Annotated in this window: 50 protein-coding genes, 2 tRNA genes and 1 other RNA gene; 25 read left to right on the top strand and 28 right to left on the bottom strand. The window is 33.6% G+C overall.

Annotated elements, in window-relative coordinates; all coding sequences use genetic code 11:
• Nucleotides 1-260: 260 nt before the first annotated feature.
• From AC1EUU_RS00265 to AC1EUU_RS00250, 4 genes are all read left to right on the top strand, one after another.
• The gene (locus tag AC1EUU_RS00265; RefSeq protein ID WP_480199366.1) at nucleotides 261-1,307 is read left to right on the top strand and encodes an SMP-30/gluconolactonase/LRE family protein; all 1,047 of its coding nucleotides are present in this window, start codon (nucleotides 261-263) and stop codon (nucleotides 1,305-1,307) included.
• Between the two features lie 3 nt (nucleotides 1,308-1,310).
• Nucleotides 1,311-1,790, top strand: coding sequence for a hypothetical protein (locus AC1EUU_RS00260; RefSeq protein ID WP_480199365.1), 480 nt, complete (start codon nucleotides 1,311-1,313; stop codon nucleotides 1,788-1,790).
• 71 nt (nucleotides 1,791-1,861) lie between these two features.
• Nucleotides 1,862-3,433: a M28 family peptidase gene (locus AC1EUU_RS00255; protein WP_480199364.1), complete on the top strand. Its 1,572-nt coding sequence runs from the start codon at nucleotides 1,862-1,864 to the stop codon at nucleotides 3,431-3,433.
• 184 nt (nucleotides 3,434-3,617) lie between these two features.
• Nucleotides 3,618-4,526 carry a hypothetical protein gene (locus AC1EUU_RS00250; RefSeq protein WP_480199363.1) on the top strand — a complete coding sequence of 303 codons (909 nt, stop codon included), beginning with the start codon at nucleotides 3,618-3,620 and terminating at the stop codon, nucleotides 4,524-4,526.
• Between the two features lie 49 nt (nucleotides 4,527-4,575).
• Here AC1EUU_RS00250 and fsa read toward each other — a convergent pair whose 3' ends face one another.
• The 3 genes from fsa to ffs all read right to left on the bottom strand — a co-directional run bounded on the left by fsa (nucleotide 4,576) and on the right by ffs (nucleotide 6,353).
• Complete coding sequence (gene fsa, locus AC1EUU_RS00245; RefSeq protein WP_480199362.1) at nucleotides 4,576-5,229, bottom strand: fructose-6-phosphate aldolase; 654 nt, start codon at nucleotides 5,227-5,229, stop codon at nucleotides 4,576-4,578.
• Between the two features lie 140 nt (nucleotides 5,230-5,369).
• Nucleotides 5,370-6,173: an SDR family oxidoreductase gene (locus AC1EUU_RS00240; RefSeq protein ID WP_480199361.1), complete on the bottom strand. Its 804-nt coding sequence runs from the start codon at nucleotides 6,171-6,173 to the stop codon at nucleotides 5,370-5,372.
• An 81-nt stretch (nucleotides 6,174-6,254) separates the two neighbouring features.
• Nucleotides 6,255-6,353: signal recognition particle sRNA small type (ffs, locus tag AC1EUU_RS00235), an RNA gene on the bottom strand.
• Nucleotides 6,354-6,482: 129 nt separating this feature from the next.
• Between ffs and AC1EUU_RS00230 the strand changes: the two genes are divergently transcribed.
• From AC1EUU_RS00230 to AC1EUU_RS00185, 10 genes are all read left to right on the top strand, one after another.
• The gene (locus AC1EUU_RS00230; protein ID WP_480199360.1) at nucleotides 6,483-7,004 is read left to right on the top strand and encodes a DUF4199 domain-containing protein; all 522 of its coding nucleotides are present in this window, start codon (nucleotides 6,483-6,485) and stop codon (nucleotides 7,002-7,004) included.
• A 15-nt stretch (nucleotides 7,005-7,019) separates the two neighbouring features.
• The gene (locus tag AC1EUU_RS00225; RefSeq protein ID WP_480199359.1) at nucleotides 7,020-7,967 is read left to right on the top strand and encodes a glycosyltransferase family 2 protein; all 948 of its coding nucleotides are present in this window, start codon (nucleotides 7,020-7,022) and stop codon (nucleotides 7,965-7,967) included.
• A 24-nt stretch (nucleotides 7,968-7,991) separates the two neighbouring features.
• Nucleotides 7,992-8,345, top strand: a complete 354-nt coding sequence (locus AC1EUU_RS00220; RefSeq protein WP_480199358.1) for a DUF6970 domain-containing protein — start codon at nucleotides 7,992-7,994, stop codon at nucleotides 8,343-8,345.
• Nucleotides 8,346-8,392: 47 nt separating this feature from the next.
• Entirely contained in the window at nucleotides 8,393-10,111 is a 1,719-nt protein-coding gene (locus AC1EUU_RS00215) for a phospho-sugar mutase (RefSeq protein ID WP_480199357.1), read from the top strand.
• The gene (locus tag AC1EUU_RS00210; protein ID WP_480199356.1) at nucleotides 10,111-11,937 is read left to right on the top strand and encodes an ABC transporter ATP-binding protein; all 1,827 of its coding nucleotides are present in this window, start codon (nucleotides 10,111-10,113) and stop codon (nucleotides 11,935-11,937) included. Before AC1EUU_RS00215 ends, AC1EUU_RS00210 begins: the two co-directional genes overlap by 1 nt.
• A gap of 11 nt (nucleotides 11,938-11,948) precedes the next feature.
• Complete coding sequence (locus tag AC1EUU_RS00205; protein WP_480199355.1) at nucleotides 11,949-12,581, top strand: NAD(P)H-dependent oxidoreductase; 633 nt, start codon at nucleotides 11,949-11,951, stop codon at nucleotides 12,579-12,581.
• Between the two features lie 5 nt (nucleotides 12,582-12,586).
• Nucleotides 12,587-14,038: an aminoacyl-histidine dipeptidase gene (locus tag AC1EUU_RS00200; protein WP_480199354.1), complete on the top strand. Its 1,452-nt coding sequence runs from the start codon at nucleotides 12,587-12,589 to the stop codon at nucleotides 14,036-14,038.
• 133 nt (nucleotides 14,039-14,171) lie between these two features.
• Entirely contained in the window at nucleotides 14,172-14,702 is a 531-nt protein-coding gene (locus AC1EUU_RS00195; RefSeq protein WP_480199353.1) for a lipocalin family protein, read from the top strand.
• An 8-nt stretch (nucleotides 14,703-14,710) separates the two neighbouring features.
• Nucleotides 14,711-15,337: a hypothetical protein gene (locus tag AC1EUU_RS00190; protein WP_480199352.1), complete on the top strand. Its 627-nt coding sequence runs from the start codon at nucleotides 14,711-14,713 to the stop codon at nucleotides 15,335-15,337.
• 79 nt (nucleotides 15,338-15,416) lie between these two features.
• Nucleotides 15,417-17,027, top strand: coding sequence for a CTP synthase (locus AC1EUU_RS00185; RefSeq protein ID WP_480199351.1), 1,611 nt, complete (start codon nucleotides 15,417-15,419; stop codon nucleotides 17,025-17,027).
• 4 nt (nucleotides 17,028-17,031) lie between these two features.
• On the opposite strand, the gene AC1EUU_RS00180 is transcribed toward AC1EUU_RS00185, so the two are convergent.
• Nucleotides 17,032-17,613 carry a peroxiredoxin-like family protein gene (locus AC1EUU_RS00180; RefSeq protein ID WP_480199350.1) on the bottom strand — a complete coding sequence of 194 codons (582 nt, stop codon included), beginning with the start codon at nucleotides 17,611-17,613 and terminating at the stop codon, nucleotides 17,032-17,034.
• 108 nt (nucleotides 17,614-17,721) lie between these two features.
• Between AC1EUU_RS00180 and AC1EUU_RS00175 the strand changes: the two genes are divergently transcribed.
• Nucleotides 17,722-18,189, top strand: coding sequence for a YciI family protein (locus AC1EUU_RS00175; protein ID WP_480199349.1), 468 nt, complete (start codon nucleotides 17,722-17,724; stop codon nucleotides 18,187-18,189).
• Between the two features lie 114 nt (nucleotides 18,190-18,303).
• Here AC1EUU_RS00175 and AC1EUU_RS00170 read toward each other — a convergent pair whose 3' ends face one another.
• The 4 genes from AC1EUU_RS00170 to AC1EUU_RS00155 all read right to left on the bottom strand — a co-directional run bounded on the left by AC1EUU_RS00170 (nucleotide 18,304) and on the right by AC1EUU_RS00155 (nucleotide 21,145).
• The gene (locus tag AC1EUU_RS00170; RefSeq protein WP_480199348.1) at nucleotides 18,304-18,561 is read right to left on the bottom strand and encodes a hypothetical protein; all 258 of its coding nucleotides are present in this window, start codon (nucleotides 18,559-18,561) and stop codon (nucleotides 18,304-18,306) included.
• Between the two features lie 13 nt (nucleotides 18,562-18,574).
• The gene (gene bioB, locus AC1EUU_RS00165) at nucleotides 18,575-19,672 is read right to left on the bottom strand and encodes a biotin synthase BioB (protein WP_480199347.1); all 1,098 of its coding nucleotides are present in this window, start codon (nucleotides 19,670-19,672) and stop codon (nucleotides 18,575-18,577) included.
• A gap of 63 nt (nucleotides 19,673-19,735) precedes the next feature.
• Nucleotides 19,736-19,879: a hypothetical protein gene (locus tag AC1EUU_RS00160; RefSeq protein ID WP_480199346.1), complete on the bottom strand. Its 144-nt coding sequence runs from the start codon at nucleotides 19,877-19,879 to the stop codon at nucleotides 19,736-19,738.
• Between the two features lie 108 nt (nucleotides 19,880-19,987).
• Complete coding sequence (locus AC1EUU_RS00155; RefSeq protein WP_480199345.1) at nucleotides 19,988-21,145, bottom strand: beta-ketoacyl synthase N-terminal-like domain-containing protein; 1,158 nt, start codon at nucleotides 21,143-21,145, stop codon at nucleotides 19,988-19,990.
• A gap of 75 nt (nucleotides 21,146-21,220) precedes the next feature.
• On the opposite strand from AC1EUU_RS00155, the gene AC1EUU_RS00150 reads away from it, so the two are divergent.
• Entirely contained in the window at nucleotides 21,221-21,655 is a 435-nt protein-coding gene (locus AC1EUU_RS00150) for a cytochrome c oxidase assembly factor Coa1 family protein (RefSeq protein ID WP_480199344.1), read from the top strand.
• A 47-nt stretch (nucleotides 21,656-21,702) separates the two neighbouring features.
• On the opposite strand, the gene bioA is transcribed toward AC1EUU_RS00150, so the two are convergent.
• From bioA to AC1EUU_RS00125, 5 genes are all read right to left on the bottom strand, one after another.
• Nucleotides 21,703-22,968 carry an adenosylmethionine--8-amino-7-oxononanoate transaminase gene (gene bioA / locus AC1EUU_RS00145; RefSeq protein WP_480199343.1) on the bottom strand — a complete coding sequence of 422 codons (1,266 nt, stop codon included), beginning with the start codon at nucleotides 22,966-22,968 and terminating at the stop codon, nucleotides 21,703-21,705.
• Entirely contained in the window at nucleotides 22,965-23,573 is a 609-nt protein-coding gene (bioD, locus tag AC1EUU_RS00140; RefSeq protein ID WP_480199342.1) for a dethiobiotin synthase, read from the bottom strand. The genes bioA and bioD overlap by 4 nt, the downstream gene beginning before the upstream one ends.
• A complete protein-coding gene (locus AC1EUU_RS00135; RefSeq protein ID WP_480199341.1) occupies nucleotides 23,570-23,983 on the bottom strand; it encodes a putative signal transducing protein in 414 nt (137 codons plus the stop codon). The genes bioD and AC1EUU_RS00135 overlap by 4 nt, the downstream gene beginning before the upstream one ends.
• A complete protein-coding gene (locus AC1EUU_RS00130) occupies nucleotides 23,980-25,113 on the bottom strand; it encodes an aminotransferase class I/II-fold pyridoxal phosphate-dependent enzyme (protein WP_480199340.1) in 1,134 nt (377 codons plus the stop codon). The genes AC1EUU_RS00135 and AC1EUU_RS00130 overlap by 4 nt, the downstream gene beginning before the upstream one ends.
• Nucleotides 25,114-25,215: 102 nt before the next feature.
• A complete protein-coding gene (locus AC1EUU_RS00125) occupies nucleotides 25,216-25,992 on the bottom strand; it encodes an XRE family transcriptional regulator (protein ID WP_480199339.1) in 777 nt (258 codons plus the stop codon).
• A gap of 72 nt (nucleotides 25,993-26,064) precedes the next feature.
• Between AC1EUU_RS00125 and AC1EUU_RS00120 the strand changes: the two genes are divergently transcribed.
• Both AC1EUU_RS00120 and dinB read left to right on the top strand, forming a co-directional pair.
• Nucleotides 26,065-29,037, top strand: coding sequence for a DNA polymerase III subunit alpha (locus AC1EUU_RS00120; protein ID WP_480199338.1), 2,973 nt, complete (start codon nucleotides 26,065-26,067; stop codon nucleotides 29,035-29,037).
• Nucleotides 29,037-30,254 carry a DNA polymerase IV gene (gene dinB, locus AC1EUU_RS00115; RefSeq protein ID WP_480199337.1) on the top strand — a complete coding sequence of 406 codons (1,218 nt, stop codon included), beginning with the start codon at nucleotides 29,037-29,039 and terminating at the stop codon, nucleotides 30,252-30,254. Before AC1EUU_RS00120 ends, dinB begins: the two co-directional genes overlap by 1 nt.
• 658 nt (nucleotides 30,255-30,912) lie before the next feature.
• Here the strand turns inward: dinB and AC1EUU_RS00110 are convergent.
• The 14 genes from AC1EUU_RS00110 to AC1EUU_RS00045 form a co-directional block, all read right to left on the bottom strand.
• A tRNA-Val gene (locus AC1EUU_RS00110) sits at nucleotides 30,913-30,993 on the bottom strand.
• A 134-nt stretch (nucleotides 30,994-31,127) separates the two neighbouring features.
• Nucleotides 31,128-31,379: a hypothetical protein gene (locus AC1EUU_RS00105; protein ID WP_480199336.1), complete on the bottom strand. Its 252-nt coding sequence runs from the start codon at nucleotides 31,377-31,379 to the stop codon at nucleotides 31,128-31,130.
• Nucleotides 31,380-31,527: 148 nt separating this feature from the next.
• Complete coding sequence (locus tag AC1EUU_RS00100) at nucleotides 31,528-32,256, bottom strand: hypothetical protein (RefSeq protein WP_480199335.1); 729 nt, start codon at nucleotides 32,254-32,256, stop codon at nucleotides 31,528-31,530.
• Nucleotides 32,257-32,260: 4 nt separating this feature from the next.
• The gene (locus AC1EUU_RS00095) at nucleotides 32,261-33,898 is read right to left on the bottom strand and encodes a hypothetical protein (RefSeq protein ID WP_480199334.1); all 1,638 of its coding nucleotides are present in this window, start codon (nucleotides 33,896-33,898) and stop codon (nucleotides 32,261-32,263) included.
• A 322-nt stretch (nucleotides 33,899-34,220) separates the two neighbouring features.
• Nucleotides 34,221-34,661: a hypothetical protein gene (locus AC1EUU_RS00090; RefSeq protein WP_480199333.1), complete on the bottom strand. Its 441-nt coding sequence runs from the start codon at nucleotides 34,659-34,661 to the stop codon at nucleotides 34,221-34,223.
• Nucleotides 34,649-36,253 (bottom strand): hypothetical protein, encoded by a 1,605-nt coding sequence (locus tag AC1EUU_RS00085; protein WP_480199332.1) that lies wholly within the window; start codon nucleotides 36,251-36,253, stop codon nucleotides 34,649-34,651. The genes AC1EUU_RS00090 and AC1EUU_RS00085 overlap by 13 nt, the downstream gene beginning before the upstream one ends.
• 228 nt (nucleotides 36,254-36,481) lie before the next feature.
• A tRNA-Val gene (locus tag AC1EUU_RS00080) sits at nucleotides 36,482-36,559 on the bottom strand.
• A gap of 59 nt (nucleotides 36,560-36,618) precedes the next feature.
• Nucleotides 36,619-37,830 (bottom strand): bifunctional folylpolyglutamate synthase/dihydrofolate synthase, encoded by a 1,212-nt coding sequence (locus AC1EUU_RS00075; protein WP_480199331.1) that lies wholly within the window; start codon nucleotides 37,828-37,830, stop codon nucleotides 36,619-36,621.
• A 15-nt stretch (nucleotides 37,831-37,845) separates the two neighbouring features.
• The gene (locus AC1EUU_RS00070; RefSeq protein ID WP_480199330.1) at nucleotides 37,846-38,754 is read right to left on the bottom strand and encodes an energy transducer TonB; all 909 of its coding nucleotides are present in this window, start codon (nucleotides 38,752-38,754) and stop codon (nucleotides 37,846-37,848) included.
• A gap of 2 nt (nucleotides 38,755-38,756) precedes the next feature.
• A complete protein-coding gene (locus AC1EUU_RS00065) occupies nucleotides 38,757-39,143 on the bottom strand; it encodes an ExbD/TolR family protein (protein WP_480199329.1) in 387 nt (128 codons plus the stop codon).
• 4 nt (nucleotides 39,144-39,147) lie between these two features.
• The gene (locus AC1EUU_RS00060; RefSeq protein WP_480199328.1) at nucleotides 39,148-39,849 is read right to left on the bottom strand and encodes a MotA/TolQ/ExbB proton channel family protein; all 702 of its coding nucleotides are present in this window, start codon (nucleotides 39,847-39,849) and stop codon (nucleotides 39,148-39,150) included.
• 103 nt (nucleotides 39,850-39,952) lie between these two features.
• Nucleotides 39,953-41,347 carry a sodium:proton antiporter NhaD gene (gene nhaD, locus AC1EUU_RS00055; RefSeq protein WP_480199327.1) on the bottom strand — a complete coding sequence of 465 codons (1,395 nt, stop codon included), beginning with the start codon at nucleotides 41,345-41,347 and terminating at the stop codon, nucleotides 39,953-39,955.
• Nucleotides 41,348-41,389: 42 nt separating this feature from the next.
• Entirely contained in the window at nucleotides 41,390-42,616 is a 1,227-nt protein-coding gene (locus AC1EUU_RS00050; RefSeq protein ID WP_480199326.1) for a Glu/Leu/Phe/Val dehydrogenase dimerization domain-containing protein, read from the bottom strand.
• Between the two features lie 159 nt (nucleotides 42,617-42,775).
• Nucleotides 42,776-43,900, bottom strand: a complete 1,125-nt coding sequence (locus tag AC1EUU_RS00045) for an anhydro-N-acetylmuramic acid kinase (RefSeq protein ID WP_480199325.1) — start codon at nucleotides 43,898-43,900, stop codon at nucleotides 42,776-42,778.
• Nucleotides 43,901-43,933: 33 nt separating this feature from the next.
• On the opposite strand from AC1EUU_RS00045, the gene AC1EUU_RS00040 reads away from it, so the two are divergent.
• On the top strand, nucleotides 43,934-45,076 hold the full coding sequence (locus AC1EUU_RS00040) for an acyl-CoA dehydrogenase (protein ID WP_480199324.1): 1,143 nt from the start codon (nucleotides 43,934-43,936) through the stop codon (nucleotides 45,074-45,076).
• A gap of 47 nt (nucleotides 45,077-45,123) precedes the next feature.
• On the opposite strand, the gene AC1EUU_RS00035 is transcribed toward AC1EUU_RS00040, so the two are convergent.
• On the bottom strand, nucleotides 45,124-45,909 hold the full coding sequence (locus AC1EUU_RS00035) for a tRNA pseudouridine synthase A (RefSeq protein WP_480199323.1): 786 nt from the start codon (nucleotides 45,907-45,909) through the stop codon (nucleotides 45,124-45,126).
• A 315-nt stretch (nucleotides 45,910-46,224) separates the two neighbouring features.
• Between AC1EUU_RS00035 and AC1EUU_RS00030 the strand changes: the two genes are divergently transcribed.
• From AC1EUU_RS00030 to AC1EUU_RS00005, 6 genes are all read left to right on the top strand, one after another.
• Nucleotides 46,225-47,268 (top strand): porin, encoded by a 1,044-nt coding sequence (locus AC1EUU_RS00030; RefSeq protein ID WP_480199322.1) that lies wholly within the window; start codon nucleotides 46,225-46,227, stop codon nucleotides 47,266-47,268.
• A gap of 24 nt (nucleotides 47,269-47,292) precedes the next feature.
• Nucleotides 47,293-47,631: a P-II family nitrogen regulator gene (locus AC1EUU_RS00025; RefSeq protein ID WP_480199321.1), complete on the top strand. Its 339-nt coding sequence runs from the start codon at nucleotides 47,293-47,295 to the stop codon at nucleotides 47,629-47,631.
• A 23-nt stretch (nucleotides 47,632-47,654) separates the two neighbouring features.
• Nucleotides 47,655-48,896, top strand: coding sequence for an ammonium transporter (locus AC1EUU_RS00020; protein WP_480199320.1), 1,242 nt, complete (start codon nucleotides 47,655-47,657; stop codon nucleotides 48,894-48,896).
• 176 nt (nucleotides 48,897-49,072) lie between these two features.
• The gene (gene gltB, locus AC1EUU_RS00015; RefSeq protein WP_480199319.1) at nucleotides 49,073-53,581 is read left to right on the top strand and encodes a glutamate synthase large subunit; all 4,509 of its coding nucleotides are present in this window, start codon (nucleotides 49,073-49,075) and stop codon (nucleotides 53,579-53,581) included.
• 3 nt (nucleotides 53,582-53,584) lie between these two features.
• Nucleotides 53,585-55,048, top strand: coding sequence for a glutamate synthase subunit beta (locus tag AC1EUU_RS00010; RefSeq protein ID WP_480199318.1), 1,464 nt, complete (start codon nucleotides 53,585-53,587; stop codon nucleotides 55,046-55,048).
• A 29-nt stretch (nucleotides 55,049-55,077) separates the two neighbouring features.
• Nucleotides 55,078-57,660, top strand: a complete 2,583-nt coding sequence (locus tag AC1EUU_RS00005; protein ID WP_480199317.1) for a phosphoenolpyruvate carboxylase — start codon at nucleotides 55,078-55,080, stop codon at nucleotides 57,658-57,660.
• The last annotated feature ends 11 nt before the right edge of the window (nucleotides 57,661-57,671 follow it).

Raw genomic sequence — 57,671 nt, 5'->3', positions numbered from 1 at the left:
TTCATAGGTCATCATCTGGTGTCAAATGGACTCAAAATAAAGGATTCAATACTTGCTATTTTACACACCAAGGAAGTTAAAATTAACTGTCAAAAATTTACTTCTGCCAGTGTTAAGTTTGTTAAAAATTAATGCTCGAAGCAACTAAGGCTTTAGAATTTATAGCTATTACTTAGCTACCAATGAGTGAAACTTCAAAGCTTTTAAACAAATTTCAACTTCTTTAAAAAATGGGTACCTTCGGGTTTTACTTTTTTAACATGAAGCTCCTTAAAAAAATTATAGCTCTTTTTCTAATAATAGTTATCGCCTTTGTTGCCCATATTTTAATTACCACAGGCTTCTTTAGAACTATTGAAAATAAATTTGATGGTGAGATAATTCAAAGAATTCCAATTCCGGGTGCAGAGGATATTACAATAAGCACTATTGATAGTTTTGCAATTATTTCAGCTACAGCAAGACAGTCATTACCCAAAAAACAAGAAGAACACGGTGGCCTGTATTATCTAGATCTAAGGAACAATAAATATCAACCTATTCATTTAACTTCTAGCTTTAAAAAACCTTTTGCACCACACGGTATTTCTATGATCAAAATAGATAGTACTTATAAAATATTGGCTATAAATCATACCTCAACAGGTCATTCTATAGAAGTTTTTAAACTTCACAATAAAAACTTAAAACACATAAAAACTTTAGAACATGCTACGATGATTAGCCCCAATGACCTTGTTATGATAGATGCAAATCGGTTTTATTTTACAAATGATCATAAATACACCAAGGGTTTTGGTAGATTGCTAGAGGATTATGCTGGTTTATCAATCTCAAATGTAATGTATTTCGATGGTGAAAACTACGCTAAGGTTGCGGGCGGCATTTCTTATGCAAATGGTATTAATTATAACGCTAAGCGCAATCTGCTTTTTGTTGCTTCACCACGAAAGTTTTTGGTGAAAGTGTATCAAAGAAATACTGATGGAACCTTAGAATTTATTGAAAATATTGATTGCAAAACTGGTGTTGATAATATAGAGTTTGATACTAAAGGCAATTTATGGATCGGGGCACATCCTAATTTATTGCGATTCGCTTCCTACGCCAAAGGAAAAAAAGAAACTTCTCCATCAGAGATTATTAAAATTGACTACCGAAATATAGGAGATTATACCGTTGAACAAATCTACGTTGAAGATGGTAGCGAAATGTCTGGATCTACCGTTGCCGCTCCTTTTGGTAATCTTATCTTAACCGGTAATGTGATGGATGATGCGTTTCTAATCTTAAAAAGAAAAGATTAATTTATGAAAGCTGCCACCATAAAAGAATTAAAAACAGAACTTCAATATCGATCTAAAGAAGAACTACTTGAGCAATGCCTTAGATTAGCCAAATTCAAAAAAGAAAATAAAGAATTACTTACATATTTGTTATTTGAATCAGATAATGAAGCTAGATATATTGAAAGCATAAAACATGAGATGGATGAGCAGTTTGAAATGATAAATACTAAAAGCTATTTCTATATCAAAAAAAGTGTTCGTAAAATACTAAGATTAGTTAAAAAATACATTCGCTACTCAAAAAATAAAGAGACCGAAGTAGAACTACTATTATATTTTTGCGAAGCTTTAAAAGAAATGAATCCTTCTATTGCTAGAAATCAAACGTTAATCAATATTTTTAATCGGCAAATACTTGCGATCAGAAAATTAATTACTACCCTTCACGAAGATCTAAGGCATGATTATACCGTTGAATTAGAAGAACTATTATCAAAATAAAAAAGCCTGTTAAGAGTCATTATCCATATTTGCGGTTATTTTCGTATTATCGTACTCCTAAAATTAGATCCATGAGAAAAATACTTTTGGCTGTAAGTGCAACAACGTTACTTATAGCATGCGGTACTTCTAAAACTACAACAACAACGAAAGCACCGGAAGCTAAACCCAAACAAAATGTCAATTATTTTGCAAATACAATCACAGCAGAAGAATTAAAAGAAGCCTTGTATACTTATGCCTCTGATGAATTTCAGGGACGCGAAACTGGTGAACCCGGTCAGAAAAAAGCAGTGGAATATCTAAAGAATTACTATATCTCTTTAGGGGTTCCTTCTCCGAAAAGTGATGGTAATTATTTTCAAAAAGTTCCACTTGAAAAATTAAGTCCACCAGACATGACGTTAAAAATTAATAATTCTGACTTTAAACCTATTGACGATTTTGTTTCTGTAACCGAAGGTGAAAACGGTGAAATAAGTATCGACGATATTGCCTATGTTGGATATGGAATCGATGCCGAAAATTATTCTAACTATAATGATCTAGATGTTTCAGGAAAATTTGTACTTATCAAAGCCGGAGAACCTAAAAAAGAGGATGGTACTTTTGTTATTTCAGGATCTAATGAAGCATCACAATGGTCAACAAATCAACAATATCGCGCTAAAAGGCAAATTGCCTTGAGTAAAGGCGCCAAGGGAATCTTATTCTATGCCCCTAAAATCTATTCTTTTGTGGCAAATCAATATGGTAAAGGTGGTCAAATAAGCTTGAAGGCAGATGCTGCCACTGAAAAAATGTACTATTTCTTTGTGAATTCATCGATCGCAAAAGCAATTGAAAAAAATGTTGACACCGATATTAGTTCTAAAATAATTAAGGCTCCTTTAGCATTAAGTTATAAAAGCAATACAAAGTCAATTGATTCTGAGAATGTGGTTGCCTTTATAAAAGGAACTGAAAAGCCTGAGGAGATCATTGTAATTTCTTCTCACCTAGATCACGAAGGTGTAAAAGGTGAAGACATCTACAATGGTGCTGATGATGATGGTTCTGGAAGTGTAGCCATGTTAGAAATTGCAGAAGCCTTTAAAGCTGCTATTGAAAATGGGCAAGCCCCTAAAAGATCAATTCTATTCTTACATGTTACCGGTGAAGAAAAAGGGCTACTAGGCTCACGTCATTATACAGACAATGATCCCATTTTCCCGCTTGCCAATACCGTAGCGAACTTAAATATTGATATGATAGGTCGTACTGATCCAAAAAGAACAACTGGAGATAGAAACTATATATACCTTATTGGAAGCGATAAATTAAGTACTGAATTACATAATTTGTCTGAAGAAGTAAATAAAGACTGCTGTAATGTAGAGCTTGACTACAAGTATAACGATGAAAATGATCCGAATCGATTTTACTATAGGTCTGACCATTACAATTTTGCTAAGAACAATATTCCTGTAATATTTTATTTTAACGGAACGCATGCCGATTATCATAAACCAACAGATACTCCTGATAAAATTGAATATGATCTTTTAGAAAATAGAACACGCTTAATATTTCATACGGCATGGGAATTAGCAAATCGAGAAAGCAGAATTGTAGCGGATAAAGCAGATAAAAAAACAGAATAATAAATTACTTGTATACGTAATAAAGAACCCTGCTAATTGCAGGGTTCTTTATTTTATAATATCATATGTCTTAAATTAAAATAACGAAATAACCTTAGTAAAATTAACCTTGCTTCAAAATTACTGTAACAAAGTTCAATTTGACCGCGTCTATCTAAATAACTACCTACTTTAATCTAATTTTATGAAGAAAACCGCGTTCATTCTTATCACACTAGTGATACCATTATCAATGGCTGCTCAAATAGAAACTATATTTAATAAGTCATTATTTTACAAATCTCCAGAAGCTGTTCAAGAGAAAATAAAGGTCAATGCTGAAACCATAGAAATAGTAAATGTAAAAAAACCAAGTTTTCCATTGGCTAACAAGACTGAAACCCATTTAATTTGCACTAATCTTAAAACCGAAAATGGCATTATAAAAAAAGTGGCATTTACTTTTTCAGATGGCAAGTTAAATTATATTGAAGCGCGAGGTAATGCCATTGAAGTGATAATCAATCAAAGAAAAGATACTGCCAAAAGTTACTTGGATTATAAGGTATACTTTTCTGAGTTGATCTTCGGAGATACCAAAAATGATATTGTTTGGATGTTAACAAAAGAAGCAACGCATCCCAATTTGTTCACTTGGCAGAATCCTTACCTAACATCAATTACAGCACAACCGAAATATGAACAATCAGCCAAAATTCCTGACTTTATTGAAATGGGAGGGAATATAGAAAAGTTGTCACCAATTTTCAAATCAAAAAGTGCATTCATGCATACGCAGCAATTAGATGGTTCTGACCCAAATGCACAAGTACAACTTAATTGTTTTGGCATTGAATATGCGGGATTTCCAAGAAAAATGGAAGCACGTTTTGGAAATGGAAAATTAAATGTGGTTTGGATTTTAACAGGAAAGGGAGAAGAAAATAGAATTAGGCAAAAATTAATAGCTATTTATGGAAACCCTATTTTTAAAAACGAGCACTGGGAAATCTTTAATAATTGGCAGGTTGGACTTCGTAAGGATAAGCCAGAAGTATTACTTCTTACTAAAGAGTTAGGCCAGCATTATAAAAAAGAATATTTTAAACAATAAAAAAATCCCGCTTTGCGCGGGATTTTTATTTCTATTTAGTTAGTTCTAATTAGTTACCTTTTCTGTAATCTGCTAAGAATTTTTCTAAACCAATATCCGTTAAAGGATGCTTTAATAAACCATCAATGGCGCTTAATGGTCCTGTCATAACATCGGCACCAATTTTCGCACAATCCATAATATGCATTGTATGGCGAATAGAAGCTGCTAATATTTGTGTATCGAATCCATAATTATCATAAATTAAACGAATCTCTTGAATCAAGCCTAAACCATCTGTAGAGATATCATCTAAGCGACCAATAAATGGTGATACATATGTGGCTCCTGCCTTTGCTGCTAAAAGTGCTTGGCCAGCTGAAAACACCAAAGTACAATTGGTTTTAATTCCTTTACTAGAGAAATATTTTAAAGCTTTTACACCATCTCTAATCATAGGAACTTTCACCACAATTTGGGGGTGTAATTTAGCTAGGGCTTCTCCTTCTTTAATTATACCTTCAAGATCCGTAGAGATCACTTCGGCGCTAACATCTCCATCTACAATTTCGCATATATTCTTGTAATGATTTAAGATATTCTCTTCTCCCGTAATCCCTTCTTTAGCCATTAAAGATGGATTTGTTGTTACACCATCTAAAACGCCTAACTCTTGCGCCTCTTTTATCTGGTCTAAATTAGCTGTATCAATAAAAAATTTCATTGTGTTGTTTAAAGTTTTATTTAAAGTTGAGCAAATATACTGCTTCTCTAAAAGTTGCTAAAAGGATAACGAACAAATTATTAACATGTTATACAGTAACACTATGCGAGCACAATATTGCCTTTAAAAGCTATCAATGATTATAGCTTATAATGATTCATTAATAGCTTTTCGTAAATTTTATCTGGAAGAATGCGTTTTAGAACTATCGAAAACTTTTCCATGAATGCCCCAACTTTATAATGCACCTTAGGATTTTCTGTTTTAATTATTTTATAAACGGTTTTGGCCATTTCATTTGGATTCATCCCTGAATCGACATGAGTGTCCATTAGCGCCAAATTTGCGGCATATTTTTCTTTATATGCAGAATCGTTAAAAACCGGAGTATGATAGCGTCCTGCTGCAATATTTGTTGCAAAATCACCTGGTGCCACGTTAACTGCTTTGATTCCAAATTCACTAATTTCCATTCGCATGGCTTCCGTAACTAATTCTAGCGCTCCTTTTGTAGCAGAATAAATTCCTCTAAAAGGTAAACCCATGTAGCCAGCAATTGAGGTTACATTAATAATGAGTCCAGACTTTTGCCTTCTCATAAAGGGCACTACAGCTTTCATTACTTCTATGGCTCCAAAAAAATTAGTTTCAAAAACGCGGCGCATTTCATCGGTGGGAGTATCTTCTATAGGCCCGGTAATTCCCATACCTGCATTATTTACCAAGATATCGAGTTTCCCTTCTTTCTCAATAACTGTATCAATTGCACCTTTAATACTAGATGTATTGGTTACATCTAAAGCAACAAGTTTAAAATTAGTTTCAGTTAACTTATTTGGGTTTCTACTGGTTCCATATACAGTCATCCCTTTATCTGAAAGGAATTCGGCAATACTTTTTCCAATTCCTGAAGAAGCGCCAGTAATCAAAACTACTTTAGACATAATAGATTCATTTGCCGCAAATGTAACAAATTGAATGATTGTGGTACTAATGAAGTGAAAATAGAAAGGTAGTAAAATAAAAAATGGCAAGCGACCTACATCACACCGCTACGACCTAATACCTTTGCTGCATTCCTGCCCTGGAGGATTCAAAGGGAGCTGGTTGTGTAGGACTTGCCGGTGCAAATTTACAACCTATTTCTAATTTTTCAATGATTTTTGCTCTTTTTTAATTGTTTAATAAATCGCAAAAATTAAGTGTCTAACTCTTAAATAATTATATTTGTTTAACTCAAAAAATTTAACTCAATGGAAAATCAACAAAACCCAACAAAAGGCATTGCTTTAACCTATGGTATCTACCTCGCGGTGGCATCCGTTATTCTTCATGTTGCATTATTTGCAATGGGAAAACACCTCGAACAAGATTGGAAAATAACTGTTTTGGGCATAGCAATTACAGCTGTATTAATTGTATTAGGTATAAAAAAATACAAAGAAGCAAATGGAGGTTTACTAACTTTAGGGCAAGGCCTTAAAACAGGAATAGCTATTGCACTGATTAGTGCAATTATTTATATAATCTACACACAACTATTTCTAAACGTTATTGCCCCTGATACTATGGAGCAAGGTTTAGAATTAGCCCGTCAAAAACTTGAAGATAACCCTAACATGAGTGAAGAACAAATTGAAGGTGCTCTCGAAATGCAAAAAAAATTTTCGTCACCGGCAATTTTATCGGCTGTTATGCTAATTTTTAGTTTATTCATTGGTTTTGTTATATCTTTGATCGCTTCTGCAGCTATGCAGAAAAAAGAAGAATATTAAAATCTTTCAAGATATATGGATATATCGGTAGTAATACCGTTACTTAACGAAGAAGAATCTTTACAAGAATTATATGATTGGATTGCACGTGTGATGCAATCCAATCAGTTTTTATATGAAGTTATTTTTATAGACGACGGTAGTACCGATCGCTCATGGCAAATCATAGAAGAACTATCAGATAAAAATACACATGTAAAAGGAATTAAATTCCAAAAGAACTACGGTAAATCTCAAGCTCTGAATATCGGTTTTAAGGAAGCTCAAGGTAATGTGGTAATTACTATGGATGCTGATCTTCAAGACAGCCCTGATGAAATTCCAGAACTCTATGAACTTATTGCTAAAGATGGATATGATCTAATCTCTGGATGGAAGAAAAAACGCTATGACTCTAAGATTAAGAAAAACCTTCCCTCTAAATTATTTAACGCCGCAGCGCGTAAAACGTCTGGGTTAAAACTGCACGATTTCAATTGCGGTTTAAAAGCATACAAAAAAGAAGTTGTAAAAAATGTAGATGTATACGGAGAAATGCATCGCTATATTCCAGTTTTAGCCAAAAACGAAGGGTTTCATAAAATTGGTGAAAAAGTAGTACAACATCAGGCTCGAAAATATGGAGTTACCAAATTTGGAATGGATCGTTTTATTAATGGATTTCTTGACCTCATTTCCATTTGGTTTCTATCTCGTTTTGGTAAGCGACCTATGCATTTATTTGGTTTATTAGGTAGTCTAATGTTTATTATAGGGTTTTTATTTGCGCTTTACCTCGGTATTGATAAATTAGTTCTAAACCCCACAGGGCGATTAATTACAGAACGACCGCAATTCTACATTTCGTTGGCAGCAATGATCTTAGGTACACAGCTATTCTTAGCTGGATTTCTAGGAGAGCTTATTTTAAGAAGTAAACGTGATTCCACGCGCTATAAGGTTAGCGAAACAACCAACTTATAAAAATCATCATCTGCATACTTAATTATGAAGACAGCATTTATTCTAATTGGCTCTTTTTTAATACTTATTACTTCATGTGCTTCCACCAATATTGAAAAGGAAATACCAAAGTGTATCCAAGAAAAAATTGATGAATTCAAGAAGCAAAAAGTTGCAAATCCGCCCATAAGTGTCTATAAATATACATATCGAGATAAAGATGTCTACTATGTATCTGCCCCATGTTGTGATAGATTTACAATACTTTATGACAAAAATTGTAATGTTGTATGTTATCCTAGCGGAGGAATAACCGGAAAAGGTGATGGAAAATGTAGTGATTTCTTTACAAAAAGAACCGAAGAAAAATTAATTTGGAAAGACGCTAGAGAGCCTTAGAGAAAGCTAAATTTACTACATTTGCCTTAAAATTCAGAAAATCATTTATGGAAGAGAATCAAATTTTAGAAAAAGCTAAAAGTTGGCTTCAACAGCCTTTTGATGCTATAACTCAACAAAAAGTTCAAACCTTAATCGATAACAATTCATCAGATCTTTTTGATAGCTTTTATAAAGACACTGAATTTGGCACCGGAGGTATGCGTGGCATTATGGGAGCTGGTTCTAATAGAATTAATAAATACACTTTAGGTAGGGCCACTCAAGGTCTATCTAATTATTTGCACAAGTGTTTTCCAAATAAAGAATTAAAAGCGGCTATTGCCTATGATTGCCGACATAATAGTAAAGAATTTGCACAGATTGTAGCCGGCATATTTTCGGCTAATAATATTAAAGTATACTTATTTGAAGATTTAAGACCGACGCCTGAATTATCTTTTACTGTACGCCATTTAAAATGTGATGTTGGTATTGTATTAACTGCCTCTCACAATCCTCCAGAATATAATGGTTATAAAGTTTATTGGAATGATGGCGGGCAAATAGTACCTCCAGAAGATAAAGAGATCATTAATGAAGTAAACAATGTAGACTTTTCTGAAATAAAATTTGTTGAAAACACTTCTTTAATTGAAAAAATAGGTAAAAAAATTGACAGCGAATTTATAAAAGCATCCGTTGAGAATGGAACTTTTGGCATACCAAATAAGGGCAAGCTAAAAATTGTATTTACCCCATTACACGGCACATCAGTAATTTCAATACCAACAGCATTAAAAAAAGGTGGATTTTCTGATGTAACCATTGTTAAAGAACAAAAAAAACCAGATGGTAATTTCCCTACGGTTGCTTCGCCAAACCCTGAGGAGCCTGAAGCTTTAAAAATGGCAACGGATTTAGCAGAAAAGATTGGAGCTGATATTGTAATAGGAACTGACCCAGACTCTGACCGATTAGGAATTGCAGTACGCGATCTTAATGACAAGTTATTACTGCTTAATGGTAATCAAACCATGAGTATCATGACCGACTTCTTGCTAAAACAGTGGTATGAGAGCAGTAAACTAAACGGTGGTCAGTTTGTGGCTTCAACAATAGTTTCTACCAATTTGGTTAACGAAATTGCCAAAAGCTATAATGTTGAAACCAAAGTTAGCTTAACTGGTTTTAAATGGATTGCTAAAATGATTCGCGATTTTGATCATTTAGAATTTATTGGCGGTGGTGAGGAAAGTTTTGGGTATATGGTTGGTGATTTTATACGTGATAAAGATGCGGTTACAGCTACTTTATTAGCCTGTGAAATTGCAGCGAATGCTAAGAATAATAATTCAACCATCTATAAAGAACTTATTAACTTATACTTAAAGCATGGGTTTTATAAAGAGCACTTAATTTCTATTGTAAAAAAGGGTGCAGATGGTGCACAAGAGATTCAGCAAATGATGGCTGACCTACGTAAAAATCCGCTAAGAGAAATAGACGAATCTAAAGTTGAATACCTATTCGATTATCAAGCATCAGTCTGCCAAAATTTACTTACTGGCGAAAAAACTGACATTGATCTGCCAAAATCGAATGTTTTAATCTATCAAACGCAAGATGGCACAAGAGTTGCCGCTAGACCAAGTGGAACCGAGCCTAAAATAAAATTCTATTTTAGTGTAAATCTTCCATTAGATGATTTAGAGAATTTAATGCCTACTGAACGTTTGCTTGAGCAAAAGATTGAGCGCATTATCAAAGAAATGAAGTTACATTAATGAACTATTTTAAAAAGATTTTTCGTTTTGCATTACCTTATAAAACCTATGGAATACTAAACATAATCTGTAACATTTTTTATGCATTGTTCAGTGCACTTTCTTTTATAGCATTGATTCCAATGCTTGATATTCTATTTGAAAAAGATAAGGCTAAACCTATAGTAGAGCCCATTTATTCTGGTATTTCCAACATTAAAGATTTTTTTAAAGAATACCTTGCCTACCATGTAAATCAGTATGCACAAGATGATGCTTCTAAAGCATTGTTCTTAGTAATTAGCTTGGTAATTATATTATTCTTATTAAAGAATATATTCAATTATTTGGCCATGTATTTTATTACTTTTTTAAGAAATGGTGTATTGAAAGATTTGCGAAATGTACTCTATGAAAAAACAGTGGAACTGCCCCTCTCCTATTTTTCTGAAAAACGTAAAGGTGATATAATGGCTAGAATTGGTACCGATGTTCTAGAAATTCAACATTCATTTTTATCAATTTTAGAATTGATAGTAAGAGAACCTCTTACCATTATCTTCACAATTGTAATGATGCTTTTAATAAGTACAAAACTCACTTTGTTTGTATTTATTTTTATACCAATTTCGGGATTCATAATCTCGGCAATAGGTAAAAGCTTAAAACGAAAATCAGACAGAGTTCAAAAAGAGCAAGGCACTTTTCTTTCAACTTTAGAAGAAACGCTAGGCGGGCTCCGTATTATTAAAGGATTTAATGCCGAAAGTAAATTCAATAAGAAGTTTCAAGAATCTACTGGCCGTTTCTATAAGTTTTCAAACAAGTTGTTAAACCGCCAAAATCTGGCTTCACCAACGAGTGAATTTTTAGGTATCACTGTAATTGCTATATTATTATGGTATGGAGGGCGCATGGTATTAGTAGAAGGAAGTCTTGATGGAAGCTCGTTTATTGCATACATGGGTTTAGCATATAATATTTTAACTCCTGCAAAAGCCATCTCAAAAGCATCCTATGGAGTAAAACGAGGTAACGCTGCTGCAGAACGCGTACTTGAAATTATTGAAACTGAAAATCCATTAAAAGACAAGCCCAATGCTATCTATAAAGAGCATTTTGATCAAGAAATAAAATTTGAAGACATTACCTTTAAGTATGAAGAAGAGAATGTACTTGAAAATTTCTCATTAGTTATCCCTAAAGGAAAAACGGTTGCATTAGTTGGTCAATCTGGTAGTGGTAAATCGACCTTAGCTAATTTAATTACACGTTTTTATGATGTTAATCAGGGTAAAATAACCATTGATGGTGTCGATATAAGAGATTTAAAAATAGCTTCGCTACGCGAGCAATTGGGTATTGTGACACAAGATGCCATATTATTTAATGACACCATTAAAAACAATCTTTTATTAGGTGTTAAGGAAGCCTCAGATGAAGATATTATCAAAGCTTTAAAAGTGGCAAATGCTTGGGAATTTGTAAAAGACCTGCCGAACGGATTTGATACAAATATTGGCGATAGTGGTAATAAACTCTCTGGTGGACAAAAGCAGCGGTTAAGTATCGCAAGAGCCGTATTAAAGAATCCACCAATTATGATTTTAGACGAAGCAACATCAGCACTTGACACTGAATCTGAACGCCTTGTGCAAGATGCACTAGAAAAGATGATGCAAAATCGAACGTCAATTGTTATAGCACATAGACTATCAACAATACAAAAAGCCGATACTATTGTGGTTATGCAAAAAGGAAAAATAGTGGAGCAAGGTAAACATAAAGAGCTATTAGAGAAAGGCGGAGTTTATCAAAAATTAGTTGAAATGCAATCTCTTGCATAAAAGTAAACGCAATGAACGTTATTGAAAATTTAAAATGGCGATATGCTTGTAAAAAATTTGATGAAACAAAGTTTTTATCAGATTCACAGGTAGAAACTCTCACAAAAGCTTTTAACTTAACGGCAACATCATTTGGGTTGCAACCAATTAAGCTATTGGTTATAAAAAATAAAGAATTACAAAGAGAATTAGTTACCCACTCATTTGATCAAGAACAAGTGTATAGTGCTTCACATCTATTGGTTATCTGTATTCAGGATTATTTTACTTTAGATGATATTGACTCTTATTTTGATCTAGAAAGGGAGATTAGAGGTACCTCTGAAGAAATTTTACAGCCGTATCGCAAACAGCTTAAAGATATTTTTGCGAATAAATCTACGAATGAAAAACAAAAATCGGCCATAAATCAAGCCTATATTGCTTTAGGAAATTTAATGACCATTTGTGCTCTGGAAAAAATAGATTCTTGTCCGATGGAAGGTTTTATAGCGCAGAAATATGACGAAATCTTAAACTTACGTGATCAAAATCTAAAATCGGTATTACTATTTCCGGTAGGATTTAGAGCTGAAGATGATTTTATGAGTACACTCAAAAAAGTAAGAAAACCAATCGAAGAAACAATTATAAAAATCTCTTAAAGTAAATGAATTCAGAAATAAGAAATTTAGAACCACTAGCACTATGGAATCATTTTGCAGATTTAAATGCTGTGCCTCGTGCTTCCAAAAAAGAAGAACGCGTTATTCAGTTTATGGTTGACTTTGGAAATCGATTAAATTTAGAAACTTTTATTGATAAGGTTGGAAATGTGATCATTAAAAAACCTGCAACTTCTGGCATGGAAAACCGAAAGACCATTGTGATGCAATCGCATTTAGATATGGTTCACCAAAAAAATAATGATACTGTTTTTGACTTCGATACTCAAGGTATTGAAATGTTTATTGATGGAGATTGGGTGAAGGCAAAAGGAACTACCCTAGGTGCGGATAATGGATTAGGAGTAGCCACTATCATGGCTATCTTAGAATCTAAAAATATCGAACACCCTTCGATCGAAGCACTTTTTACTATTGATGAAGAGACCGGAATGACAGGTGCAATGGGTCTTGAAGGGGGTTTATTAAAAGGCGAAATATTACTTAATCTTGATACAGAAGATGATGATGAGATCGGTGTGGGTTGTGCTGGAGGCATTGATATAACAGCAACTAAATTTTATGTTCCGCAAAAAATCGAAGGAGGTCAAACTGCCTATAGAATTTCGGTAAAAGGATTGCAAGGCGGGCATTCGGGCATGGATATTCATAAAGATTTTGGTAATGCTAATAAGCTAATGAATCGTATTTTATTCGCTCTCAATGAATGGATTTTAATTGCTGAAATTGATGGTGGCGGACTGCGAAATGCAATCCCTAGAGAAAGTAATGCCATCATTGTAACTAGCGTACCAGAAATTTTGGAAGATCAATTTTATCAAATTGCAAAAACCATTATTGATGAATACCAAGGAATAGAAAGTGATATAGAAATAGAGCTGGAAGAAAGTTTATTACCTCAAACTACAATTGCCAGTGAGGAGCAAGACATACTTTTAAAAACTATTTATGCCGCACATAATGGCGTTTTTAGAATGAGCCCAGATATCAAAGATTTAGTAGAAACTTCTAACAATGTAGCACGCGTACTAGTTAAAGATGGCACTATAAAAATACTTTGTTTAACACGAAGTTCAATAGAATCGGGCAAAGAGAATTTAACAAATACCATCAAATCTGTATTTGAGTTAGCTGGTTTTAGCGTTGACCTTTCTGGTTCATATCCTGGTTGGAAACCCAATCCGAATTCTGAAATCTTAAAAGTTCTAAAAGATCTTTATGTAAATATGTTCAATGAAGCGCCCAATGTTCTTGCTTGTCATGCAGGACTTGAATGTGGAATTTTGGGTACCAACTACCCAGAAATGGACATGATATCTTTTGGACCAAATATTAGAGGAGCGCATTCTCCAGATGAAAGAGCAAGTATCAGCTCAGCTCAAAAATATTGGAAGTACGTTATCGAGATTTTAAAAAATATTCCTGCTAAAGGTTAGCTAAATGTTTTCGATTCTGTTTGAGATGAAATTTAGCATTACCCAATACTTGTAAAATATTTGGTTTATAAACTTAGTTCTTATACAATAAGATATCTTTTCGTCGTTATCATAGTAATAATAAAACGCCAAAATGAAATCAATAAAAATTTTAGTAACAGTTTGTGTAGCATTTTTACTTTTTTCTTGTTCTGAAGATGATACTATTGGAGTAAATGCTACAGCCGATGAGGTAGCGGGTACCTGGAAATTAGTAGAAATAACTCAAGAAGGCACTACGACTACCGAAATACAAGGAGTTCCAGTTCAAACCAATTTCACAGCAGTTGGTAAAAATATTGATGCACAAGTTATTTTTACTCAAAACCCAAATAATTTTGTTGGATCTGGGAGCTATACGAGTGTAGTAACCATAACTATTCTTGGGCAAGGTAATACTCAGGAAATCCCTGTAGATATTGATGAATTTTTAAGTGAAGGAACCTGGGCAATAAACGGTACAGAATTAACAGTTACGCAAAATAATGAGTCAGCAACTGCAATAATTACTGAAATAACTGCTACCACTTTAAAATTTGAAATAGAAATCAATCAAGAAATTGTAATAGATGGATTTAGAAGCACCTCAGAAACAACGGCCAAAATGTCTTTAGTTAAACAATAAAGATGTAAATGAAAGCTAAAAATCTGATACTTCTCATTACTGTCATTGGCTTTTTAAATCTAAGTGCACAGTCTGTTAAATACGATAAAAAAGCATTATCATTCTTAAATTCTACTAAAGTAATTTTAGTAGAATTTGATTTTTCTCAATTAACATTTGAAGATGATAAAGCCGAAGCAGAATACTTAGAACATAGAATGAACAGGTTAAATAAACGTTCCGATTCTATAGGCTATAAATGGCTAGATCAATATAAAGCATACAAAAACAAATACTGGCAAGAACAATTTGTTAATGAGCTAAACAAGAGATTGGCAAAAGCAAAAAAGAAAGTAATCTTTGCACTAACTGCTGAGAACGCTGATCATAAATTAGTTGTAAGAACAAAATGGATCTACTTAGGGTATAATGTAGGCGTAGCCAATGAACCTGCAAAATTAAAAGTAGATTTTGATTTTTATACCACCAATAGTTCGGAAACCTTATTGACCTCATTACATATTAAGCGCGCTACCGGCACTAATGGAAATTCCATTAAAAAAGGAGATAAATTTCGCTATTTAAAGAGGGTTGGAAACGCTTACAAGAAGAGTGCCTTTATGATTTATTTAGTTTTAAATAAGTTTTTAAACTAATTACTCGATTTAAATTTTTTCCTTCTTTTTCATTTGTCAGAAATTCTAGACTTCGTACTTTTGGCAAAACCTAATAGCAATGGAAAACACCAAATACGTTTTCGTTACCGGAGGCGTAACTTCATCACTTGGAAAGGGCATTATTGCTGCTTCTTTGGCCAAATTACTACAAGAAAGAGGCTACTCAGTAACCATTCAAAAGCTAGATCCATATATCAATATTGATCCCGGAACTTTGAATCCTTACGAGCATGGAGAGTGTTTTGTTACGAATGATGGTGCCGAAACGGATCTTGATTTGGGTCATTACGAACGTTTTTTGAATATTCCTACCTCACAAGCAAATAACGTAACTACAGGAAGAATTTATCAAACGGTTATTGATAAAGAACGCAAAGGTGATTATCTGGGTAAAACAGTTCAAGTAATTCCTCATATTACAGATGAAATTAAACGTAGAATTCAGCTTATAGGTACTACAGGAGAGTTTGATATTGTAATTACAGAAATTGGTGGTACAGTTGGTGATATTGAATCATTACCATATGTTGAATCTGTACGTCAATTATTATGGGAATTAGGTGAAGAAAATGCTATTGTTGTTCATCTTACTTTGGTTCCTTATTTAGCCGCAGCGGGCGAATTGAAAACAAAACCAACACAGCATTCTGTAAAAATGCTTATGCAAAGTGGTGTAAGTCCAAATATTCTTGTGTGTAGAACGGAACATGAAATCTCCGATGATATTAAACGTAAACTTGCATTATTCTGTAATGTTAAAAAAGAAGATGTTATTCAATCACTTGACGCAGAAACCATTTATGATGTTCCTAACTTAATGTATCAGGAAGGTTTAGATACGGTAGTACTTAAAAAATTAAACCTTTCGGCTGAAGATAAACCGGTTCTTAACAAATGGAATGACTTTTTGAAACGTCATAAAAACCCAAAACACACTGTTGAAATAGGCTTGATAGGTAAATATGTTGAATTACATGATTCCTATAAATCTATATCTGAAGCCTTTATTCATGCCGGTGCAGCTAATGAAGTACAAGTCAATTTACATTGGATTCATTCTGAAACCTTAACTATTGATCAACTTAAAGACCTTGATGGAGTTTTAGTGGCTCCAGGTTTTGGTAATAGAGGTATTGAAGGTAAAATTGATGCTATAAAATACATTAGAGAACACCATATTCCGTTTTTAGGCATTTGTCTCGGTATGCAAATGGCAGTTATCGAGTTTGCACGAAATGTTTTAGGCCTACAGAATGCCAATTCTACAGAAATGGTTGAAGATACCCCTCATCCTGTTATTAATTTAATGGAAGAGCAAAAAAACATTACAGATATGGGGGGCACCATGCGTTTAGGCGCATGGCAATGTGAGCTAAAAAACAATTCTGTTGTTAAATCGGTTTATGACAAAAATGTGATAGACGAACGTCATCGCCATCGATATGAATTCAACAATGATTATTTAGAGCAATTTGAAGCCTCTGGTATGATTGCTACAGGTAAAAATCCTAAAACAGGTTTAGTAGAAATTGTTGAATTACCTAACCATCCATGGTTTGTAGGCGTACAATATCATCCTGAGTATAAAAGTACAGTGCTCAACCCGCATCCATTATTTGTTGCATTTGTTGCAGCTTCATTGAAATATAAAATTGAAGCTACAGTATAAAGATTTACATGTTTATAATCTCTTCTATGCTTGCTCTTTTACTATAATCTGGATCATAATGTGCATATGATATTTTACCGTTTTTAGCTATAATATACGTTGCAGGAACTGGTAAAACATTATTATTCGTTTCGTTGTATTTAGCTACTTTATTTTTAGTAAACCCGTAGTAGCTAGTTACATTTTTATCATTGACTTCAAAGGCTACTTTATACGCATTCATTATGCTATTATCAACATCATGCACAATTGAATATTTGGCATTTACCTTATCTGATGTTTCTTTGGTTTTTTCAACTTTTTCAGGTGTCACAACAACCACGTAGTATCCCTTGTTAATCAATTCTTCAAGATTTTCACTTAACTTCTTTAGGTGCTTTTTACAATATGGGCACCAATTTCCACGGTAAAACAACAATAATATCTTATGGTCTTTTAATATTTTCTTCGAATTGATTTCTTTACCAAATTGATCCTTTCCTTTAATTAAAGGTGCAGCTTCTCCCACTTGTAAATAATCGTTGTCAATTTGAGAAAACCCTGAAATAGAAATTAAAAGAATAGCTGTGAAAAATAATTTATACATTTTAAAATAGTTTTTTATGAATAGACGTATTTTAATTTTTCCCTTACTTTTTCTTTACTTGCTATGAAGCTTTTTAAAATTAATATCTTTGTTATAAACGCATTAACTATGAAAAAAATAATAATCCTCATTACATTTTTTACTGCATCGGCAGTAATCAGTCAGACAACAAGCGACACCATATCAGAAAAAACATTTAATGAAGAATTAGCTAAAGAAATGAAAGCCGATGACTATGGAATGCGCAAATATGTGATGGCATTTTTAAAAAGGGGACCAAACAGACCTACTGACAAAGCTGAAGCTGCTAAATTACAAGCTGCTCATATGGGAAATATTAGGCGCTTAGCGAAAGAAGGAAAGTTAGCCTTAGCAGGGCCTTTTTTAGATAATGGAGAATTACGTGGTATCTATATTTTCAATGTTGAATCTATTGAGGAAGCTAAAGCTTTAACGGAAACTGATCCTGCTATAAAATCTGGTAGTTTAATAATAGAATTACATCCTTGGTATGGCTCTGCGGCATTAGGTTTTGTAAATAAACACCATGGTAAATTAGCAAAAAAGAAGATTTAAAGTTGACAAATGTATCTTATCCGTCATGCCGAACTTATTTAGGCATTTCATTAACTTACTTCTATAACAACTTTAAGGTTAAACCTGGAAATAAGTCGAAAATGATATTATATGTTACTTAATAAATAAGTAATAGAGGAAATAAAAAACTAAAAGTGAAATCAAAATGGATAAGATAAAATTCTTTCTATTTTCATTTTTTAGTTTAGTTCGAATATCTTTTTTAACCTTGTTAAGTCTTTGATCTGAAACTTTTGGTAAATCATATAAGGCATCATTTACTTCTGAACTTAAATGCTCTTTTTTAAACCTACCAACTTTTGTTTGTTTTCTTCTTTTATTTCTATTATGAACATCTTGAAAACTGCGCATAAAAAATCAAAAGTTACTTCAAAAGCTCTTTAGCTTTCAGTTTTGCTTCTTCGTTGCGATCAATTTTATGTTCTGGTCGAGTCCATTTAGGTTTTTCACCTAAATCTTTATACTGAGAGTTTTCGGCCTCAACCGTTTCTGGTTGCATTTTTTTAATAAATGGTTTTTGAGGGTTCAAACCTAATAATTTAAACATCTCCATATCTTCATTTACATCTGGGTTTGGGGTTGTAAGAAGTTTATCACCTGCAAAAATTGAATTAGCACCTGCAAAGAAACACATTGCTTGTCCTTCTCTACTCATATCGGTTCTTCCTGCACTCAAACGTACCTGTGTTTCAGGCATTACAATGCGGGTAGTAGCCACCATTCGAATCATTTCCCAAATAGAAACAGGTTCTTGGTCTTCTAGTGGTGTTCCGTCTACAGCCACCAGCGCATTAATAGGTACTGATTCGGGTTGTGGATTTAATGTAGATAATGCCACAAGCATCCCTGCTCTATCCTTTACATTTTCGCCCATACCAATAATTCCTCCACTACAAACAGTAACATTTGTTTTACGAACATTATCAATAGTATCTAATCTATCTTGATATCCTCTGGTAGAAATTACTTCTTTATAATATTCTTCTGAAGAGTCTAAATTATGATTGTATGCATATAATCCAGCTTCTGCCAGGCGTTTTGCCTGATTTTCTGTAACCATACCTAATGTACAACATACTTCCATATCAAGCTTATTAATAGTACGAACCATTTCTAATACCTGATCGAACTCTGGTCCATCTTTTACATTACGCCAAGCAGCTCCCATACATACGCGAGAACTTCCTGAAGCTTTTGCCCGTAAAGCCTGGGCCTTAACCTGAGGAACTGACATTAAATCATTTCCTTCAATATCGGTATGGTAACGTGCTGCTTGCGGACAATACCCACAATCTTCAGGGCAACCACCTGTTTTTATTGATAACAACGTTGATACCTGTACTGTATTCGGATCGTGATACTTTCTATGAATAGTAGCCGCATCATAAAGCAGCTCCATCAAAGGTTTATTATAAATAGCTAAGATTTCTTCTTTTGTCCAGTCGTGTCTTGTCATGCTCATACATTCGAGTTATTAGGTATGGTCAAAAGTAAAAAATTCCGCCATAGTGGCGGAATTTTTAAATTACTTTTTATCATCAGATTTATCATCAGGTTTTGCCCCTTTAGGCTTTTCTGGTTTTTGAACATCTTTTCCTTTTAGATATTCGGGTAATTCCATACCTGCCATATTGAACATTTCCTGTAATGGAGGAACTGCTTTATACATACCAGAAATAAAGTTAGATGTAGATGTTTTGCCATCTTTTGCAGTACCATTCTCCCAAACGGTAACCTTATCAATTTTAATATACTTAATAGAACAGCGTCTTTAGAATTATTTCGACAACAAAACACTAACAGCGTTTCCACCGAAACCAACGGCATTTACCAGTACTTTTTGGATAGTTTTTGGTTGATTTTGTGTTTTGGCGTATGGTACTTCTATAGCTTGTTGGTGTTGTAACATTAAGACGGCTAGTTCTAAACTCAATAAGCCTGAAGCACCGAACGTATGGCCCAGCTTCCATTTATTAGTTGTCAAAAAAGGGGTTTTGTTACAAAACACCTTCTCGATAGCTTTGATTTCAGCTAAATCACCCTTAATTGTGCCAGGGGTATGTGTAATAATCACATCTACATTTTCGGTTGATAAATCTCCTAGTGCCATCTTCATTGATTGCTGAAAACAATCGGCCTCGGTAGATAGTGAAGTGTTATGCTTTAAAAGTTCGGTTGCATACCCAATTCCTTCAACAAAACATAAAGCATTTTCTTTTTGCCCGATTTCTAAACAAGCTACAGAAGCTCCTTCTCCAAGCACCATGGTATTTTTAGTCTTTTCTAAGTCTAAAGCACGACAGGGATAAGAATCAATAAAGTCTTTAGCATAAATATTTAAAGCTTGCATCTGGGCAATTGTAAATGGTGTTAAAGGAGCTTCACTACCTCCCACTAAAAATTTAGTTGCCATACCAGAATGAAGCCAGGCTATGCCATTTAATAGCGCATGTAACGCCGTTGAGCAGGTAATAGAATGTGAAATTTCGGGCCCCTTTGTTTGTAGATCGTGAGCCACCCATGATGATATATTACCTAAGGTAGTTGTAGGAGAGCTTAATGTTGAAGACCTTTTTTTAGTTAAAAATTCACTGTGATATTTTTCGAATAAACCTGTAGCGCCTCTTGAAGAACCAATATTTACGCCAAAATTATCTTGAGCTTTCCAATCTGCTTGCTTAACGGCTTCTCGAGACACATATAGCGCATAGAGAACAGAATCGTCTAAATCAATATATTTAGAATTTGAATTTCGAAATTCAGTTATTTTAGTTCTGGAATCGTCTGATAATGACGCAACTAAAACATCTTTATTTTGCATTTTTTTTGGCAAAATATGATGTTTTGTGTTCTGATATGCATCCCAACTTTCTTTTAAGGAATTACCTAAAGGAGAGATCGATGCTAAAGCTGTTATAGAGATTGGTTTCTTCATAAACTTTGGCAAAAATAAGTTTCTATGTAACAAAAACCAGTCATAAAACACTTATATTTATAAAAAGAGTAAGCAATGAACGAACATGTACAACAAAAAAGCTGGTTTTCAAGAAATTGGATGTGGTTAGTGCCAGTAAGTGGCTGTCTTTTGATAGTTCTTCTTATGGTTTTTGGAGTAGGAGCAGCCATCTTTGGAGTTACTAAATTAATTACGGGCTCTGAGCCGTATGAGTATGCACTAGATCAGGCGGAAACTAATGAAAAAGTTATTCAGATATTAGGCGAGCCTATAGAAACGAATGGTATTATGCAAGGTAATATCTCGCTTAGTAATAATGATGGAAATGCAGATATTAAAATCCCTATTAAAGGACCTAATGGTAAAGCCAGTATTATAGTTAAAGCTGAAAAACATGATGGTGATTGGAATTATAGTGAACTTTATGTTCTGATCAAAGAAACTAATGAACGCATTAACTTAATTGACCAGTCTTTAGAGGGTATTTAACGCCATACTGAACTAGTTTCGGTATCAAACTAATAATATAAAGCCTGTTAAAAAGTGTTTAATACTGATTCAATTACATCATAAACTTTATGTAATTGCTCATTAGAAATTGTAAAAGGTGCCAAAATGTATATTGTATTTCCTAACGGTCGTAAACAAACCCCATTTTTCATAAAGAAATTAAAAAGCTCATTACGCAAATTACCGTAACGCTCCATCTTTACATCTAAGTCCAGTGCATAAATAACACCCAATTGGCGGGTTTCTTTCACTTTAGGATGGTTTTTAATACGTTGATCAAAAATTTTATGCTCTTCGGTAATCCTTTTAATGTTATTCTGTAGCTCTTCTGATTGTAACAATTCTATTCCGGCCAATGCTGCTGTACAAGCAATTGGATTCGCAGAATATGTATGTCCATGAAAAAAACCTTTAGCTAATTCATCACTTAGAAAAGCGTTATACACTTTCAGTGTACATGAGGTGATGGCCATAGGCACCAATCCTGCGGTTAATGATTTTGACAAACAAATAATATCGGGCTGGTTTTTTAGGTGATCTGAAGCAAAATATTTACCTGTTTTACCAAAGCCCGTCATCACCTCATCAGCAATTGTCAACACATCATGTTTTTTAGCAATAGCTAGAAATTCATCTAGATATTCTGCCTGATGCATTTTCATAGCTGCCGCTCCTTGAACCAAGGGTTCGTATATAAAAGCAGCCACTTGATATTTTTCTAAAATTTGTAAAAATTGTGATCTAACATTTTCAAAATTTTCTGCTGTAGGTACAGGAATTCTTTCTACATCAATAAAGAAATCTTCAAAAGGGCCATTATAAACAGACAACCCTGAAACAGACATTGCTCCAAAAGTATCACCATGAAAACCATCTTCAAACGCAATAATCTTTCCTCGTTTTTCGCCGTTATTAAAATAATATTGTAGCGCCATTTTAATTGCTACATCAACTGATGTAGAGCCATTATCTGAAAAAAATAATTTTTGCTGATTATCTGGTAATATATTAATTAGTGTTTCTGATAATCTTATCGCTGGTTCATGAGTAAATCCGGTAAAGACGACATGATCTAGCTGTTGCATTTGCCTTGCTACTTTATCTATAATATATGGGTTGCAGTGCCCATACATACAGGTATACCATGAAGCAATACCGTCTATATATTCATTACCTTCCTCATCATAAAGCACACAATCTTTTGCTTTAACGATACCGATGGTTTCGGGTTGTAATTTATGCTGCGTTAACGGATGCCAAAGGTGTTTTTTATCTCTACTTTTTAAGGTCATAGTTTGCTTCTAAATTTTTCTGCGTATTCTTTTACTACATTCTCATCAAAATAGGGTTCCTCTTCGATACGACCAATAACCGCAGTATTTGTCATTCCCTTAATAATCGATTCGGTCGTAGGGTGCTCGTTACCTGAAAATATAATAGATACATCAAACCCTTTCTCTTTTAAAAAATTAGCTGTTAGTAAGGTGTGATTAATACTTCCTAAGTAATGACGTGAAACCAATATAATTTTATAATTAGGTTTGATTATATCAAAAACGGTATGCTTATCATTTAATGGAACCAGTAAACCTCCAGCTCCTTCAATAACCAAATGATTCTTAGTAATTGGCTCTTTTATTTTTTTGAGATCAATCTTGAGTTTATCAATCTCAGCAGCGGCATGCGGGCTCATAGGTGTGTTCAGCGCATAGCTATTTGGGTGAAATTTAGATATACTATTTGAAACTAATCGTTCAACCTTTTTCGTATCACAATTTTCTAGATCTCCGGCTTGCACTGGCTTCCAATAATCAGCTTCTAACGCCTCGGTAACAATTGCCGCAGCAATAGTTTTACCAACGTCTGTTGAAATACCGGTAATAAAGTATTTTTTCATTTCAAATCAAATTCAGTTCCACAATCATTACATCTATAAATAAATTTAGTATAAAAAGGTAAAAGAGTATATAGTAATCCTATTAAAAACCAGAATAAAGATTTTGCGCTTTTTACACTAGAAAACATATTAACATTTGTACTATTACATTTTACACATTTGATAGGATTCCCTTCATCATCAATTGAATTTTTATCAATAGAACTCAATATCTCTAAAGCTTTTGGTTTATCTTTAATAGAAACTTTTAGTTTAACTCCTCCAATAGCATTGCTAACTAAGGGGTCTGTATCAATGGTGAGATTATCCCATATAAGTGTTTCTACTCCTTCCGCTTCAAGTTTGCCTTTTATAATATAGGCCTCGGATGAATATTGATATGTTGCTATTGTGACAAATATGTTTTTCATTGCGTCACAAAAGTAGCAAGCTTCTCTAAAACTTTTGTAATTTCTTCTTTAGAATTATATGCATGAATGCAGAAACGTAAACGCTCTGTTCCTGCCTGTACCGTTGGCGATAAAATGGGTTTCGCATCAAATCCGTTTTCTTTAAGTTTTTTAGAAATTGATTTAACAGCTGTATTACCTGGAATTACACAGCAATGTATTGTTGAATGACTATTAATAAAGTTCAAACTTAATCTCTTTATTTCCAATTTAAAGTGTTCAATGTTATCATGAAGTTTTTTAGAGACTTCGTTGGTGAGTGCATCATATACTGTTTTTATTGTAGCCAATGAATGCTGTGGTAAAGCTGTGGTATAAATAAGGCTTCTAGAAAAATTAACTAAATACTGCTTTAGTTCTTTACTTCCTAGAATAGCAGCTCCATGACACCCTAAAGCTTTACCAAATGTAATCAGTCTAGCAAAAACTTCTTTTTCTAAACCTAATTCTTGAACTAATCCACATCCTTTATTTCCAAAAACACCAACCGCATGTGCTTCATCGATTATCAAATATGCATTATACCTATTACATAATTGAGATAGTTTAATTAAATCTGGTGAGTCACCGTCCATAGAAAAAATAGACTCTGTAACTACATAAATTATTTGATTATTGTCTTGTGATCTTTCTAGTATTTCATTGAGGCGCTCAAGATTATTATGTTTAAACTTATAAGACTTTGCATTTGTCATTTTTATACCATCTCGAATGGAGGCATGAATTAATTCATCATATAATATTAAATCATCGCGCTGTGGCACAGATGAAAAGAACCCTATATTAGCGTCATATCCAGAATTAAAAATTAATGCCTCTTCACTTTTGTGATGATTACAGATAACATTTTCAACCTCATTATATAATTGATGATTTCCCGATAGTAATCGCGATCCGGTTGCTCCGTTCCTTTGTAGGTTAGATGTTATTAGAAATTGATGTGTCTTGTCAAAAATCAATGAAGACTTAGCAAAACCCAAATAATCATTTGAAGAAAAATCAATTAACTTGGCATGACTTCCTAGCGTTCTTAAAGAATTATTAGCCTCACGTTCGGTTAGTTTTTGATGTAATTTTTCAGGCAGCTTCATTACTGGCAAAAGTATTAAAATATCACATCTTTATGCTCTGTTTATTTTAGTTGATTGGTAAACTTAATTTTCCTTTTACAAATAAAGAATTAAATTATTCTTTCATGATACAACATTTTTATCAATAGATTTTAACTCAATTTGTAACTCGGTGAGCATGGTTGCAATACTACTTAATTTAAGTTCATTCTTATCATATTCTTGTGTATTAATACAACATTTAAATCTCCATAGCTCAAGAATATCTTCAATTTTCACCTCATAAGGTGCATATTTTTTATTGTCGGAATAGAGTAATAAACTATTTCTATCCTTAATTCTATTATATACACGTTTATATACCAATCCATCTTCTTTTGTTAAAAGCACATACGTTCTCCCATCTTTTACATCTTTAATGTCTTCAACGTATTTTCCGATAATAAATGCTCCTGGTTTTACAGGTAACATAGAATCTCCTTTTATAGGGAAAGCCCTATGGGTGCCAGCGGGTAAAAATGGTAAATTAAACCGTTGAAGGTCTTCTATATATTCTGGATCAGCATAGCCCTTTAAGTAACCAGCCGAAGCTTCAATAGGAACTATCTCAATGTTTTCTTTATTCGCTTCTGTAACTGTAATTGGAAATAATACTCTATTACTCCCGATCTTAATAAATGTTTGATTCTTTGACTTTCTCAGGTCAACTTTAATCAATGTATCTACTGGCAGGTTAAAATATTTTGAAACGTCAATTAATATATCAATTGGAGGCTCTGATCGACCCTCTTCATATGAGCCAATTCTTGACCTTGTACACTTTAACTCTTCTGATAGAGCCTCTTGAGACAAGCTCTTAAGGCTTCTTAAGTACTGTAAGTTTGATTTAAAATAATTCATTTTACTACATTTTGTAGCAATCATTCACTACATTTTGTAGCTAAATTTACATAAAATAAATTAATTGACAAATTGTATTTGAATTGCCATACATATTATAGCCTTCGATATGGAACTATTAAGCCAGAAGAACTTTTGTCTTTAGCTTCTGAGGCAAAGCTTCAAAGTATTGCGCTAACCGATATTAATAATACTTCGGCGTGTTTAGATTTTGTTCGCTTGTCTTCTAAATACAATATCAAAGCTGTTTTAGGGGTAGATTTTAGAAATGGAGTTGATCAACAATTTATATTACTGGCCAAAAACAATAAAGGATTTCAACAGATCAATAACTATTTATCTATTTTTTTACATGATAGTTCTTTAGTGATCCCACAAAAACCAATTGATATAGCTGACAGTTTTGTAATTTATCCTTTTGAAAAAGGAAAACTATACACACTTAAGGAAAATGAATTTTTAGGTATTTCTCCTAAAGACCTTAACCATTTAAAATTTTCGAAATGGAATAAGCAACTCCATAAATTAGTAGTTCTAAGAACTGTTTCTTTTCAAGATAAAAAGGGATTTAACACCCATCGCTTACTACGAGCTATAGATAATAACACTTTATTAAGTAAGCTATCATTAAATGAACAAGGATGTGAGACAGATCAATTTTTGCCTTTAGAAAATCTTAAGATCATCTATAAAGATTACCCAGAACTTATTGAAAACACACAACGAATTTTGAATGATTGTTCTGTCGAATTTGATTTTTCGCAAACTACCCCAAACAATCAACGCTCTTATACTGGTAATGAAGCCTTAGATTATCGATTACTCGAAAAACTTACTTATCAAGGGTTAGCTTATCGCTATGAAAATCCCGATGAAACTATTTACAACCGTATTAAAAAAGAACTCTCTATCATAAAAGAGAAAGGCTTTGTTTCTTACTTTTTGATCAATTGGAAGATTTTAAAGTATGCTCGCAATAAAGGTTATTTCTATGTTGGACGTGGTAGTGGTGCTAATAGTATTATAGCATACCTCTTACGAATAACAGATGTTGATCCTGTTGAATTAGATCTTTATTTTGAGAGGTTCATTAATCTTTACAGGAAGAATCCGCCTGATTTTGATATTGATTTCTCCTGGGCTGATCGCGATGATATTACTGAATTTATGTTTAAACGTTTTAAGAATACAGCATTAATCACTGTTTACAACACATTTAAATTTAGAGCTTCGGTACGTGAATTAGGAAAAGTATTTGGTTTACCAAAATCTGAAATGGATGTACTTACAAGAGGTAAATATAACTTCAATGCCTTAGATCGATTATCTCAATTAGTTATTAAGTATAGCAAATACATTCAAGGGTTTCCAAATTATTTAGGAATTCATGCTAGTGGAATTTTAATCTCAGAAAAACCCATTCATTATTACTGTGCTACTTTTTTACCACCAAAAGGATTTGCTACTACTCAAATAGATATGGTTATTGCTGAAGATATTGGCTTATATAAGTTTGATATTCTAAGTCAACGAGGATTAGGGAAGATTAAAGATACAGTAGAGATTATTAAATATAACCATCCTGAAAAAGAACAAATAGACATTCATGACATCAAGCGATTCAAAGAAGATAAACGCATTAAATACTTATTGAAAAATGCAAAAGCCATTGGGTGCTTTTATGTGGAATCTCCTGCTATGCGAATGCTTCTAAAAAAACTACAAGTAGATAATTATTTAGGCTTGGTTGCCGCTAGCTCAGTCATACGACCTGGAGTTGCAAAGTCTGGAATGATGCGAGAATATATATTACGTTATCGAAATCCTGAACGAAGAAATGATGCCCATCCTGTATTATTAGATATTATGCCCGAAACTTATGGGGTCATGGTTTATCAAGAAGATGTTATAAAAGTGGCGCATTATTTTGGAGGGCTAACTTTAGGAGAAGCAGATATGTTACGCCGCGGAATGTCAGGTAAATTCCGTTCACGAGAAGAGTTTTTAAAAGTGAAACAGCAATTTTTTGATAATTGTAAAGCTGATGGGAAATCTGAAGCTTTAACTGCAGATATATGGCGGCAAATAGAAAGTTTTGCAGGTTATGCCTTTGCTAAAGGACATTCTGCATCTTATGCCGTTGAAAGTTATCAGAGCCTATTCTTAAAAGCCTATTATCCCTTAGAATATATGGTAGCGACATTAAATAATGGTGGCGGATTTTATAGTAGAGAATTATATGTACACGAGGCCAGAATGCATGGAGCAATTATTGAATCACCTTGTATTAATTCTTGCTACCATCTAACCATAATAACCAGCAAAACCATTTATTTAGGCTTTAATTTTTTACGTGCACTAGAAGTAAATACTATTGAAAGAATACTTAATACTCGTGAACGTGATGGTGCATTTATAGATTTAGACGATTTTATAGATAGAGTAGCCATTTCTATTGAACAAATATCTATCCTTATTAAAATTAATGCATTTCGCTTTACAGGTATCAATAAGCGAGAATTATTATGGGATGCACGTTTAAAGATTAGTAAAATCCCCAAAGAAGAACATGTTATTACGCTGTTTAGAAGTGAACGAATCTCTTATGAAACTCCCGAATTAAAAAGTACTGCCTTAGAAAATGCTTTTGATGAGTATGAATTATTAGGCTTCCCTTTATGTAACCCCTTTGATCTATTAGCCAAACCTCAACAAAGCTTTTTGAGAGCTAAAGAATTAGGCAATTATAAAAATAAGATAATCACTATTGAAGGTTATTTAGTAACCACAAAGAACACAAATACATCAACAGGTAAGGCCATGCATTTTGGCACTTTTTTAGATCGAGATGGCAACTTTATAGATACCGTTCATTTTCCTCCAATAGCTGCTAAATATCCTTTTAGAGGGAAAGGAATTTATACAATCACAGGGAGAGTATTAGAAGAATTTGAATGCATTAACATAGAAGTCATCTCTATGTATCGAAAAGCAATTATCGAAGATCCTAGATACTCGAATGAGCCACAAAAAATTACTGCATAATGGCAGAAGATCGAGCCATTGTGCATATGGATCTAGATACTTTTTTTGTGTCTTGTGAACGTTTATTAGACAGTGCATTGATTGGAAAACCTGTATTGATAGGTGGTACTTCTGATCGAGGTGTAGTAGCTTCTTGTAGTTATGAAGCCAGAAAGTTTGGAATACATTCTGCAATGCCTATGCGTATGGCAAAACAATTATGCCCTCATGCTATCATACTGAGGGGAAATTCTGGCATTTATACTAAGTTTTCTGAGCAAGTTACTGAAGTAATTAAAGAAAGTGTTCCGCTTTATGAGAAGACATCTATAGATGAGTTTTACTTAGACTTAACCGGAATGGATAAATTCTTTGGTTGCCACCAACTAGCTAGTGAATTAAGACAGCGTATTATTAAAGAAACCGGACTACCAATTTCATTTGGATTATCCATCAATAAAACAGTCTCTAAAGTGGCAACCGGAGAAGCCAAGCCTAATAATCAAATACGTATTATTAAGGGAACAGAAAAACCTTTTTTAGCTCCATTATCGGTACGTAAAATACCTATGGTAGGCGAAGTGACTTATAAATCATTATGCGACCTAGGCATTAAACAAATTCTCACTGTACAAAAAATGCCCATGGAATTAATGCATCGTGTTTTGGGTAAAAATGGGCTAAGCATTTGGAAAAAAGCTAATGGTATTGATAATAACCCTGTTGTACAATACCATGAGCGTAAATCTATTTCTACAGAACGTACTTTTGACAAAGACACCACAAATGTTGAAAAATTGAAAAGCATTTTAATAGCAATGACTGAAAACTTAGCTTATCAACTTAGGCGTGGTAATAAATTAACAGCTTGTGTAACTTTTAAAATCCGGTATTCAGACTTTCAAACGTATACTATGCAGAAGCGAATACCTTATAGCTCTTTAGATAGTTCAATTGTACCGATAATTTTAGAATTGTTTAAAAAGCAATATAATCGGCGTTTGTTAGTACGTTTAATCGGCGTTAAATTTAGTCATCTAGTAGAAGGTGGTCATCAAATTAACTTATTCGAAGACGATGAAAAGTTAATTAACCTAAGCCAGGCAGTAGATAAAATGAGAGAACGTTATGGAGATCGTGCCGTAATTAGTGCAGCAGGTATGGAAGCAAAAAGTATTAGTAGGTGGAATCCTTTTACAGGAGAACCGCCACCTCTACTTGCGAATAGAAGGAGATAATTTATGCTTCAACCGTAAAATTATTACGGATTTACCTTACCTGAAAAGAAAATTTTTATTCTAAGTTAGCCTGAAATTAGTATTCCTATAAAGTATATAGGTTTTAGTAAAACAATATGTTCTTTTAATTTAAACTGAAATAGATTTTTAATATCGAGGCACTTGTTTCTAAACACTTATTTCACAGCCTGCCCTTTTAAGTTTAGGTTTAGTCTTCTCTGGAAGCAAGTGCCATTTAAAAAAAGCTAGAGCCTAGGCTCTAGCTAAAACAAAATATTAAGTCAGGGACTACCTTCTAATTAAATTAATGAAGGGTAATGACAGTTTAAAGTTAAGGAAACTATTGAAAAAGAAAAAGTTTAGGGTTGTTGCACTTTAATTCTGCTAGTTTTAGAATTTGGGTTAGAAATAGACTAGCAGAAAAAGTGCACATAATTAACATAATAAGCTCACAAATTATAAAATAGCTTTTTAGCAATTTTAATAAGGGTGTTTTTAAGTTTCACTTACTAATCTTGATTTCATTGATTCGATTATAAAAACATGCGTACAGATAAGTTTATTTACCTAATTATCATTTAATTACAAATATTCTTAAAAAATAGTGAAGCTTTAAAAACAAAAAAGCCTTGTATTTTTAAATACAAGGCTTTTATTTTGGTGGGCGCGAAGGGATTCGAACCCCTGACCCCTTGGGTGTAAACCAAGTCAAGCATATTTTTATTCACAATTGTTCCCCTACCCTTTCAATAACAATTAGATATTAATGGTAAGAATGTGACTGTTCCCAATCAACTTCATAACTAAGTAATTTGTTATTTACTTTTCTAATTACATACACCTTAAAAAATTTATGTTTTTCAACAACTGGCATCAACCCAGGTATTTTTTTACTCTGTTTTTATTTACCTCTTTTATCTTCTCTTTAAAAAACAGATATTCTTTATCCGATAGTTCATTTGCTTTTTCAAATTGTATTTTATCAAGAGATGCCAAGCTACAGGTATCTAATTTCTGTGTTTTCGAAGAATGAACAAATCTCTCCCCCTCAATATAAAACATTGTCAAATCTTCATTTTTTGTCTTGACTTTATTCTTTTGATCATCAAACATTATGTACTTCACAGACTTTAAATACTTATCACTGTTTTTGCACAACGAAAAATAGTTATTGTCTTGACCAAAAGACTTTAAAATACAAGTAAAAAAAACTAGAGTAAAAATATTTATAATGCTTTTCATTTTAACCATGAACTGTACCCAGTTCAACATATTATGGCCTAAGACTATCAACAAATTTGTTATTTGTTACAGAAAACATATAATGCCAATGATTATTAATTTTTTCAAAAACAAAAAATGCATTATCCCCTTTTCTATTATAAGCTATAAAAGCAAACTGCTTGTTAGCAGAATATATCGGCTTGGAGAAAGTATAAAAGTTATATTTTTTATTTAAATCATACATTTTTCTGAGTTCAATATTTTTCTCTTTCTTTGATAGATTTCTAATTTCTTTTCGGGTATATCTTAAATCGTCAATTAATAATACTTTATTTTCGAATTCAATTTTTTCACCACTCCATATGTTTGAATTGTCCTCAATTTGTTCGCTTAAATGATTAATTTCATTTCTCGTGAGAATTGAATCTAATTCTTTTAATTTCTTCTTATTATTTCTATAACGCCTCCAACTTGCATTTTTATCAAAAAATTGATCATAGTGAAAATTATCAGCAAGTACATTAATGTATATTTTAGAATAAAAAATTTTGTTTTTTTCATATAGATGATTGTTATATTCATCATCGGGATACTTGTCTTTATAAATTAAACCAAGCGAATCATTAAGAACATTAGATTTGATGATTTTACTTAGACTTAAATTTAAAACATCATAATCATCATTGGAAATTATTATTTTCTTCTGGGCGCTAATTTCAAAAACAAAATTCAAAAGAATTACTAGTATAATATATTTTGTTATTTTTAAATACTTCATGGTTTTATTTGCTTACACATTTTTTCCCTTTAGCGTCTGATCTATTTTTAAATTCATCATGTAATGTCTTTAATATATCATCCAATTCTTCTTTTTCTTCGTCACTCAACCCATCATACGACATATATTCTTCAATATTTTCTAATAGTCCAATTGAAGCAACTTTTTTGTAATAACTAAAAGAAAGACTTTGTCCATTAATTTTACCGAATTGTGACAAAGATGTAGCCATTACGTCAATTAGACCTTGCATATAATGATGCATATAATTATTTATTCGTTGCCGATCTTCTGGATCAACATTATTAAACTCACCTTCAATAACCTTAAGGCGTAAATACCTGTCTATTAATCTATATAGACTAGCATCTTCTTCTGGAGAAGTTGTGTCAGAATTAAGTTTTCCGCTTTCAAGTCCGTATAACAGTATAGCATGAACGGATTCATGAATAACAGTTGCCGCTACCGCTAAATCGGTTCCATTATTTAATAAATCAGGATTTAGACCTATTTCAATCTCTAATTTATCTAGATCCCAAGCCGAATCATAAACATTACTAGTATGACCCTGAAAATCTGTTCCTTCCAAACTTTCATCTACTGCAAAAACTAAGTTAAAGTTGGTATTATCATCTTCAAAAATATCCAGTACGAGTTTTGTTAATGGGCCCGTTCTAGACAATGATTTAATGGCAACTCTAGATTGACATTTATAATCCTCTTCAAATGATGGATCTACGATTATTCGATCAGGCTCTTCATCCGTTGGATTTGAAGATAAATATCCACTCCCATCATCAGAATTCGAATAATTATTATAAGCGCTTAAATACACGGTTCCATTACCTGGACTAGAAACCCATACATATTCACTACTACTTCCATTATATTGTGTATGAGTATATTGGTAATTACCACTATTATTTCTCCAATACCAATCTGTATAATAATATGTTGTCACTCTTACATATCCTCCTCGATCACCATCAGTATTACAACCTGGGTTCGTAGGAGCATCACAATCATCCCCTGAACATCTTGGATAAGCAGTGCTTCTAGCATAACATCTATTACCCAAAGGTAACGATTCAATGTTTTCAACATCGATATCAACGATAGAATTCAATAATTCACCTTTATCATAATATTCCATCATTTCTACCACTCCTTTATCGTTATATAGGTAAACATCTCCTGTATACAGTTCTGGTGCGAAATAATAAACATTAATTGACTCATTATTTTCTTTTTTAGGGACCAACTTAACGATATAATAAATTAGCTCGTCAGTGTCTTTTATCCCTACTAGTACCTTATAAATTGATGAATCATATTTTTCAGATTCGATACTAGATGGTTTAAATTGATTTGTATTAAATTCAAACCAATTAATTTCGTCTGATTTAGCTCTTAAATAATTATCCCAATTCACTTCTATGTTTCCTTTTATTAATTGCAAAGGATCTTCAAAATTATCAAGAGTGAAATTATCTTTAATTCGTTTAACAAATTCTTGTAATTCCGATTGTTGTTCAGTCAAAATTTCTTGATCGCTAATGACATCATTAGTTTCACAACCTGCAAATAATAACGAAATTGATAACACAAATACAATACCAAAAAATCTATACAATTTATTCATAGTTCAGGTTTAATTTTAATTCAAAGATTGAACCAGCAATTATGCCGCTTTTCCATAAAACAAAAAAGAGGAAAAACACCCTTTTTGATATGAAAAAGTGAAGCCCTAAAATAACAAAACCCCTGCTTTTTCAGGGGTCTAAGGGTTGTGGAGCATATCGGAGTCGAGCCGATGACCTTTTGGCTGCCAGCCAAATATTTATTATCTGACTATCAGTATTTTAAGTGGATTTTACATTAATTACATATGCTTTACATATGTTTTGTTCTTCTTAATAATCCTTACTTTTCTAAAATCAAGATAGAATTTATATGTTATGGTTTCAATTTTCAACTAAATCTGTTGTCCAAATTACTGGATATTTTATATAATAGTTTTTTCGTTTTTCTATCAAATACATTTTTTTGAATACACTGTTTTTAAAAAAACGTTTTTCTTTTAATTCATTTCTTTTTTCATTAATACTTTCAATAGTATCAAACCTTAACTTGTTAAGGTCTTTAATCTTACAAGTGTCTATCTCACCACTTGCACTCAATGTAAACCTCTCCTTCCCGATGAAGAAAATATGAGCTTTAGATTTATTATAAATTTTCCTAAACTTTTTCACCTTCTCTATGCCTCCTCCTTCTAATGCCAAATTAATTGTTTCGTTGTTCGAATCATCAAAATGAAGATAAATCGTATCATCTTTTTGAGAAAAAGTGGTAAAAGGTAACCCAAAAAACAGGACTATTATTAGGCTATTAATTAATTGTCGCATGATTCATTTTTATTAGTATTCACATAACCTTGAATTACTTCATTTATCCTATCCTTTTCAGCTTGAGATAGGCTTTCCCACGTATGTATAGACTCATCTCCAGCTTCTGCACCATACCTCAAACCTTCCCATGCTAAGTCTAAATAGAATTGATCTGAATGAGCACCACTATCGAACTCTTTTAATACGTCGGCAATTGTTTGTCTATAGTGAGTAGCCATTTGCTGATGTTGCCAATTATTATGTCTTCTATAATAATCATATATTCCTGGAAAATTATCTCTTATACTTTTAATATAATCAATATGTTGCTGGTTACTCCATCCATTAAAATCCAAATGACCTTGATTGGCAAGAGATAACAACTTTCTATACATTTCAGCATGTATAACCTCATGTATTATCGTTTTAGCCGTTAATAAATTGGGCCTGTAAGCTACGCCATGTTCGTTAGAATTATTATTTAAAGCAATTGTAACAACAAAGTCAGGTGAATTAGTATTTGTTAAATTATCAGGTGCGCGTGTTTCTCCTCTTGCATTTCCTAAATCATCCATTATGAATTTAAGGTGAGCTACAGGAAAATCTCCATCAAACTTTTTTATAGCCGCCTTAAAACCGCTACTTAAATTCTGCAATTTATAATAAACACAAAGCGCCTTAGTTCTTTTCATTGAATAATCTAATATTATTCTGTTTGGTTCAACAGCAGTTGGTGGGTTAGATGAATAATGCCCCCCTCCTTCTCCATCACTATGGTAATATTCGTAAGAATTTTGATATAATGGCCCTGAACCCCCAGAAGATACCCAAACATACTCTGAGCTACTTCCATTATAACTAGTATCTCTATACTCATATCTGCCACTGCTCATTCTTGTATACCAATCTGTATAATAATATGTTGTCACTCTTACATACCCTCCTCGATCTCCATCAGTATTACAACCCGGATTTGTTGGCGCATCACAATCTCTACCTGTACACCTTGGATAAGCAGTATCTCTTGCATAACATCTATTTCCTAATGGTAAAGCTCCTAGATTTTCAACATCAATATCAACGATAGAGCTTTTCAATTCACCTTTATCATAATATTCCATCATTTCTACCGCTCCCCTATTGTTATAAACATAAATATCTCCAGTGTACCCATCTGGCTTTAAATAATATGCGTTTTTTGAATCATTAGCACCCTTTTTTGGTGTCAATTTAACTACATAATAAAATAACTCGTCAGTTTCTTTTATCCCTGCTAACACCTTATAAGTTGACGAATCATATATTTCAGATTCGATTGCAGATGGTTTTAATTGGTTCGTATTGAATTCAAACCAATTAACGTCATCTGTTTTAGCTCTTATATGATTTTCCCAATTCACCACAATGTTACCTTTTATCAATTGCAAAGGATCTTCAAAGTTCTCAAGTGTAAAATTTTCTTTAATTCGTTGTACGACTTCAGATAATTCAGATTGTTGTTCTGCCAAATCTGCTTGATCCATAACAACATCATTCGTTTCGCAATTGGTAAAAATTACCAGTATACATAATACAAATACGATACCAAAAAATCTATACAATTTATTCATAGTTCAGGTTTAATTTTAATTTAAAGTTTGAACTAGCAATTATGCCACTTTTCCATAAAACAAAAAAGAGGAAAAACACCCATTTTGATATAGGGTTTTTCCTGTTTCTTTATCAATACATACCTAAAACTAGTAGTAATTTCATTATTGGCAGTAACGCTTAAGTGAGAAATTAATGAAATCTAAAAACAAAAAAGCCTTGTATTTAAAAATACAAGGCTTTTATTTTGGTGGGCGCGAAGGGATTCGAACCCCTGACCCCTTGGGTGTAAACCAAGTGCTCTGAACCAACTGAGCTACGCGCCCGAATGCGGATGCAAATATAATTTAGTTTTTAATACTGGCAAAAAAATTATCAAAAAATATTACACAACTTCAGCAACTACGAAAGTACTACCACCTATAAATATCACATCTTTTTCTGTTGCATTCTTAAGTGATTTTTTATATGCTTGATTTACTGACAAGTACGTTTCACCATTCAAATCAAACCGACTAGCTCTTTGCTGTAATACGTTTGCTTCTAAACCACGAGGAATATTTGGTTTACAAAAATAATATGTAGCATTTGTAGGAAACATAGGTAAAATTTTGTCTAAATCTTTATCATTAACCACACCTAAAACTATATGCAATTGTTCAAAGTTCTCTTCCGATAACTGCTCTAGCACAAAAGTTAAACCTTCTTTATTGTGTGCAGTGTCACAAATTACATTAGGTCGATTCTGTAAAACTTGCCAACGCCCCAACAACCCTGTGTTTTTAGCTACCTTTAAAAGTCCCGATTCTATACTTTTTTCAGAAATCTCGTAACCACTCAATAATCTTAAGGTTGCTACTGCAGCTTTAACATTCTTTTGTTGATATCTCCCCAACAAATCTGTTTTATACTCTTTACCTATAATACTCTCAGAAAAATTAAGCGCTGTTTTACGCTCGTTAGCGATACTTATAAATACTTCTATAGTTTCTTTTTGTTTTTCGCCAATAACTACCGGTATTCCTTCTTTTATAATTCCCGCTTTTTCAAAAGCAATTTCGGACAGCGTCTCTCCTAAAAATTGCGTGTGATCATAACCAATATTGGTAATTACCGAAACTTCAGGAGTAATTATATTCGTAGAATCTAACCTTCCTCCTAAACCAACTTCTATAATTGCTATATCAACTTCTTTTTTTGCAAAAAAGTAAAAAGCCAACCCTACCGTCATTTCAAAAAACGACAGTCCTTGCTTCTCAAGAAATTCTTTATTGTCTTTAATAAAATCAATCACCTCTTTCTCTCTGATCATTTTATTATTGACTTTAATGCGCTCTCTGAAGTCTTTTAAATGTGGTGAGGTATATAATCCTACTTTATATCCTGCTTCTTGCAAAATAGAAGCTATCATATGACAGGTAGAACCTTTACCATTCGTTCCTGCTACATGTATACTTTTAAACTTTTGATGCGGATCATCGAGGTACTCCGAAAAGGCAAGCGTGTTCGTTAAGTCTTTTTTAAATGCCGTCTTCCCTTGACGCTGATACATTGGAAGTTGAGAAAACATCCAATCTAAAGTTTGTTGATAGTTCAATGTAAATCTAAGAGTTTAGTTGAAGTTAACAATCACAAAACCTACTTGCTTTAATGGAGCTTTAGAGTCAATATTCCATTTATATGACATAGCCGATCTTTTAGCAGGTGCTAATAGGCAAGGTGCGGTATTCGTTGAACCTTTTACACCTGGTGTTGCTTTAATTACTTTACCAGATTTATTAACCTCAATTTTTACCACTACTCTTCCATATTCATTGCAATCTTGTTGATAGGCCGTACCTTTTCTAACAAGGTTTCTACCTTTAAGTCCGTAACCTCCACTTCCGCTTCCATCACCAAAATAGCTAATACCGTATGGATCTCCACTCAATTGCCCTTTATCACCAGCTCTACTATCATTACCTTCTCCTCCGGTAGCTGTACCATCAGAATTGTTTAGACCGCCCATCATGGCATCTAATTTTTTACGTTTCGCTTCTTGCTCCGCTCTTTTTCGTTCTTCGGCTGCTTTGCGCGCTTGTTCGATTCTTTCAGCTTCCTCTTTTTTTCGTTTGGCTTCGGCCTCAGCTTTTCGTTTAGCATCTTCTTCTGCCTTACGACGAGCCTCTTCCGCTTTTTTAATTTTTAGTGATTCATCAGCTTCTGATGTTACTACTTTCTCAGATGCAACTTCAGGTTCTGCTACTGATTCTTCAACCTCTTCAGTAGGAGTTTCTTCTACAATTTCTTCTAGAGTTTCTTCAATGGGTTCTTCTTCTACAGGAGTAGATTTAATTGGTTCTGTAGGTTGAATATTTCCACTTCCAAAATCAGTTGTTCCAAAATTTACAGCAATTCCTAATTCTTCTGGAGGGTCAAGATATGTCATTCCAAATGTAAAAATCACAAGTAAAAGCAATCCCATAATTACCGTTGTAATTGCTGCTGATTTTCTTTTATGTGGTGTATCTAAAAATGACATTTTTAATTGGGCCTTACCGCCAAAATTACTTTAAATTTATTTCTATTTGCTACGTCCATAACCAAAACCGCTTTTTCAATAGGTACAGTTTCCTCTACCCGCAACAATACCGTAGGATTCTCTCGATTCGCCAATAGTGTTCGTAATTCTGCCTCAATAGCTCCTTCATTAACGAGCTTGTTATTAACGTAATAATTTTCATTTTTCTTAATGCTAACAGCAATATGTTGCGTATTTGTTGATTTCCCTCTTGCTTTAGGTAAAATTAAATCTAATGCATTTGGCGTACTAGCGGTTAACATAAAAAAGATCAATAGTAAGAACACGATGTCAGTCATTGATGACATACTAAATTCAGGACTTACCTTATTTCTATTTTTAAATTTCATAATCTTAAGCCGGTTCGTTCAATAGGTCTAAAAACTCTACTGCCTTTGCTTCCATTTCATGCACCACTTTATCCGTTCTTACTACAATGTGATTATAGGCCATGTAAGCAATAATACCAACTACTAATCCGGCTACTGTTGTTGTCATCGCCGTATAGATACCTGATGCCAGCGAGCCCATCTCGGCTTGCCCACCACTTGTTGCCATTTCATGAAAGGCAAGAATCATACCAACAACGGTTCCTAAAAAACCAATCATTGGCGCAGCTCCGGCAATTGTTGCAAGAACACTTACATTCTTTTCGAGTTTATAAATTTCTAAACTTCCTGCATTTTCAATTGCCTTATTAATGTCTTCTAATGGTTTTCCGATGCGTGAAATTCCTTTTTCAATCAATCGTGCAGCAGGTGAAGAAGCTTGTGCACATAAAATTTGTGCTGCTTCTACCTTGCCATTAGAAACATGATCTCGAATTTGGTTCATGAAATTTTTATCAGTTTTTGAGGCCGCTTTTATAGCAAAAAAGCGTTCAAAATAAATATAGAGACCTACAACCAGCAATAGTAATAATACAAGAATTACTACCTGACCGCCAATGCCGCCATCCATAATTAATTGATAAATTGAAAGGGTTTTTTCTTCTGAGACTACTTCTTCTAAGTTCTCTTGAGCTGTTTGTGCTCCATCTTGAATACTTAAAAACATAAAATTCTTCTTAATTAGGGGGAATACTATTTTCTAACGAAAATACGAGGGCAAAATTGTTTTGTTGCAAATAAAAAACCCGAGAAATTTCTCGGGTTATAATTTATAATATTGATCTCATGGCAATAAAGACTATTGCACCGGCAATAAAACCAGCAAATGCAAGCCAGCTAATTTTTCTTAAATACCAGAAAAAATCTATTTTTTCCATACCCATTGCAACTACTCCAGCTGCAGACCCAATAATCAGCATACTACCTCCCGTACCGGCAGAATAAGCGATAAAATGCCATAGTGGATTATCTAATGGCTCAGAGAACATTCCTAAGCTTGCTGCCACTAATGGTACATTATCAATTATTGCTGATCCTATTCCTAAAAGGATTACTACTAAATCTGAAACTCCTGTACCTTGTAATTCGGTGCTTAACATAGGCGTCGATTCACGTAGCCAATTTGCAAAACCAAACAATTGCCCTAAAGATTCTAGTGCCGCTACCGCCAATAGAATACCCAAGAAGAAAAGTATACTTGGCATTTCTATTTTTGATAATGCGCCATGTACAGGACTATGGTGTGCATGATCTTCGTGCTCTGAAGGTATCACAGCAGATGAAATGCTAAACTTCGTTCGGCTATAAATTTCAGCAAAAGTAGCTACCACTCCTAAAGACAACATCATTCCAACATAAGGTGGTAAATGCGTAACCGTTTTAAATATAGGTACAAATACTATGGCACTTAAACCAAGATAAAACATGATTTTACCATATTTATTAGCCTCACCTCCGGTATCTTCAACATCTTCAATTTCACCTCTAAAGGCCTTCATTCTTGAAGCTAAGAAAGATGGAATTAACATACAAACCAACGATGGAATTAGTAAATACATTATGAGTTTACCTGTAGAAACTTTTTTACCAATCCATAACATAGTTGTTGTTACATCTCCAATAGGAGACCAAGCACCTCCAGCATTTGCCGCGATAATAATTAAACCAGCAAACCAAATTCTGTCTTCCCTTTTTAAAACTATTTTTCTCAAAATTGTAATCAATACAATGGTAGCAGTAAGGTTATCAATAATGGCTGACAGAATAAATGCCAAAAAACTAAATATCCATAAAAGTTTTGCTTTACTTTTTGTTCGCACAAAAGATTTAATTGTAGCAAAACCATTAAAGTAATCTATGATCTCAACAATTGTCATTGCACCAAGCAAGAAAACCAGAATTTCAGCAGTCTTACCCAAATGATGCAACAAGGTTTCTTCCATAAGGTGCATTTTCTCTTCATGGCCCAATGATTTAAAACCATCTACCAAAGCCCCTTTCGCAGAATCAAACCAATTTGGAAATGCATCGATACCAAATGCAATCAAAGCCCAACAGAGAGCCATCATAACTAAAGCCGGAATAAGCTTATCTATCTTTAAAGAATGTTCTAATGTAATTGCTAAATATCCTAAAACGAAGATTAAAATGATGAGTGATTCCATTCGGTTAGTTTTTAAGTTTATGTGAGATTTAAAGATATAAAATTATATCAATTGTTCAAGTGCAATTTTAAAAGCAGTTGAACTTATCTCTTTTTTAGACATTTTTTTAGTGTAAACTTTCTCTAAAGCTTTATAAATAGTTTTTGAAGTATCGTTAAAAATGGCTTCATCATTCATAGATACTTTTCGTTCCATAAAGTAAGCGAAAACCCTCGCCATACCACAATTAGAAATAAAGTCGGGAATTAAACTTACTTGCTTATCGGTGTGCTCCATAATTGGTCCGAAGAAAATTTCAGGGTCCGCAAAAGGAACATTAGCTCCACAAGAAATTACCTCTAAACCAGAATCAATCATTACATCAATCTGATCTTTGGTTATTAATCTAGAAGCAGCGCAAGGCGCAAAAATTTCGGTTTCAAGTTTCCAAATGCGCTCATTCATCTCTTGAAAAGGAATCAATTCATCTGCAATTAAAGTATTTCCTTTTTTATTTAAGAAAAATTGTTTGATCTCTCCAAAGGAAAACCCATCTTCATTAATTACACCTCCCGCTCTATCAATTATTCCAACTACTTTAGCCCCCATTTGTGCCAGGTAATAAGCCGCCGCTGAACCAACATTACCAAAGCCTTGAATTACGGCTTTTTTCCCATTTACATCGCCACCATAAATGGTATAATAATGCTTAACTGCTTCAGCTACACCAAAGCCAGTAACCATGTCTGCCACCTTATACTTTTTAGTAATATCTGGAGTATACTCTTCACTTTCGATTACCTTGATCACACCATGACGTAGTTGCCCAATTCTATTAATTTTATCTGCTTCGGTTGGTTTAAAATGTCCATTAAAAACACCCTCTTGAGGGTGCCAAACTCCACTTTCTTCGGTAATCGGGATTACTTCGTGAATTTCATCAACATTTAAATCCCCTCCTGTACCATAATAACTTTTTAGCAAGGGCGAAACTGCCGCATACCATCTTTCTAAAACTCCATGTTTTCTTGGATCTTCCGGGTCAAAGTTAATTCCTGATTTTGCTCCTCCAATTGCCGGGCCGGAAACTGTAAATTTAACTTCCATAGTTTTAGCCAATGACAATACCTCATTCATATCTAACCCCTTACGCATTCTAGTACCGCCACCGGCAGCGCCTCCTCGTAATGAATTAATAACGGTCCACCCTTCAGCTTCTGTTTCAGAATCTTTCCAATTGAAAACTATTTCAGGTTGTTTAGTTTCATATTTATGTAGTAAATCTTTCATGATCACGCTTAGAAACCCTACGATTGTTAGGGTTGTTTTTTAATTAAACTTTAATTTATCTGTCTGAAGTGTTCAAAATATATGCTCCCAATATGGGAGTTAGCGCTGATCCATGATAAAATATTTATAATTAGAAATTGAGCAAATATAGAATAAATGTTAGCTTTTTGGTATAAAAATTTTACCAGAAGAATGATCTTTTTTAGCACCGGTCACAGAACTCAAAACATTTATTTTATGTTGCGATTTAAGTAATCCTAAAAATGCAAAAATTAAAGCTTCTTTATATTCAACAATTTTTCCTTCAGGAATATGAACTTTAACCTTCGTTAATTGCAAAATTCTAGAAATTAAAAAATCATTAAATGCTCCACCGCCCGTTACTAGAACCGAACCTTCCGTTTTTATAAATTGATTTGAAATTTGAATTGCGATATGCTCAACAAATGTACATAATACATCTTTTACGTCAAGATCAAATTCATCTATTAAGGGAAATATACATTCTTCTACCCATTCTAGACCCAATGATTTAGGTGGTTTTTTAGCATAAAAAGCCAATGAATTCAATTTATCTAATAATTGTAGATTAACTTCCCCTTGAGATGCATTTTTTCCTTTATCATCGTAATCAACCCCAAGCACTTTTGAATAGTGATTTAGCACAATATTTACAGGGCATATATCATAAGCCACTCGTTTTTCATTTTCTTCATAAGATATATTAGCAAAACCACCTAAGTTTAAGCAATATTCATTTTCAGAGAATAATAATTGATCACCAATAGGAACCAACGGAGCGCCTTGTCCTCCAAAATCAACGTCTTGAGTTCTAAAATCACAAATCACTTTATAATTGGTTTTATCTGCAATCTCTTGGCCATTACCAATTTGAATGGTATAACCATCTTCCGGTTTATGAAAAATGGTATGACCATGTGAAGCAATAAAATCTATTTTTGTAATCATATTTTGTTTTACAAAATCATTAATCAAGTTCCCTAGAAATCGTCCGTAACTAACATCGAGTTGCTCCGCAGCCGATTGACTCGAATAGGCATTCATTAATTTTTGCTTCCATTCGCCGGAATATGCAATGGTGGTTGCATTAATAATTTTAAATGAATATGGCGATTGTTTATCAAACAATGCGTACACAATATCCACTCCATCTAGAGAAGTACCAGACATCAAGCCAATGGCATGAGAAATACTTTTTTGCATATCTGTAAAAATAGGAAAAGTCTGTTGAAAATATCCTGTTAAAGAAGTATCTTTGGGCACAATTTTTACGAATCTAATAATTTAATATACAAAATGGATTTTAGCCTTACCGAAGAGCATTTAATGATTCGCGATGCGGCTCGCGATTTTGCCCAAGCTGAATTATTGCCGGGCGTAATTGAACGTGATGAAAAGCAACAATTTCCAGACGAGCTGGTTAGAAAAATGGGTAAACTTGGCTTTTTAGGAATTATGGTTGATCCAAAATATGGCGGAAGTGGCATGGATACTATTTCTTATGTATTAATTATGGAAGAATTATCGAAAATTGATGCATCAGCCTCCGTAATGGTATCTGTAAATAACTCTTTAGTATGTTATGGGTTAGAAGCCTATGGAACTGAAGACCAAAAACAAAAATATCTAACCAAACTAGCAACAGGAGAATACCTAGGTGCTTTTTGTTTAAGTGAGCCTGAAGCTGGTTCTGATGCTACGTCACAAGCTACTACTGCAGAAGACAAAGGAGATTACTACCTTTTAAATGGAACGAAGAATTGGATTACTAATGGTGGTCGCGCTGACGTATATCTTGTAATAGCTCAAACAGATAGAGATAAAGGCCATAGAGGTATCAATGCTTTTATTATTGAAAAAGGCATGTCAGGATTTGATATAGGTCCAAAAGAAGACAAACTAGGAATTCGTGGTAGCGATACCCACACGTTACAATTTAATGACGTCAAAGTTCCTAAAGAAAATAGAATTGGTGAAGACGGTTTTGGATTTAAGTTTGCAATGAAGACCTTATCGGGCGGACGAATTGGAATTGCTTCACAAGCCCTGGGAATTGCCTCTGGAGCTTATGAATTGGCTCTTAAATACTCTAAAGAACGTAAAGCCTTCGGCACAGAAATTTGCAACCATCAAGCCATCGCTTTTAAATTAGCAGATATGGCTACCGAAATTGAAGCTGCACGTCATTTAGTAATGAAGTCGGCATGGGATAAAGATCAAGGCAATAACTATGATCAATCTGGTGCAATGGCAAAATTATATGCTTCGAAAGTAGCAATGGAGCAAACTGTAGAAGCAGTTCAAATTCATGGTGGTAATGGTTTTGTTAAAGAATATCACGTTGAACGTTTAATGCGTGATGCAAAAATTACACAGATCTACGAAGGAACATCTGAAATTCAAAAAATAGTTATTTCGAGAAGTTTGATAAAAGGCTAAATTTTTAGTAATACAGTGAAAAAAGTCCGGTTTTAACCGGATTTTTTTTATTTATCTAATTCAACTTTATGTAAGTGCAAGCCTGAAGCTGGGGCTATTGTTTTAATAAATTGGTCTTCACAAGCATCGGTTAAGCTTTGCTGAATAAATTCTAAATCATAATTACCTCTACCCAATTCTATTAATGCCCCCATGATCAAACGAATCTGGTTTCGTAAAAATCCACTAGATCTAATAATTAACACATAGCTTTTCTCAGGAAAAAATGAAGCTTTCAGTTCGATATTTTCTTTAATTTCACAAAAGTCAATTGTACGTTCGGTTTTGGTCTCATTGGAAGGCTTTGTACAATAACGCCTAAAATTATGATAACCTTCAAAGAGCTTAGCAGCCTTCATCATTAATTCAATATCTAATACATCAATAAAACCGGTTAAAAATGGAGCGCAATATGGGTGGTTCTTCTTCCCAAAAGAAAAATAATATCTATACTCTTTAATCTTTGGATGTTGGATAATATTAAAGTTTTTAAGGCGCATCTTTTCCACTTTAAGTGCCCTAATATCTGCTGGAGAATTCCGATTAAAATCCTTTAAAAACTGTAAGGGTTTAATCTCTTGATCAATAAAAAATTGAAAAAAATAATCAGTGGAAGAAACTTTCGCATCTGTTCTCCCAACACCAATTGTCTTAAACCTTACTTCGTTAAACACAAATTTTAAAGTTTTATCTAAAATAAAATGAACAGTTTTTTGATTAGGCTGCTTTTGCCAACCATGAAATCGAAAGCCCAAATATTGAAATTGAACTAGATAGGAAAAATTATAATTCATAAATCAAAGCTATAATAATTCCTTAATCCATTTTCCATTTCATCATGATTACAACAATTTTAATGTAGAATTTTCATTTTTTTTATCAAAAATCGCATTTTTATGACATTAAGAATTTATAAAGTGTATTTTTTATAACCCCTAATTTTTAGGGGGTATCATTTCCTTTTTTTATCATTTTATAAAATTAACCCCTATTTTTTTGATATATAAAATTAAAAATACTATCATTTTTAAATCTTAACCCCTATAAAAATTTGTTAAAATCAAATTTTTGTTGAAATATTTGCAACGAAAATTTAAAAACGTTGCATTATGCTTAAAACAAGACCCTTATTATTTAGTACGTTATTAATTATGAGCTTTACCTCTTTTTCTCAAGAACAAAAAAAAGAAGAAACAAAAAAATTTACATTAACCGGAAGTGTTGATGCTTATTTTAGAACAAACTTTAATGCCCCAAATGATGAAGCGGCCGTGGCACCAGGATCATCTTTTGCAAATTTGTCAGGCTTTGCACTCGGCATGGCTAATGTTGTTGCCAGCTATGAAGGTAAAAAAGTAGGCTTTGTTGCAGATCTAGTATATGGTCCTCGGGGTGAAGATGCGACCTTCAACTCTCCTTTTTTAAGACCGGGAGGCAGCTCTAACATAGTAAATCAATTATATGCTTACTGGAATGTTTCTGAAAGTGTAAAATTAACTTTCGGAAACTTCAATACTTTTTTGGGCTATGAAGTTATATCTCCTACAGGCAACTTCAATTATAGCACAAGCTACCTATTCTCATACGGGCCATTTAGCCACACAGGGTTAAAAGCAGATTTTTCTTTATCAGAAAAATTTAGCTTGATGCTGGCGATAATGAATCCTACCGATGCTACCGAGTTCAATCCAAATGGAAATTATGCTTTTGGTGCCCAACTGGGTTATAGTGGCCAATACTTAAATTTCTTAGCCGATGACGGAGCCTTTGAAATTGATTTTACCGGAGGCTTTGATCTTTCTGAGAAATTCTTTTTAGGTATCAACGCAGCATATTTTGATGGTGGTGATGATACTGATGTGGGCTTCGGTGGAGTTGCTTTATACCCTCAATATACTGTTTCAGAAACATTGGCAATTGGTTTAAGAGGCGAATACTTCGCTGAAGATGGTGAGTTTGGAGCTATAGGAACTGGAACCGAAGATTCAAGCGTTTTCGCCACAACATTAACAGCTAACATAAAAATTGGCGATTTAACAATAACACCAGAATTACGCTTAGATGCAAGTTCAGATGACTTTTTCTTAGATAATGATGCAGAAGCTCAAAAAAGCCTAAGCTCATTTGTACTAGCCGCAGTTTATGCATTTTAACTAATAAGACTAAAATTTAGAATCATGAAAAAAGTAGAAGCAATTATAAGAAAATCCAAATTCAGTGCAGTAAAAGAAGCATTGCATGAAGTTGGTGTGAACTTCTTCTCTTATTGGGATGTTACCGGTTTAGGTAATGAAAAAGAAGGACATGTATATAGAGGTGTAACCTACAGCACTAGTGATATCCAAAGAAGATATTTATCGATAGTAGTTAATGACAATTTTGAAGAAGCAACTATCAAAGCTATTCTCTCTTCTGCATCAACAGGTGAGGTCGGAGATGGAAAAATCTTTGTATCAGATATCAATGAGTGCTACAGAATAAGAACAGGAGAAAAAGGTGGCGAAACCTTAAAATAAAAACTATTTAATCAACAAGAATTATGGAATTATTAACCACAAATAATGTATGGATGATGATCTGTACAGCACTAGTTTTCTTTATGCACTTAGGTTTTGCATTTTTAGAAATAGGGTTAACAAGGCAAAAAAATACAATTAACATTCTATTTAAAAATATATTCATTATAACAGTTGGTCTGTTACTCTATTGTTTAGTGGGGTTCAATCTAATGTATCCTGGATTCGCAGAAGGTTCATCTGGATTCTTTGGCTTTGCTGGATTTGGTTTAGACGCGCCATTAACAACCGAAGGCGCTTTAGATCTTGCATATAATGAAGGCTATACCTACTGGACAGATTTCTTATTTCAAGGAATGTTCGCAGCAACCGCAGCCACAATTGTTTCTGGTGCTGTGGCCGAACGTATGAAAATAGCTCCTTTTATGATATTTACCATCATGTATGTAGGTATCATTTATCCTTTAGCCGGATCTTGGAAATGGGGTGGCGGATTTTTAGATATGAGAACAACCCCCTTTTATGATTTTGCAGGTTCAACCCTTGTACATTCTGTAGGAGGATGGGCCGCACTGGTAGCGGTATGGCTATTAGGGTCACGTATTGGAAAATTTAAAGATGGAAAACCAATGGCGATTCCTGGTCATAACATTCCTTTAGCAACGGCTGGGGTAATCATTTTATGGCTTGGTTGGTTTGGTTTCAACGGAGGATCTGTATTGTCTGCTAATCCAACATTAACCTCTTTAACTCTGGTAACAACTTGTTTAGCAGCAGCAGCGGGTGGCGTTGTTTCTTTTTTGGTTTCAACCACTCTGTATAAAAACTTTGACCTCACGATGTTTTTAAATGGTATACTTGGAGGTTTAGTGGGTATAACAGCAGGTGCTGACCAAATGAGTCCAACTGATGCAATTATTATTGGAGGAATAGCCGGAGCACTTATTGTATTTGCCGTTAGTCTAATTGATAAGCTACGCTTAGATGACCCAGTTGGAGCCATTGCAGTACATTTAGTTTGTGGTATCTGGGGAACGCTAGCAGTAGGCATTTTTGGAGAATTAGCAGGCGGAGCGCAATTTTTAAGTCAATTAATAGGTGTTGCCTCATACGCTGCAATTTGCATTATCAGTTCCTTTATTATCATTTTCACATTAAAGAAAACTATTGGAATACGTGTTAGTGAAAAAGAAGAGTTAGAAGGATTGGACAAATACGAACATGGCATGAATGCTTATCCAGATTTTAGACTTAATGAGCATTAATTGACAAAACCATCTAAAACTTTATTTACAATTTGATAATTTTCCCCCTTAAATTTTATCATTTTACAAAAAATGCAATGATATTTTAAATTCATTGCATTTTTTTTATTATAACTTTATTGTTTAACACAAATAATATAGCTTTGGCTCGATTTTAATGAAAATTATTCAATAATATGAAAAATCAAGGATTGTATTTGAATGAGTTTGAGCGTGATAATTGTGGAGCTGGTTTTATCTGTAACCTACATGGTAAAAAGTCTAATGAAATTATACATAATGCCTTAGAAATTTTAGTAAAACTTGAACATAGAGGTGCCGTAAGTGCCGATGGTAAAACCGGAGATGGCGCAGGAATTTTAATCGATATACCGCATGAATACTTTAAACGCGTATGCAGCTTTGATTTACCCAATATTAAAGAATATGCCGTTGGTATGGTATTTCTACCACAAAGCCAAAATCAAAGAAAGTATTGCATTTCAATTTTTGAAGAAGAATTAAAACATCAGGATTTAGTAATTTTAGGTTGGCGATTCGTTCCTGTTGATAGATCTGTTCTTGGAGATATAGCCGCACAAACCGAACCATATGTTAAGCAGGTATTTATTGGAAAGAGTGGCGATATATCAGATGCTCAATTCAAAGCCAAACTTTTTGCAGCAAGAAAGGTTACAGAGAATAAAATAGCAACATCAAAAATCTCAGAAGCTGATTATTTTTATTTACCCAGCCTATCAACAACAACGTTGATTTATAAAGGCCTTTTAGTTCCAGAAGATATCAGTCGTTACTATACGGATTTGCAACAACCAGACGTGGTTACACGGCTAGCTCTCGTACATCAGCGATTTTCTACAAACACATTTCCGTCTTGGGATCTCGCTCAACCTTTTAGATATATGTGTCATAATGGCGAAATTAATACACTAAGAGGAAATGTAAGCAGAATGCGTGCACGTGAAGAACTAATGCAAAGCGGATTATTTGGTGAAAGCCTAAAAGATGTTTTCCCGATCATTAGAGAAGGGAAATCAGACTCTGCATCAATGGACATGGCCTTAGAACTACTTTTAATGACAGGACGTTCTTTGCCTGAAGTAATGATGATGATGGTACCTGAAGCATGGGAAAAACATCAAACAATGAGTAAGGATAAAAAGGCATTTTATGAATATAATTCTTGTATTATGGAGCCCTGGGATGGTCCAGCTTCCGTACCATTTACTGATGGGGATTATATCGGCGCTTTATTAGATAGAAACGGACTACGCCCTTCTCGATATACAGTTACTAAAGACGGTAATGTAATAATGTCATCAGAAATAGGTGTGCTAAATATTCAACCAGAAAATGTTGTGAAACATGGGCGCTTAGAACCAGGGAAAATGTTTTTGGTAAACATGAATGAAGGACGCATTATCGAAGATGAAGAAATTAAAAGCCTGATAATCTCAAAACACCCCTATAAAGAATGGATTAAAAAGCACACGTTACCATTAGCAAAAGTTCCATATACCAATAATAAATGTGCCGTAGAACTTACTGATTACGCTACCCGTTTACGAATATTTGGATATACTCACGAAGATATTTCTACGATCATTACTCCAATGGCACTAAAAGCAAAAGAAGCCATTGGCTCGATGGGTACAGATACACCATTAGCCGTGCTTTCTGATCAACCACAATTGTTATATAATTATTTTAAACAGTTATTTGCTCAGGTAACCAACCCTCCATTAGATGGTATCCGTGAGGAAATAATTACTGATATCAGCTTAGCTATTGGCGGTGACAGAAATATTTTTGATGTTGTACCAGAACAAGCTAAAAAACTACGGATTCAAAATCCTGTAATTTCAAATGAAGATTTAGATAAGATCAAAAATATTGATCATCCAGATTTCAAAGCACATTCTATCTCGATTCTCTATGATGTAGAAAAAGGCGTAAATGGATTAGAAAATAGATTGGAGGCGGCATTAAGGGAAGCCGAAAAGGCAGTAGACGAAGGAGCAAACATAATTATCCTTTCAGATAGAGGTGTTAACGAATACTATGCTCCCATACCAGCACTTTTAGCCTGTTCATACCTTCACCACACTTTAAATAGATTAAAAAAGCGTTCAAAATTTGGAATTGTTTTAGAAACGGCAGAGCCACGAGAACCGCATCACTTCGCAACGCTTTTTGGGTATGGCGCAAGTGCTATTAATCCATATTTGGTAAATGAAATTATTACATCGCTTGTTGAGAACAAAACATTAAAAGATATTGCTCCTCATAAGGCTGTAGAAAACTTTAACAAAGCAATTGGTAAAGGGCTATTGAAGATAATGAATAAAATAGGCATTTCTACCTTGCACTCTTATAGAGCCTCGCAAATTTTTGAGATTGTTGGTTTAAAGCAATCTTTTACGAAGAAATATTTTCCATTTACACCATCAAGAATCGAAGGAATCGGAATTTATGTACTAGAAAAAGATATTATTAAACGCCATAGAAAAGCCTTTGCTAAAAAGGCAATTCCACAGGTATTAGATTTAAACATTGGTGGAGATTATCGATGGCGCAGAAATGGAGAGAAGCATTTGTTCAATCCAACTACGGTTTCAAAACTCCAACAGGCAGTAAGAGGCAAGAACATACAGGCTTATGAAACTTATTCAAAGGCAATTAATAACCAAAATAAAAGCTTAATGACTCTTAGAGGGTTATTTGAATTCAATAACCTTGATCCAATTCCAATTGAAGAAGTTGAACCATGGACAGAAATTGTAAAAAGATTTAAAACAGGTGCAATGTCATATGGTTCTATCAGTAAAGAAGCGCACGAAAATCTTGCCATAGCCATGAACCGAATTGGTGGTAAAAGTAACTCGGGTGAAGGCGGTGAGGATAAAAATCGTTTCAAACCTTTACCCAATGGAGATTCTAAAAATAGTGCCATTAAACAAGTTGCATCTGGTAGATTTGGTGTTACAAGTAATTATTTAACAAATGCCAGTGAAATACAAATTAAAATGGCACAAGGAGCTAAACCAGGAGAAGGTGGACAACTTCCGGGAGAAAAAGTATTGCCATGGATTGCAGAAGTAAGAAACTCCACTCCCTATGTAGGCTTAATATCACCGCCACCACATCACGATATTTATTCAATAGAAGACCTTGCGCAGTTAATATTCGACCTTAAAAATGCCAATAGAGAGGCTAGAATCAATGTAAAACTAGTATCGAAAGTTGGTGTAGGTACTATTGCTGCTGGCGTAGCAAAAGCTAAAGCTGATGTTATACTAATTTCAGGTTATGATGGTGGTACAGGAGCCTCTCCGTTAACCTCGTTGAAACATGCTGGTTTACCATGGGAATTAGGTATAGCCGAAGCTCAACAAACCTTAGTGTTAAACGATTTAAGAGGAAGAGTTGTATTAGAATGTGATGGCCAATTAAAAACGGGACGTGATGTGGCTATTGCAGCCTTATTAGGTGCTGAAGAGTTTGGTTTCGCAACTGCTCCTTTAGTAGCATCGGGCTGTATAATGATGCGCGCATGTCATTTAAACACTTGTCCGGTTGGTATTGCTACGCAAGATCCTGAGTTGCGAAAAAACTTCAAGGGCACACCAGAGCATGTAATTAACTTCATGTATTTCGTTGCAGAAGAAGTACGACAAATAATGGCTAAGCTTGGCTTTAGAACCTTAAAAGAAATGGTTGGTCAGACCCATAAAATTAATGCCAATCCTGCTATTGATCATTATAAAGCAAAAGGAATTGATCTTTCAGCTATACTATATCAACCGCAATATGATGAAAAAGCACAACTTTCAAATTCTAAGAAACAAGATCATAAATTAGAGAATGTATTAGACACAAAAATAATTAAAGACACCAAAGAATCTGTATTTAACAAAACAAGAATAGACTTAAAATATCCTATTCAAAATACAGACAGAGCGGTTGGTGCCATTATGAGCAATGAAATATCAAAGCTATATGGAAGTGATGGTTTACCAGATGACACGCTACATCTTACTTTTAAAGGATCGGCAGGACAAAGTTTTGGTGCTTTTGCAACAAAAGGCCTTACTCTTAAAGTTGAAGGAGAGACTAACGATTATCTTGGTAAAGGCTTATCAGGCGCGAAAATTATTATTAAAAAACCTTCTGAAGCCGATTTCAAAGCTGAGGAGAATATTATTACCGGAAATGTAAGCTTCTACGGAGCAGTATCTGGTCAAGCATTTATTAATGGCATTGCCGGTGAACGATTTGCTGTGCGTAATTCTGGAGTAACCACAGTAGTTGAAGGTGTTGGAGATCATGGTTGTGAATATATGACCGGCGGTAAAGTTGTAGTGCTAGGAAAAACAGGTAGAAATTTTGCTGCTGGAATGAGTGGTGGAATTGCATATGTTTATGATAAAAACAAAGAATTTAGAAATGGCTTATGTAATATGGAAATGGTAGAGCTAGAAGAATTAACCTCTCAAGACAAAAAAGAGCTCAATAATTTAATTGAAAATCATAAAGAATATACTGAAAGTCGTTTAGCAGAAAAGTTACTAAACAACTGGAAAGTGGAAATAAATCATTTCGTAAAAGTATTTCCGATTGACTATAAAAAAGCATTAGCTCGCCTAGCCAAAGAGGGAGCTCAAGTAGAACAACTAACAGCATAGATTATGGGAGAATTAGGTGGTTTTAAAAAGTACATGAGAGAGGATGAAAAAAATAAAGCAGTAAAAGCTCGTGTTCAAAATTATAATGAGTTTACTGTTCCTCTAGAAGAAGGTAATCAAAAAAAACAAGGTTCACGTTGCATGGATTGCGGAATTCCATTTTGTCATAGTGGTTGTCCGCTTGGTAATCTGATTCCCGATTTTAACGATGCCGTACATAATGGTGAATGGAAGTTGGCATCAGAAATTTTACATTCAACAAATAATTTTCCGGAATTTACAGGACGTCTATGCCCTGCCCCATGCGAAAAAGCTTGTGTACTGGGAATTATTGATAATCCTGTTTCAATCGAAAATATTGAAAAGAATATAGTAGAACGTGCCTTCTCAGAAGGATGGATTACTCCATTGCCCCCGCAAAAAAGATCTGGTAAAACGGTTGCAGTCATTGGCTCTGGCCCAGCAGGACTAGCTACAGCACAACAATTAAATAGAGCAGGCCATGCTGTGACCGTATTTGAAAGAGATGATGCCATTGGTGGTTTATTACGATATGGAATTCCTAACTTCAAATTAGAAAAAGAAATAATTGACAGAAGGATTGCTATTCTGGAGGCCGAAGGAATAACATTTAAAACCAACATTAATGTAGGTAAAAATTATGATGTTAAGAACCTAGATGATTTTGATGCAATTGTTCTTTGTGGAGGTGCAACTGTACGAAGAAGTCTCCCAATAAAAGGTATTGATAGCAAAGGAGTTGTACAAGCAATGGACTTCTTAACGCAGCAAACCAAAGCACTCTATGATACCAAGCTAGAAAAAGAGGTAATAAGTGCTAAAAACAAACATGTAATTGTTATTGGTGGTGGTGATACCGGATCGGACTGTGTAGGTACCTCAAACCGACATGGAGCAAAATCAGTAACCAATTTTGAGATTATGCCTAAACCACCAATTAATAGAAGTGAAAAGACTCCTTGGCCTTTCTGGCCATTACAACTAAAAACAAGTTCTTCTCATGAAGAAGGATGTGATCGTAATTGGTTAATAAACACAAAAGAATTCATCACAAATGAAAGTGGTGAGTTAACTGCATTAAAAACAGTTGAAGTGGCATGGAAAATCGAACCAGATAAGCGACCAGAATTAATCGAAAAACCGAATACAGAAAAAATATGGCCTTGTGATTTGGCACTGCTAGCATTAGGTTTTACTGGTCCAGAAAACATGCTGGCAAATCAGTTAGGCATTGAACTAGATGCAAGATCGAATTACAAAGCTGAATATGGAAAATATCAAACCAATATTCCTCATATCTTCACGGCAGGCGACATGAGAAGAGGACAATCATTAATTGTTTGGGCCATTGCCGAAGGACGTGAAGCTGCAAAAGCAGTAGATGAGTATTTAATGCAAACCTCTTATTTACCAACAAAAGGTATAGGAGATTTAATATCTGTTTAAAATATAATAGCTATCAAAAAAATTAGAATATGCCTACTCTACCAAAACTAATTAGGTTTCAGGAAAACGTTGAGGCTAAATACAAAATATACAATAGTATATTTATGACTTTACCTTTTACAAGCATTACTAAAACGGGAGTTTTACTTCCCCTATTTCATGAAACTTGTAAAAAGGGATTTGCGAATGGCGATGATGCTTCTACAATTGTAAATAGTTTTTTTAAAAAGTATCAGGCTAGAAGAGATAAAAAAAGCCAGATTAATCTACTATTTAGATTTATACAATATATAGAAAGGCAGGTTGTACTATTTGATGCCATTGAAGATGCAGCATTTTCTACCGTAAATAATATGGATGGCATTGGTACTTTAAGAAGTCTTAAAGAATCGGCTAGTTCGAGTAATAATTTAGAAGAATTAAAAGAATATTTAGAAGATTTTAAAGTAAGAATTGTATTAACAGCACACCCAACACAATTTTATCCAGGATCCGTTTTAGGTATTATTACAGATTTATCAGAAGCCATTACTAAGAATGACTTAAAAAGAATAACTGAATTGATGGCTCAATTAGGAAAAACACCATTTTTTAAGCAAAAAAAGCCTACTCCATATGACGAAGCCATTAACCTAATATGGTATTTAGAAAATGTTTTCTATAAATCTTTTGGTAAAATTTATGATTATATAAAGCAAACTATTTTTGAAAATGATCAAATAGGTAATGATATTATAAATATCGGATTTTGGCCCGGAGGTGATCGAGATGGAAACCCATTTGTTACCGCCAAAACGACTTTAAAAGTTGCTGAAACATTAAAAACTACAATTCTTAAAAACTACTATAGAGATGTTCGGTCATTAAAAAGAAAGCTAACCTTTAATGGCGTAAAAGATAAGATAGTTTATTTAGAAGATTCTCTTTATAATAGCTTTACTCATTATGGCAACGATGAAATTACGCTTGATTTTCTTTCTTCAGAGCTCAAAGCGATAAAAGATTCTATAATTAATGAGCATCAATCATTATATCTTAATGACGTGGATAGCTTATTAAATAAAATTTCACTATTCGGTTTTCATTTCGCAACATTAGATATTAGACAAGATAGTAGAATTCATCATGCGGTTTTCACGAAAATGGTAAACGAACTCATTTCTAGTGGAAATACTATTTTTCCTAAAAACTACAACGAGCTATCTGAAAACGAGCAAATAAAAATATTATCTACGGTAAAAGAAACAGTCGATACTTCAGATTTTAATAATGAGGATGTAATTAATATTGTTGATACTATTAAAGCGATAAAAACCATTCAAAATAATAATGGTGAAAAAGCTGCGAATAGATATATAATAAGCAATAATCAAACTTCTTTAAATGTTATGCAATTATATACAATGTTAAAGCTTATAGCATTTGAAGATAAACTTACAGTTGACATTGTTCCTCTATTTGAAACCATCACTGATTTAGAGAATGCAAGTGACGTAATGGAAGAGTTATATACCAATACTTCATATAAAAAACATCTAAATGAAAGAGATAATAAGCAAACAATTATGCTTGGTTTTAGTGACGGAACAAAAGATGGTGGATATTTAATGGCCAATTGGGCTATCTTTAAAGCCAAAGAGAGACTAACTGAAATATCGAGGAAATACGGAATTGCAGTAATTTTCTTTGATGGGCGTGGTGGTCCGCCTGCAAGAGGTGGAGGAAAAACGCATCAATTTTATGCCTCGCTTGGGCCAACAATTGAAGCCAAAGAAGTTCAATTAACCATACAAGGACAAACAGTAAGTTCAAACTTCGGAACATTGGATTCTTCAAGATATAATTTAGAACAACTTATAAGCTCTGGAATTTCAAACAAGCTTAATAAGACAAATACAAAAATGCTAATTGACAATGTGTCGATCATGGAGAATCTGGCTGAAATAAGTCATAAAGCATATATGGATTTTAAAAGTCATCCAAAATTCTTACCATATCTAGAGAGAATGAGTACTTTAAAATATTATGCAAAAACGAATATTGGCAGTAGGCCTTCAAAAAGAGGGAAATCAAGTGGATTAGTATTTAGTGACTTACGTGCAATTCCATTTGTTGGCTCATGGAGTCAATTAAAACAAAATGTGCCTGGCTTTTTTGGGGTAGGAACAGCACTTAAATATTATGAAAACAATAACGAATTTGACAAAGTAATAAAGCTTTATAACGATTCTAGATTTTTTAAGACATTGATAGAGAATAGCATGATGTCGCTTTCCAAATCTTTTTTTGACCTTACCAAGTACATGAAGGATGATGAAGAGTTCGGAGAGTTTTGGGAAATAATTTATGAAGAATACACTACTACGAAACGTCTTATTTTAAAACTAACTGGTTATCAGGAATTAATGGAAAATGAGCCGTCAGGAAAAGCTTCTATTGATGTAAGAGAATCTATTGTTTTACCATTGTTAACAGTACAGCAATATGCACTGAAAAAAATCCAAGAACTACAGAAACAACCTGAGAAAAATAACGAGGAGATTGAGATTTTTGAAAAAATGGTTACACGGTCATTATTCGGTAATGTGAATGCCAGTAGAAATTCGGCTTAATATTTTTGAAA

The sequence above is a fragment of the Maritimimonas sp. 2205BS37-2 genome, from assembly GCF_056591755.1.
The sequence above is the reverse complement of the archived record's forward strand: the minus strand, read 5'-3'. Positions and strand labels throughout refer to the sequence as shown.

Bases quoted from the DNA above. Each gene is read 5' to 3' on its own strand.
- AC1EUU_RS00265 (WP_480199366.1), top strand. From the start codon at position 261: ATGAAGCTCCTTAAAAAAATTATAGCTCTTTTTCTAATAATAGTTATC.
- AC1EUU_RS00260 (WP_480199365.1), top strand. From the start codon at position 1,311: ATGAAAGCTGCCACCATAAAAGAATTAAAAACAGAACTTCAATATCGA.
- AC1EUU_RS00255 (WP_480199364.1), top strand. From the start codon at position 1,862: ATGAGAAAAATACTTTTGGCTGTAAGTGCAACAACGTTACTTATAGCA.
- AC1EUU_RS00250 (WP_480199363.1), top strand. From the start codon at position 3,618: ATGAAGAAAACCGCGTTCATTCTTATCACACTAGTGATACCATTATCA.
- fsa (WP_480199362.1), bottom strand. From the start codon at position 5,229: ATGAAATTTTTTATTGATACAGCTAATTTAGACCAGATAAAAGAGGCG.
- AC1EUU_RS00240 (WP_480199361.1), bottom strand. From the start codon at position 6,173: ATGTCTAAAGTAGTTTTGATTACTGGCGCTTCTTCAGGAATTGGAAAA.
- AC1EUU_RS00230 (WP_480199360.1), top strand. From the start codon at position 6,483: ATGGAAAATCAACAAAACCCAACAAAAGGCATTGCTTTAACCTATGGT.
- AC1EUU_RS00225 (WP_480199359.1), top strand. From the start codon at position 7,020: ATGGATATATCGGTAGTAATACCGTTACTTAACGAAGAAGAATCTTTA.
- AC1EUU_RS00220 (WP_480199358.1), top strand. From the start codon at position 7,992: ATGAAGACAGCATTTATTCTAATTGGCTCTTTTTTAATACTTATTACT.
- AC1EUU_RS00215 (WP_480199357.1), top strand. From the start codon at position 8,393: ATGGAAGAGAATCAAATTTTAGAAAAAGCTAAAAGTTGGCTTCAACAG.
- AC1EUU_RS00210 (WP_480199356.1), top strand. From the start codon at position 10,111: ATGAACTATTTTAAAAAGATTTTTCGTTTTGCATTACCTTATAAAACC.
- AC1EUU_RS00205 (WP_480199355.1), top strand. From the start codon at position 11,949: ATGAACGTTATTGAAAATTTAAAATGGCGATATGCTTGTAAAAAATTT.
- AC1EUU_RS00200 (WP_480199354.1), top strand. From the start codon at position 12,587: ATGAATTCAGAAATAAGAAATTTAGAACCACTAGCACTATGGAATCAT.
- AC1EUU_RS00195 (WP_480199353.1), top strand. From the start codon at position 14,172: ATGAAATCAATAAAAATTTTAGTAACAGTTTGTGTAGCATTTTTACTT.
- AC1EUU_RS00190 (WP_480199352.1), top strand. From the start codon at position 14,711: ATGAAAGCTAAAAATCTGATACTTCTCATTACTGTCATTGGCTTTTTA.
- AC1EUU_RS00185 (WP_480199351.1), top strand. From the start codon at position 15,417: ATGGAAAACACCAAATACGTTTTCGTTACCGGAGGCGTAACTTCATCA.
- AC1EUU_RS00180 (WP_480199350.1), bottom strand. From the start codon at position 17,613: ATGTATAAATTATTTTTCACAGCTATTCTTTTAATTTCTATTTCAGGG.
- AC1EUU_RS00175 (WP_480199349.1), top strand. From the start codon at position 17,722: ATGAAAAAAATAATAATCCTCATTACATTTTTTACTGCATCGGCAGTA.
- AC1EUU_RS00170 (WP_480199348.1), bottom strand. From the start codon at position 18,561: ATGCGCAGTTTTCAAGATGTTCATAATAGAAATAAAAGAAGAAAACAA.
- bioB (WP_480199347.1), bottom strand. From the start codon at position 19,672: ATGAGCATGACAAGACACGACTGGACAAAAGAAGAAATCTTAGCTATT.
- AC1EUU_RS00160 (WP_480199346.1), bottom strand. From the start codon at position 19,879: ATGTATAAAGCAGTTCCTCCATTACAGGAAATGTTCAATATGGCAGGT.
- AC1EUU_RS00155 (WP_480199345.1), bottom strand. From the start codon at position 21,145: ATGAAGAAACCAATCTCTATAACAGCTTTAGCATCGATCTCTCCTTTA.
- AC1EUU_RS00150 (WP_480199344.1), top strand. From the start codon at position 21,221: ATGAACGAACATGTACAACAAAAAAGCTGGTTTTCAAGAAATTGGATG.
- bioA (WP_480199343.1), bottom strand. From the start codon at position 22,968: ATGACCTTAAAAAGTAGAGATAAAAAACACCTTTGGCATCCGTTAACG.
- bioD (WP_480199342.1), bottom strand. From the start codon at position 23,573: ATGAAAAAATACTTTATTACCGGTATTTCAACAGACGTTGGTAAAACT.
- AC1EUU_RS00135 (WP_480199341.1), bottom strand. From the start codon at position 23,983: ATGAAAAACATATTTGTCACAATAGCAACATATCAATATTCATCCGAG.
- AC1EUU_RS00130 (WP_480199340.1), bottom strand. From the start codon at position 25,113: ATGAAGCTGCCTGAAAAATTACATCAAAAACTAACCGAACGTGAGGCT.
- AC1EUU_RS00125 (WP_480199339.1), bottom strand. From the start codon at position 25,992: ATGAATTATTTTAAATCAAACTTACAGTACTTAAGAAGCCTTAAGAGC.
- dinB (WP_480199337.1), top strand. From the start codon at position 29,037: ATGGCAGAAGATCGAGCCATTGTGCATATGGATCTAGATACTTTTTTT.
- AC1EUU_RS00100 (WP_480199335.1), bottom strand. From the start codon at position 32,256: ATGAAGTATTTAAAAATAACAAAATATATTATACTAGTAATTCTTTTG.
- AC1EUU_RS00095 (WP_480199334.1), bottom strand. From the start codon at position 33,898: ATGAATAAATTGTATAGATTTTTTGGTATTGTATTTGTGTTATCAATT.
- AC1EUU_RS00090 (WP_480199333.1), bottom strand. From the start codon at position 34,661: ATGCGACAATTAATTAATAGCCTAATAATAGTCCTGTTTTTTGGGTTA.
- AC1EUU_RS00085 (WP_480199332.1), bottom strand. From the start codon at position 36,253: ATGAATAAATTGTATAGATTTTTTGGTATCGTATTTGTATTATGTATA.
- AC1EUU_RS00070 (WP_480199330.1), bottom strand. From the start codon at position 38,754: ATGTCATTTTTAGATACACCACATAAAAGAAAATCAGCAGCAATTACA.
- AC1EUU_RS00065 (WP_480199329.1), bottom strand. From the start codon at position 39,143: ATGAAATTTAAAAATAGAAATAAGGTAAGTCCTGAATTTAGTATGTCA.
- AC1EUU_RS00060 (WP_480199328.1), bottom strand. From the start codon at position 39,849: ATGTTTTTAAGTATTCAAGATGGAGCACAAACAGCTCAAGAGAACTTA.
- nhaD (WP_480199327.1), bottom strand. From the start codon at position 41,347: ATGGAATCACTCATCATTTTAATCTTCGTTTTAGGATATTTAGCAATT.
- AC1EUU_RS00050 (WP_480199326.1), bottom strand. From the start codon at position 42,616: ATGAAAGATTTACTACATAAATATGAAACTAAACAACCTGAAATAGTT.
- AC1EUU_RS00040 (WP_480199324.1), top strand. From the start codon at position 43,934: ATGGATTTTAGCCTTACCGAAGAGCATTTAATGATTCGCGATGCGGCT.
- AC1EUU_RS00035 (WP_480199323.1), bottom strand. From the start codon at position 45,909: ATGAATTATAATTTTTCCTATCTAGTTCAATTTCAATATTTGGGCTTT.
- AC1EUU_RS00030 (WP_480199322.1), top strand. From the start codon at position 46,225: ATGCTTAAAACAAGACCCTTATTATTTAGTACGTTATTAATTATGAGC.
- AC1EUU_RS00025 (WP_480199321.1), top strand. From the start codon at position 47,293: ATGAAAAAAGTAGAAGCAATTATAAGAAAATCCAAATTCAGTGCAGTA.
- AC1EUU_RS00020 (WP_480199320.1), top strand. From the start codon at position 47,655: ATGGAATTATTAACCACAAATAATGTATGGATGATGATCTGTACAGCA.
- gltB (WP_480199319.1), top strand. From the start codon at position 49,073: ATGAAAAATCAAGGATTGTATTTGAATGAGTTTGAGCGTGATAATTGT.
- AC1EUU_RS00010 (WP_480199318.1), top strand. From the start codon at position 53,585: ATGGGAGAATTAGGTGGTTTTAAAAAGTACATGAGAGAGGATGAAAAA.
- AC1EUU_RS00005 (WP_480199317.1), top strand. From the start codon at position 55,078: ATGCCTACTCTACCAAAACTAATTAGGTTTCAGGAAAACGTTGAGGCT.